Consider the following 43,091-nt stretch of genomic DNA (forward strand, 5'->3'; position numbering starts at 1 on the left):
GCTCAAGCACATGGCCCACAACCTCATCCGAATGACCCCCGGAAAGGACTCGCTGCGCCTCAGACGAAAAGTCGCCGCTTGGGACGACGATTTCCTTGCAAGCATCATCGCCAGATGATTGCTTCACCCGATTCCCCTGGGTACACACGGCCACCTGTGATGCCGCGCCCTGCAGATAACGCGCCACGCTGATAACTTCAAATATTCACAACGATCGATGAATGGCGGTTTGTTTTATCCTTTACCGCCGCGTCAGCACCACGGCATAAAATCCGTCAAGGCCGGCAAGCCGTGGATCCTCATGGCCGAGCATGGCCGGATGGGTCCGGATTTCCCCGGCGGGTGTGATCGCGGCTTCAAGTCCGGGCCAGCGCGACGGATCGGCGGGCTTGATTTTCCAGTCGGCGTGATCGGCAAGAAACCCTGCGACCATCTCCTCACCTTCTTCGGGGTCAAGCGAGCAATTGGAAAACACCAGTTCGCCATCTGAACGCACCAGACTTGCCGCATGATCGAGCAGATCGCGTTGCACCTGCGCCAACCGTGTGATGTCTTGAGGCGTTTTGGTGCTGGGAATGTCAGGATGACGTCGCACCGTACCCGTCGATGAGCAGGGAGCATCAAGCAGAACGCCGTCAAAGCCGCCCGGCGCAACCAGGTCCTGGGCTCTGGTCAACCGGGTTGCGGCCTCGAGCCCGAGCCTCTCGAGATTTCCGCGCAAGCGTTCGAGCCGGTTGGCCGACTGGTCGCAAGCCGTCACCCGCGCGCCGGCGAGCACCAGTTGCGCGGTCTTGCCTCCCGGCGCCGCACAAAGATCAACAATCTCGAGGCCATCCAGTTTCGAGAACAATTGAGCCGGAAGGCTGGCGGCCGCATCCTGGACCCACCATGCGCCGTCCTGATAGCCCTCAAGTCCCGACACAGGACCTTCCGGGCGTCCGATACGCACCGATCCCGTCGGCAGCACCATGCCGCCCAGCCGCTCGGCCCAGCCCTGTGCATCCGCCTTGACTGTCAGATCGATTGCCGGCGGTTCGGACAGGATCTTCACGATGGCAGCGGATTGGGCCGGATAGACAGCCATGAGCCGGCTTTCAAACCAGTCGGGGAAGTTCGGAGTCACCGCGGCAAGTTCCGGCAGAAGCTGGTCTTTTTCCCGCGCCATGCGCCGCAACAGAGCATTGACCAGCCCTGCGAAACGCCGGTTTCTCGGATCCCCGTCAGCTTGGCTCACCGCCAGATCCACCGCGGCCCTGTCGGGCACATCGAGATAAAGGATCTGGGCAGCGCCAACCCGCAGCACCTGCCGCAGCGCCCGCGCGCCATCCGGCAGCGCATTGTCAACCAGCCGGTCGATAAAGGCATCGATCACCCTGAGATGCCGGAGCGCCGACAGCAGTATCGCCCGCACCAGCAACCGGTCCTGGTCGCCAAGACCGGTAAAGGCCGGATTCCCGCCAGCCGGATCGAGAAGCCCGTCAAGCGAGGCCCGGCTTTCGGTCACCGCCGACAGCAGTCGGGCAGCCGCCTGCCGCGCTGCGAGACCGGGTTTCATATCATCTGATCGCGCACGCGACCGGGCATTGCCCGAGCCCGGACGCGATCCGGCAGACCGGACACCGCTCAAGACCACGGTCCTTTTTGCGTTGAACCGGCGCGGCCCCAGGGTCCGGGCGAAGCCGGGGCCGGGGCCGGGGAAGGCGCCGCCGGCGCAAATTCTGCAGCCATGGCTTCAAGCGCCGCGATGCGGTTCTCCGTGGCCGGATGGGTGGAAAACAGGCTGTCCATGCGCTGGCCATTCAGGGGATTGATAATGAACATGTGCGCGGTCGACGGATTGCGTTCCGCATCTTCGTTGACGACACGGCGGGCGCCACCGGCAATCTTTTTCAGCGCCGAAGCCAACCATAACGGATTGCCGCAAATTTCCGCGCCGCGCCGGTCGGCGGCATATTCGCGCGTGCGGCTGATGGTCATCTGCACGATCATGGCGGCAAACGGTGCTACCAGCATCGCCACAAGCACACCGATGAAACCCAGTGGATTGTTGTTGCGGTTTCCTCCGAAGAAGAAAGCGAAATTGCCCAGCATGGAAATCGCGCCGGCAAGCGTAGCGGTGATTGTCATGGTCAGGGTGTCGCGGTGCTGAACATGCGCCAGTTCATGCGCCATAACCGCGGCAACTTCTTCGTCGCTGAGAGCTTCGAGAAGTCCGGTGGAGGCCGCCACCGCGGCATTCTGCGGATTGCGACCGGTGGCAAATGCGTTGGGTTGCGCATTTCGAATGACGTAAACCCTAGGCATCGGCAAACCGGCGTTGTGCGCCAGATCGGCGACGATCTGATAGAACTCCGGCGCGGTGCGCGCGTCCACTTCGACCGCATGGTGCATGCGCAGCACCATCTTGTCCGAGTTCCAGTAGGAAAACAGGTTCATTCCCGCGGCAATAATGAATGCAATCATCATCCCACCGGCGCCGCCAATCAGATAACCGACGCCCATGAACAGGGCGGTCATCAACGCAATCAACATAGCAGTGCGAACAAGGTTCATGCCCGTCATCCTTTCCAGCGACCGAGTACCCCGTATGGGATTTGGTCCGGGGATTTGTTTTTTCCGCTTGTGGCGTTAAACATGGGGTGTTTCAAGCTAATCTTCAATGTGAACGCAATCTGGCGGATCATCCCATGACCATGGAACCAAAACCCGACACCATTGCCGGCAATGCGCCTGAACCGGCGGCCGGCGGCGGATCCGAAACCGCGGCGAAAAGTGACACCGGTCCGACAGCCGAGCGTACGCTCAGCCCTGCGGCCCGGCGCGCATTGGCTGAGGCCGAGGCCAGGCGAAAGGTACAGCGGGACCAGCTGCTGTCCCGCGAGAAGGAAGTCGGCGGGCGCGGTGGCGCCGACCCGGCCCGGTTTGGCGACTGGGAGATCAATGGCCGCGCCATCGACTTCTGACCATTGGCGCTGTTGATCTGGAGATGATAAAGGAATATATTCCTTTATCATGCGAATCATCTCCTACTTGTTGCCCGGTGTCATCCTTGCCCATGGTTTGGCAATCGCTGCGCTTGATGGTGCAATGGCCGCTGATGGCCAGTGGCGCAGCATAGCCGTCCCGGTGTCAGCCAGCATTGTCCGGATCATTGACGGTGACACACTTGTGGTCGATGCCCATCCCTGGCCGGGTCACGCAGTTCGCGTTTCAGTCCGGTTGCGCGGCATAGACACGCCGGAGCGCCGTTCGCGGTGTTTGGACGAGCGACAGGCTGCAGACCAGGCACGCAGCGAACTCGAGCGGCTGCTGGCGGGATTTTCAACCGTTGAACTGATCAATGTATCTGGCGGAAAATATTATGGGCGGGTTCTTGCGGACCTCAAGGCCGGCACACAGGACGTTGCCGCCGCCATGCTGGAAAGCGGACTGGCGAGGCCCTACCGGGGCGGCAAGCGTTTGAAAGCAGTTTGCGGCTAATTCAGAACCATGACCGGCGGGCTTTGTGCCGGCGCACGAAGCAGGCTTTGAAAGCTTGGAATCCGCATGAGCTTCATCGCCAATTGAAACCGGTTTGAGAACAAGAAATTCCCATCACTCAAAAGGCCACCCTTTCGGGGTGGCCTTTGACGCGGTTATTCCTTGACTGGAACCGTATAGTTGAGCGGCATCCGGCCACCGTCGACGTAAATCGTCTGCCCGGTGACATAGCTTGCATCGACAGAAAGCAGGAACGCCGTCACCGATGCGACCTCGGATGGATCGCCGATGCGGCCCAGCGGCGTGCGCGACAGGACCCTGGTCCTGACATCCGGATTATCGGCCACCGAGGCCAGCATGTCGGTCATGATCGAGCCGGGGCCGACGGCATTGACCCGGATTCCGTGCGGCGCGAGTGACAGCGCCATCACCTTGGTTAACTGGCTGACGCCGCCCTTGGAGACCGAATAGGGAACCTGATTGGCGATCGCCAGTGTGTCATTGATCGACGACATGTTGACGATCGAGCCGGGTTCCTCGCCCTTGCCGATCTGCTCCACCATGTGGCGCGCCACCGCCTGCCCGCACAAGAATGCGCTCTTGAGATTGACGCTAAGAACCCGGTCGAAATCAGCCTCTTCCAGATCGAGAAAATCAGCGGCGTGGACAATACCGGCATTGTTGACAAGCGCATTGATCGATCCGAAGGCATCAATCGTCTTGGCCACCAGATTGTGGACATCAAGCCGCTCTGACACATCGGCCGCGGTAAACAGGACTTCACCGTCGCTTGAGCCTGCTTCCACCGCCGCGGCGCCTGCCGCTTCATCAATATCCGCGATCATCACCCGCGCGCCCTCTGCGGCCAAACGGCGTACAATCGCCAGCCCGATACCCTTGGCGCCACCGGTCACGATGGCAGTTCGTCCATCCAGTCTCATGCTTGATCCCTTTCACACAGCGCCGCACACCGCCAGAGCGGCGCAAAATCGCGCCAAATCACTGATGCTTTGCGCAAAGCCATCCTCAAGCGAAAGCTATTTTCGGTCCGGCGGCGATGCGTCCGCGCGGACAGTGGCCCGGCTGATGATCAAGGTCAATCGCTCTTCCTGGCAATCCCGTGCTTTGACATGACTTCGGCAATTTCATCGAGAATGCCCGGATCATCGATGGTTGCAGGCATCTTCCAGGCTTCGCCGTCAGCAATCTTTTGCATGGTTGCGCGCAGAATCTTGCCCGACCTGGTCTTGGGAAGACGTTTGACGACCATGACCATCTTGAACGCCGCCACAGGACCGATCTGATCGCGAACCAGCTTCACGATTTCCTTTTCGATCTCCTCGTCGGACCGGGTGACGTCGGAATTGATCACGACAAAGCCCGCCGGGATCTGTCCCTTCATGCTGTCGGCGATACCGATGACAGCGCATTCGGCGACATCGGGATGGCCGGATACGGCTTCTTCCATACCGCCGGTCGACAACCGGTGGCCTGCAACATTGATGATGTCGTCTGTGCGCGCCATGATGAACAGATAGCCGTCATCATCGACGAAACCCGCATCCGCGGTTTTGTAATAACCGGGAAATTCGGCCAGGTAGGAATCGAAAAACCTGCTTTCCGCGTGCCACAGTGTCGGCAGGCAGCCAGGCGGCAGCGGAAGTTTGATCACAACATTGCCAAGCGTTCCGGCAGGCACCGGATGACCGGCATCATCAATGACCTGCACATCGTAACCGGGCATCGGAACCGCCGGTGAACCGTATTTGACCGGCAACAGACCAAGGCCCATCGGGTTGCCGGCGATTGTCCATCCGGTTTCGGTTTGCCACCAGTGATCGATGACAGGAACGTTCAGCACCCGTTCCGCCCATTGGATTGTATCCGGGTCAGCCCTTTCGCCGGCCAGAAACAGTGCGCGAAAGCCTGAAAGATCATAATTGCCGATCAGGCTGCCTTGCGGGTCTTCCTTGCGAATCGCGCGGAACGCCGTCGGAGCGGTAAACAGCACAGCAACATCGTGTTCGGCAATCACCCGCCAGAATGTCCCGGCATCGGGAGTTCCAACCGGCTTGCCTTCGAACAGGATGGTGGTGTTGCCATGCAGCAGCGGCGCGTAAACGATATAGGAATGGCCCACCACCCAGCCGATATCGGACGCGGCCCAGAACACCTCGCCAGGCTTGAGCCCATAGACCGCATGCATGGACCACTCAAGCGCGGCCATGTGACCACCATTGTCGCGCACAACGCCCTTGGGTTGGCCGGTGGTGCCGGATGTATAGAGAACATAGAGCGGATCGGTGGCAGTGACCGGCGTGCAGGCGGTCTTGCGCCCGGCATTGGCCTTGATCAGATCGTCATAATCAAAGTCACGGCCTTCAATCAGGTCACAGCAATGCTGCTCGCGCTGCAGCACGATTGTCGCTTCGGGCTTGTGGTGTGAATGCTCGATGGCTGCGTCAAGCAGCGGCTTGTAGGCTACGATCCGTCCCGGCTCGATGCCGCAGGATGCGGTTACAACCAGTTTCGCCTGGCAGTCCTCGATACGGGTTGCCAGTTCCGAGGCGGCAAAGCCGCCAAACACCACCGAATGAATGGCGCCAAGCCGCGCGCACGCCAGCATGGCGACAATGGCTTCGGGCACCATCGGCATATAGATGACAATCCGGTCGCCCTTGACGATCCCCTTGTCGGCCAGTGCTCCGGCGAAGGCCTCAACTTCGGCCAGCAAGGCTGAATAACTGATGCTGCGCTTGGCGCCGGTGATCGGGCTGTCATAGATGATCGCCGCCTGCTCGCCGCGGCCCGACGCCACATGCCGGTCAAGACAGTTGTGGCAGGTGTTTGTCACTCCATCCGGAAACCAGCTGCCATAGGCGCCCTGCTCCGGATCAAAGGCGGTTTTTGGTTTCTCAAACCAGTCAATCGCTGCCGCCTGATCCATCCAGAACCCTTCCGGATCATTCTGCCAACTGCTGTAGACCTCGGCATAGCTGCTCGACATGATCGTCTCCTCCAGTAAATCCCTGTCACTGCTGCGCGGCTGACGGCCTGCGCAGGTTTCGGTTTCCCGAATTCGCGGCACACTAAGCGCCTGATTGCGCCCGCGAAACTAGACCTTGGACTAGTTAATCCGTTCAAATCGATTAGCGTGCGCCAAAAATTGCCGAGCCGACCCGAACCTCGGTCGCGCCGAAGCAAATCGCGGTCTCGAAGTCATCGGACATGCCCATCGACAGGGTCTCGATGCCATTGTCCCTGGCAATCCTGGCGAGCAAGGCAAAATGTGGTCCCGGATTTTCATCCACCGGCGGGATGCACATCAGCCCGGTGATCGTCAGCCCCAGATCGGAGCGGCAAAGCGTCAGGAATGCATCGGCCTGATCCGGCTCGATTCCCGCCTTCTGCGGTTCTGATCCGGAGTTGACCTGTACATACAGGCCGGGGGATTTGCCCTGCTTGTCGATTTCCCGCGCGATTTCCCGGGCAATCTTTTCCCGGTCGACGGTTTGGATCACATCAAACAGCGCCACGGCGTCCGCGGTCTTGTTGGATTGCAGCGGTCCAATGAGGTGAAGTTCGATACCGGACGTTTCAGCCTTCAATCCGGGCCATTTCGACTGGGCTTCCTGAACCCGGTTTTCGCCGAATACCCTTTGCCCCGCTTCGATCACCGGCCTGATCTGATCAACCGGCTTTGTCTTGGAGACCGCAACCAGCCGAACCGAATCCGGCTTTCTATCGGCACTCAATGCGGCTGCGGCGATCGTCGCCCGTACTTTTTCAAGGTTTTCCCGCACGTCCAAGCCTTGCTTCCTTCCAATACTTTTAGAATTGTCACCCGGTGTTAACGCAGCCCGGACAACTTGCCAATCCGTCAACCGCTGACAGCTTTGTCGCATCTCGCGCAACTCAAGCCGGCCCGGAGGGCGGAACTTCGGTTCCAATGCCGCTCAATGGTTGACGCTTGACGGGTTTCATGGTGAAGGTCGCGGCAAAAACAGACAGGTTTTCTGGTGATCCTTCATGGCAATTGAACGTTACAATCCCAAACAGGCGGAAATCCGCTGGCAGCGCATCTGGGAAGAGGCGCGTATTTACGAGACGGACAATGACAGTCCGGAGCCGAAATACTACGTGCTGGAGATGTTTCCCTATCCGTCGGGGCGGATTCACATGGGCCATGTCCGCAACTACGCCATGGGCGATGTGGTGGCGCGCTACAAGCGGGCCCGGGGTTTCAACGTGCTGCACCCGATGGGCTGGGACGCCTTCGGCATGCCGGCTGAAAACGCCGCGATCCAGAACAAGGTCCATCCGCGCGACTGGACCTACGCCAATATCGACGCCATGCGCAAACAGCTCAAATCCATGGGCCTGTCGCTCGACTGGAGCCGGGAATTCGCAACCTGCGACGTTGACTACTACAAGCAGCAGCAAGCCCTGTTTCTCGACTTTCTGGCCGCGGGCCTGATCTACCGCCGCAACTCCAAGGTCAACTGGGATCCGGTCGACATGACCGTGCTCGCCAATGAACAGGTCATCGACGGACGTGGGTGGCGCTCGGGCGCACTTGTCGAACAGCGCGACTTGACCCAGTGGTTCTTCCGTATTTCGGACTTTGCCGAGGAGCTTGATGACGCACTCGACAGCCTTGACGGCTGGCCCGAAAAAGTTCGGACAATGCAGCGCAACTGGATCGGCAAATCTCGCGGTATCGAAATACCTTTTCCCCTTGTCGCCCCGCTGGGCGAAATTGATACGGTCACCTGCTTTTCCACCCGGCCGGACACCATGCACGGTGCAAGTTTTCTGGCGATCTCGCCTGACCACCCGCTGTCACTTGCACTCGAGGCAGGCAATGCGGACCTTGCCGCTTTCAACGCCGAGTGCCGCCGCATCGGTACCTCCGAGGAAGCCATGGAGAAGGCGGAAAAACGTGGTTTTGACACCAAACTCAAGGTACGGCATCCGACCGAAGACCGGGAACTGCCGGTCTGGGTGGGGAATTTCGTGCTGATGGGGTACGGAACCGGAGCAGTGTTCGGATGTCCCGCACATGATCAGCGGGACCTCGACTTTGCCCGGAAATACGGCCTGCCGGTTCGCAGTGCATTCTTTATGGTCGGGGATGATACCCCTATACTGGCAGAAGCGCTGGTTCCGGCAAAATCAGAAAAAGTGGTCTATGTCGACCATTTCGCGGGCCTTACCGAGGTGACTGGCCAACAAGCCATCGATCAGACCATCAACTGGTTTGAAGACAACAATCTGGGCAAGGCAATTACCCGGTTCCGCCTGCGCGACTGGGGACTTTCGCGCCAGCGCTACTGGGGCGCGCCGATTCCGGTGATCCATTGTGACGACTGCGGTGTGGTGCCGGTGCCGGTGACAGACCTGCCGGTTCGTCTTCCCGACGACGTCACGCTGGACAAGCCGGGAAATCCGCTCGACCACCACCCGACCTGGCAGCACGTCGCCTGCCCCGGTTGCGGCAAGGATGCACGGCGCGAAACCGACACCATGGACACTTTCGTGGATTCGTCATGGTATTTCGCCCGTTTCACGGCGCCACGGCACGACACACCGACCGATCCCGCGGTTGCCAGTGCATGGCTGCCCGTAGATCAGTATATCGGCGGCATCGAGCATGCGATCCTGCACCTTCTCTATTCACGCTTCTTCACCCGCGCCATGCGTCAGACCGGGCATGTCGATCTCAAGGAGCCTTTCCGCGGACTGTTCACGCAAGGTATGGTGGTTCACGAGACCTATCGTGCCGACAATGGCGGCAAGGGAGAATGGGTCGCCCCGGCCGATGTGGTGATCGAGGAGATCGATGGCGAGCGCAAGGCCCGTCATGCCACGACAGGCGAGGCTCTCGCCATCGGTTCGATCGAAAAGATGTCGAAGTCGAAGAAGAATGTTGTTGATCCCGACGACATTATCGACAGCTATGGCGCTGACACGGCCCGCTTCTTCATGCTCTCGGATTCGCCCCCTGAGCGTGACGTGATCTGGACCGAAGCCGGGGTAGAAGGCGCGCACCGGTTTGTCCAGCGGATCTGGCGCCTGCTCGGCGAAGCAGCCGGCAACCTGAACGGCGCCCAGGCAAAAACCGGAACCGGTGACCGCGCCCTGACCGTGTCACGCAGCGCGCACAAGACAGTCAAGGCTGTTGGCGAAGACATTGAAAAGCTTGCCTTCAACAAGGCTGTCGCAAGACTTTACGAACTCGTCAACACGCTTGCCGCCCCGCTTTCCGATGTCGCCGCCGGAAAGGCGGACACCGACCTCGTTTCCGCCTGCAAGCAGGCAGCGGACATGGTGCTGTTGATGATTGCGCCAATGATGCCGCATTTGGCAGAAGAATGCTGGAAAATGCTCGGCAATGACGGCATGGTGGCGACGACGCCCTGGCCGGATTATGATCCCAGCCTGGTCACCGATGAACAGATCATTTTGCCGGTTCAGGTCAATGGCAAGAAGCGCGGTGATTTGACAATTGACCGCAATGCCGATCAAGCTGCCATTGAGGCGGCGGTTCTGGCTCTCGATTTCGTCCGTACCGCGACCGGAGGCAATCCGCCGCGAAAACTCATTATCGTACCCCAGAGGATCGTCAATGTTGTCATCTGAAGTTGCCGCAGCGGGATGGAAATCAAGATGTCTCGCGGTTGGTCTGGGACTGGTGCTGCTGGCAGGCTGCCAGGCCCGGCCACTTTATGGTTCAGTCGATGGCGAGAAACAGTCCGTCTCCGTCTCGCAAGCCGGATCACGCGTCGCGCAGTCCGTGCGCAATGAACTCGTTCTCGGTTTTGGTGGCGAGCAGACTGAGGCCGCCTACCAGCTCAATCTATCGGCAACCTCCACCACCTCCGGCATCCTCCCTGGCGGCACCGACAACGAGTTTTCCGCGGCCCGCGTCTCAGTGACAGCAACCTATGTGCTCAAATCCGCGGCGACCGGCGAAACCGTAAAGACCGGTTCCCGCTTTGCGGACGCACAGCTTGACCTTCCCTCACAGCAATTTGCCCAGGTACGGGCCAAGATCGAGGCGGAAGACCGGGCTGCGCGGGAAGTGGCTGCTCTCGTGCGGGCCGATGTTGTGGCAGCCATCGCCCGCTAACGCGCATCACCTGTTCGTTTCTGCATGTCGTTATCGCAATACAGATGTAAAATTTCACGACATGCATCGGGACCTGGACCAGATCGGCGAACCTCGTGGCACAGATAAAATCCCATGAATTCTCCGCGTTCATTCGCCGTGAAGGCACCCCATACCGGATCGTCCTGGTTTACGGTCCTGATCGGGGTCTCGTTTCCGAACGCGCCGCTCAGGTCGCGGTCAAGACCGGTGTGGATCTCAAGGATGATTTTGCAGTTCTCCGCCTGGAAACTTCCGATCTTTCCTCCGATCCGGGACGTCTGGCCGATGAGTTCGGCGCCATCAGCCTGTTTGGCGGAGACAGGCTGGTCTGGCTTCGCAATGCCGGCAATGAACGCGGCCTCATCATGGCTCTGACAGCCATTGTGGACAGCGACACCGGGTCGTCTCATCTGCTGATTGAGGCCGGAGACCTCAAAAAGGGCAGCGGGCTTCGCAAGATCATAGAGAACAGCCGCGCCAGCCTGGCCATTCCCTGTTATTCCGACGATGCACGCGGGGTTCAGGCGCTGATTGACGAAGAACTGGGCAATGCCGGCCTTGCCGTCCAGAATGATGCGCGCCAGCGCCTGTCGCAACTTCTCGGTGGCGACCGTCTGGCCAGCCGTAATGAACTGAGAAAGCTCGCACTCTATTGTCACGGTACCGGAACCGTTACCGACGATGATGTGGTGGAGGCAATGGGCGATGTCGCCGCCCTGTCGGTCGACGACGCGGTGGATGCGGTTTTTTCAGGCAACGCTGCAGGCCTCGAAGCCGCGCTTGAACGGATACTTGCCTCCAAGACCTCGGTTTTTCTGGTTTTGCGCGGCTGCATCGTCGTGTTCGAGCAACTCGACGCCATGCGTTCACTGGTTGAAAACCATAAACGGCAACCCGCCCAGGCACTGGCCGAAAAAGGCCGCGGCATTCATTTCAAACGCAAGCCCATCATCGAGCGTGCGCTGCGGCACTGGCGACTGGAAGCCATAAATGGTGAAATGCGCCGGCTTAATGAAGCTGTGTTGGAAACCCGCCGGCGGCCACACCTGGAGGCGGCGATTGCACGCCAGGCTCTGCTACGCACCTGTCTGCTCAGCCGCTAACGCGCGTCGCGTTCAAACGGATTCAGGTGACGCACGTCAGCTTTTTGTTTTTGCATGTCGTTGCCGCAAAACCGCTGCACACTTCTGCGCGACATGCATTGGCAACTTATCTTATTGAGAAACCTAATTTTTTTCGCCCAATAGCCGGCAAAGCTCGTCCAGTTGTTCAAGTGATTTGTATTCGATTCGCATCTGTCCGCCCTGACCCTTGTGAGCAAGTTGCACCTTGAGACCCAGGAAGTCCGTAAGGCTTTTCTCCAAAGCCACGGTATCGGCGTCCTTTGTCTCGGTGCTCCCGGCGGACTTGGTTTCGAGATCCCGGGAACTATTGGCCTTTTCAGCGTCCTTTTGAGCCAGCCTTTCCGCATCACGTACCGACAAACCGTCCCGGACGATCAGCTTGGCCAGCGCCACCGGATCGGACGTCGACACGATGGCCCGTGCATGGCCGGCCGACAACGCGCCTTCCGCAAGCATGGCGCGGACCTCTTCAGGCAGTTTGAGCAAGCGAAGCGAGTTGGCGACATGGCTGCGGCTCTTGCCGATGACTTCGCCGAGATCGTTTTGCGTGTAATCATACTGGGCGATCAGTTGCTCATAGCCCTGCGCTTCTTCGAGCGCATTGAGGTCGGAGCGCTGGACATTTTCGACAATGGCAATTTCCAGCGCCGTCTTGTCATCCACGTCCCGGACAATGACCGGGATCTCGACCAGACCGGCCATCTGCGCGGCGCGCCATCGGCGTTCGCCGGCAATGATTTCGAAACGGTCCGCTCCGGCACCGCGAACCATGATCGGCTGAACGATACCGTGCTGGCGAATCGAGCGGGAAAGATCTTCAAGATCCGCTGTGTCGAACGAGCGGCGCGGATTGCGCGGATTGCGGCTGACATGTTCGATCGGCACAAGCCGGTCAGCCGAAACGGACGGCTTCGCCTGTGCCGCAGACGGCTGATCAATTTCTCCGATCAGTGCCGCCAAACCTCGTCCGAGGCGCTTTTTCGAAACATCTTCTGACATCGTTACATCCACTTTCGCCGCAGCCCTTTCCGGGTCAGGCAGCCTTTCGGTTACGTTCGCGCTGTATTACTTCAGACGCCAATTGCAGGTAGGCTTGGCTTCCGGCACACTTCAAATCATAAAGAATAGCGGGTTTGCCATAGGACGGCGCCTCTGAAACCCGGACATTGCGCGGAATCAGGGTCCGGTAGACCTTGTCACCCAAATGCGACCGCACATCGTCAACAACCTGCAGCGCAAGATTGTTGCGCGGGTCATACATCGTCATCACGATACCCTGTATATCGAGCGTCGGGTTGAGCGCGTCGCGGACCTGTCCAACTGTTTCCAGAAGCTGGCTCAGGCCTTCGAGTGCAAAAAATTCGCACTGCAATGGCACCAGAATCGAATGCGCAGCGGCCATCGCGTTCATGGTCAAGAGATTGAGCGAGGGCGGGCAATCGATCAGCACATAGCTGTAACGTTGTGCGTCCGGAGCCTGCAACGCCTTGCGCAAGCGGAACACCCTGTCAGGCGCCCCCGCAATTTCCATTTCAACGCCGAGCAGATCCATGGTCGACGGAATGATGCTCAGGTGAGGCACGGCGGTCTGGGTCACCGTTTCACTCACGGTAGCATTCTGCGTCAGCAAGTCATAGGCCGAGACACCTCGATCCTTGCGGTCAATGCCAAGACCTGTGCTGGCATTGCCTTGCGGATCGATATCGACGATCAACACCTCCTCGCCGATCGCCGCCAGGGCGGTGGCGAGATTGATGGCGGTGGTCGTCTTGCCAACACCGCCTTTTTGATTGGCAATGGTGATGATCCGGTTCTTCGAAAGTTGCATCGAGAGGGTCCGCGGCCTAGTTGCGCTTGGAAAGATTGCTGATCTGCAGGATCGCCGATCCATCCCGCGCCAGACTTTGATGTTCTATCAGATCGAAGCCCCATAGGTCACGCGCTGATCGCACTTCTCCCGGATAATCCAACCCTTTGTGAAACCACAATTCAAGCGCGGCGTTCTCACGCGCGAAGGGCGCCGCATAATCCAGCAACTCGGACAGCGAAGCGAGCGCCCGGGCCGATATGGCGTCGACGCCGGAGAGCGTAGCGTTCATGGTCTCCATACGCATCGGATGAACACTGGCGCGCGCACCCGTCTTCGAAATAACCTGACGCAGAAACGCAGCCTTTTTGTTGTTGCTCTCGACCAGATGAACCCAGCCTGCGTCTCGTTCCGTCAGACAAATCGCTGTCACCAGTCCGGGAAACCCGGCGCCGCTGCCCATGTCGATCCAGGTCAGGGGTTCAGGTCGGAGTCGAAACAATTGCACACTGTCAAGAACATGCCTCTCCCATAATTCAGGCAGTGTCTTGGGAGATATAAGATTGATGCTGGGCTGCCATTTGCGGACAAGGTCTGCATAAAGCCGTAACCTGTCCCATGTTTCACGTGAAACAAACCCTGAATCCGGGAAAAACCCTTCTGCACGATTATGGGAGCCCATGGTCAACCCACCGACCTTTCAGCAGCCCCATTGCCCGGCTTTCGCAAATAAGCCAGGAGCAATGCAATTGCCGCGGGAGTCATTCCTTCAATACGCTCTGCGTGTCCGATCGACGGTGGACGGATCTTGTCGAGCTTCTGTTTCAGTTCTTGGGAAAGGCCCGGCAGGTCTGCATAGCGGAAATGTTCCGGGATCAATCGATTTTCTTCCCTGCGTCGCTGCGCGATGTCCTGCATTTGCCGTTCCATATAGACAGCATAGATTGCATCTATTGCGGCGGCATCCAAAGCCCTGTCACCATGCAGGGCAAGCTCCGGCCAGATCGACACCAGCGTTTCCTTTGTTACATCCGGATAGGATAACAACTGAAATGCCGATCTGCGAATACCGTCCTTGTTCAGCGACAACCCGTGTTTCATCGCTTCAGACGGCGACAGGTTGCGACCCTTGAGATCATTCAAACATTTCGTAAGCGAATCGAGATGGGAGACAAACCTGGATTTACGATCTTCGGGAATACAGCCCAACTCGATCGCCTTGGGTGTCAGGCGCAATTCTGCATTGTCTGCCCGAAGCGACAGGCGGTACTCTGCTCTTGACGTAAACATCCGGTAAGGTTCGCTCACACCCTTGCTGGTCAGATCATCGATCATCACACCGACATAGGAATCCGTGCGGCTGAACATGAAAACCGGCCGGTTCTGTATTTTCAGGGCAGCATTCAAACCGGCAACCAGTCCCTGTGCGGCCGCTTCTTCATATCCGGTCGTGCCGTTAATCTGTCCGGCCAAAAACAGGCCTTTGATCCGGCGGGCCTCCAGCGTTTGCCGCAGTTCGCGCGGATCGACATGATCGTACTCGATGGCGTAGCCCGGTTGAACGATCCTGACATTCTCCAGTCCGGGGATTGTTCGTAGAAATGCTTCCTGCACATCCTCCGGCAAAGACGTGGATATTCCATTTGGATAGATGGTTGAATCATCCAGACCCTCAGGTTCCAGAAAGATCTGATGCCCATCCCGCTCTCCAAAGCGGACAATCTTGTCCTCTATCGAAGGGCAATACCGGGGGCCAACACCTTCGATCTGACCCGAATACATGGCCGAACGATGAACGTTATCCTGGATGATCCTGTGGGTCTCCGGCGTTGTCCTGGTGATTCCACAGCGGATCTGCGGAACGGTGATCTTCTCGGTCATGAAGGAAAACGGGACGGGATCCACATCTGCGTCCTGCCATTCTACATGGTCCCAATCAATCGTGGAACCATCAAGCCGTGCTGGAGTACCGGTCTTCAATCTGCCAAGGACAAACCCCGCACGCTCCAATGTTCCAGAGAGCCCCAGCGAAGGGTCTTCATTCATGCGACCAGCCGGGATCTTGCGATCTCCAATATGGATCAGTCCGCGCAGGAAGGTTCCGGTTGTCAGGACAACGGATGAGCAATGAACCGTCCGGCCATCTTTCAGCACAACCCCGGTAACCTCGCCATCTTCCGAAACAATGTCATCGGCCTCGGCCTCGATGAAATCGAGATTCGGCTGCGTCCGGAGCAGTGACTGAATTGCCAGACGATAGAGTTTGCGGTCGGCCTGTGTCCGCGGGCCCCAGACCGCAGGCCCTTTGCGACGATTGAGTATACGAAACTGAATGCCGGACTGGTCGGCGGCCACTGCCATCAACCCACCCATAGCATCGATCTCACGCACAAGGTGTCCTTTGCCCAGCCCGCCGATCGCGGGATTGCAGGACATTGTTCCGATACTGTCGAATTTGTGTGTAACCAAGGCGGTCCGGGCACCCATTCGCGCTGACGCGGCGGCAGCCTCGGTACCGGCATGTCCGCCGCCGATTACAACAACATCATAGTGCATGTCTTGTCTCCAATGACTTTCGGTCGGGCTTCAAACCTCCGAGAGTCAAGCTTTATGTTTCACGTGAAACAGTTATCCCGCACAACTTGCTTATCGTTAAACGCCATGGTGATGTTTCACGTGAATCACCCACATCCATCTTATATGACTTTGTCTCACGTGAATCATTTCCCGACACAGAATTCAGAGAATATCACACCCAGCAACTGTTCGACATCGACGGAACCGGTAATTTCACCGAGTGAGATGGCGGCGTTTCGTAAATGCTCCGACCGAATTTCAATAGGGTCATCGCATTGATCGACTGCGATTTGCAGTTCCCTGATGCTGTCACTTAAAAGAAGGCTGTGTCGCTCTCGCGTGGGAAGAGCATCACTCTCACCGATATCGAGATTGGACAGACGATTGGAGATGCAACCAATCAACATCTCGACACCTCTCCCAGTCTTGCTGGACACCGCGATATCCCCATCCGGCAAATTTGAGACATCGCTATCGACCAAATCCGATTTGGTCCACACCACCAATCTGTCAGCGGGTAACGCTGAATCATCCATCGGATGTTCGGTGGGATGATACAGGTTTCGTAACTCGAGCACCAGATCCGCGGTATCTGCGGCCATCAGGCTTCGTCTTACACCCTCAAGTTCAATCTGATCTTCCGATTCCCTGATACCAGCGGTATCCATCACAACGACAAGGTGTCCACCGATGTCGAGGCGAACCTCAATGATGTCCCTGGTCGTGCCCGGAACATCCGACACGATTGCAACATCCCGTTGCGCAAGACAATTCAACAATGATGATTTGCCGACATTCGGGGGACCAACCAGAGCAATTCTGAACCCGCTCCTTACGATTTCACCATTACGCGCTCTGGCCAGGTGATCAGTGATTTCACCGATCAGGTGCTTAACTTCCGGCCAGATCTGATCGGCGACTGATCCCGGAATATCGTCTTCATCGGAAAAATCGATGTCAGCCTCGATCATTGCCCGGGCATAGGTAAGCCGCGTGGCCCAACCTTCATAAAGCTCCCTGAGACCGCCATTGGCCTGGCCAAGCGCTTGCTTGCGCTGCGATTCGGTCTCCGCGCGTATCAGATCAGACAGGCCCTCGACAGCTGTCAGATCAATCCGCCCTGCTTCAAATGCGCGTCGGGTAAATTCACCGGCTTCGGCCGGGCGAAATCCGGGAAGGCCGGACAGTGCGCCAAGCACCGCTGATATCGAAGCTCGGCTGCCGTGGATCTGCAGCTCCGCGACATCTTCGCCTGTAAAGGAATGTGGGCCTGGGAAGAAAACCACAAGGCCTTGATCAAGCAGACATCCGGAAGCGTCCCGGATGTCTGTCAGTTTCACCCTGCGTGGTTCAGGGATCGGACCCGATACCGTTTCGAGTCCGAATCGAACACCGGGGCCAGAGATCCGTATGATCGCAACCCCGGCCGGCGGATGGCCTGACGATAGTGCGTAGATCGTATCCCGCATAAATGTACCGGTATCGAATCGAGTCGGTGATTCTGGCGATTCGTCAGGTATTCATCGAATCGAAGAAGTCGCTGTTGGTCTTGGTCTGCTTCAGTTTGTCGATCAGGAACTCGATCGCATCGGTCGTTCCCATGGGAGCGAGAATACGGCGCAGAACGAAGATCTTCTGCAGGTCCTGCTTCGGCACCAGTAGATCCTCTTTCCGAGTACCGGATTTGAGAATATCCATCGACGGGAAGATCCGCTTGTCCGCAACCTTGCGGTCCAGCACGATTTCCGAATTGCCGGTTCCCTTGAATTCTTCGAAGATCACTTCGTCCATACGCGAACCCGTGTCGATCAGTGCTGTCGCGATGATTGTCAGCGAGCCGCCTTCCTCGATATTGCGGGCGGCGCCGAAGAACCGCTTCGGCCGCTGAAGCGCATTGGCGTCCACACCCCCGGTCAAAACCTTGCCTGATGACGGCACCACAGTGTTGTAGGCGCGGCCCAGGCGGGTGATCGAATCAAGCAGGATGATCACGTCACGGCCATGTTCAACCAAACGCTTGGCCTTCTCGATCACCATCTCGGCGACCTGGACATGGCGAACGGCCGGTTCGTCGAAGGTCGAGGCAACAACTTCGCCCTTAACCGAGCGCTGCATGTCGGTGACTTCTTCCGGGCGTTCGTCAATCAGCAACACGATCAGATAGCAGTCGGGATGATTGGCTGTGATCGAGTGCGCGATATTCTGCAGCAGCACCGTTTTACCAGTGCGTGGCGGCGCCACGATCAGTCCGCGCTGACCCTTGCCCAAGGGTGCGACAAGATCAATGACACGCGCTGAAATGTCTTTGGTCGTCGGATTGTCGATTTCCATCTTGAACCGCTCATCGGGATAGAGCGGTGTCAGGTTGTCGAAATGCACCTTGTGGCGGATCTTTTCCGGATCCTCGAAATTGATCGTATTGACCTTCAGCAGCGCAAAATAGCGCTCACCTTCCTTCGGGCCCCGAATCGGGCCTTCCACGGTATCCCCGGTCTTCAGCGAGAACCGGCGGATCTGCGAGGGCGAAATATAGATATCATCCGGGCCGGGAAGATAATTCGCATTGGCCGAGCGCATGAAGCCGAAACCATCCTGCAGCACTTCGACAACACCTTCGCCGATGATCTCGACTTCCTGTGCAGCCAGTTGCTTGAGGATCGCAAACATCAGTTCCTGCTTGCGCATCACACCGGCGTTTTCCACCTCGACTGATTCGGCAAAAGCCAGAAGGTCGGTAGGAGTTTTGTTCTTGAGCTCTTGAAGCTTCATTTCCTGCATGGAAAATCCAAAATCTGATTATATCGACGTGGGGAAAGGCGGGCATTTCGATGCAGCTGGGGAAAGCCGACCAGAGAGACTGGCGCCCGCCATAAGGACGTAACGGGATAGATAGCGATTCACGTGAAACGCTGCAAGCCCCGTCATGCGCCAATTTTCAGCTTGCTAGACGCTATCTCGCCGCTTCGAGGCGATCAGGCGAAGGGTTTGATGATCACCATGATCACCACGATGATCATCAGCACCGTTGGAATCTCGTTGGCCATCCGCCATTGCCGCGAGGTCATCGTGTTTTCTCCGGCAGCAAATCGTCGCGCCGCCCGGCTGAGAAAGACGTGAAAAACTGTCAGTCCGACCACCGCGGCAATCTTGACCCACAACCACAGCCCCGAAAATCCGAACCCGCTCCAGGCCAGCCACAGTCCGACCGCCCATGACACCATCATGGCCGGTGTCATGATCACCTTGACCAGCCGCTGCTCCATGATCACGAAGGTTGCGGCAGGCTCGCCTCCGGTTTCGGCATCGGCGTGATAGACGAACAAGCGCGGCAGATAGAACAATCCGACCATCCAGGAAATCACCGCCACCACGTGCAAGACCTTGAGCCACCCGTAAAGCCAGGACGGGTCAAACCACCAGGCCAAGACCGCGAGCAGGATCACCACACCGATGGACACAGAGGCCTTGACGCGGGCCTTGCGGCCCTCGCTGAGACTGGTCGCGGTATCAGACGTCACGGCTGTGCAGCGGCCCTGATCCGCTCCATCAGCCTTGTGACATTTTCAGGATCGGCCTGTGGCGTGATGCCGTGACCGAGGTTGAAAATCAGCGGACCGTCGCCGTAGGTCTCAAGCACCTCATCAACACCCTCATCAAGCGCCCTGCCACCGGCAATCATGCGCAATGGATCGAGATTGCCCTGTACAGCGCCTCCGGCCTGTATCTGCCGGCCCAGCTTTGCCGGAACGGTCCAGTCCAGCCCGACACAATCAATCCCGGTTGCGGCCCGGTAGCCCTCAAGCTGCGCTCCGGCCCCCTTGGCAAACCCGATGACGGGAACTCCGGGCCTTTCCGCCCGAATCCGGTCAACCATGCGTTTGACAGGTCCGATGGAAAACCGCGCGAAATCCCGTTCGCTCAAAACACCCGCCCAGGAATCGAAGATCTGCACCGCATCAGCCCCTGCATCGATCTGGGCAATCAGATAATCCGCAGACATCTCGGCAAGCAGGCCAAGCAGTGTCTCGAATGCAGCCGGGTGCTGCATCGCGAACAACCGGGCCGGAGCCTGATCCGGCGTTCCGTGGCCGGCGATCATGTAGGTGGCAACAGTCCAGGGCGCACCGCAAAAACCCAACAGCGTGGTTTCAGCGGGCAGTTCCGCCCGAAGCCGGCGGACCGTCTCGTAGACAGGCGCCAGATGTGCATGCATTCCCGAACCATCAAGCGTGGCAATTCCATCGGGTGTTATCGGGTCCATCAAGGGTCCCTTGCCCTCGACAAACCGCACGTTCCGATCAAGTGCATCGGGGATTACCAGAATATCGGAGAACAGGATTGCCGCATCAAAACCGAACCTGAGGATAGGCTGCAATGTGACCTCGACCGCAAGGTCCGGAGTGTAGCACAGATCGAGAAAGCCTTTGGCCGTGGCGCGTGTCGCCCGGTACTCGGGCAAATAGCGGCCAGCCTGCCGCATCAGCCAGACAGGTGGCGGGAACACGGTCTCCCCTGCCAGCACCTTCATCACCTTGCGTTCAACAGCCTTGGTCATCACCACTTCCTTAAAACAAATCCTTATTGATTTAGGATTCTTATTCTTAGATTCTGTGTTTAATGGGGATTGCGAATGATCCACAGCCTGTCCACAGCTTGTTCATATAAACTGTGTCCAGGACGAAGGACAATGCGATTTGGAAACCTGATCATCCGCTCTCCAAAAACCTATGGGATTCAGGTAATTCCGCCCGAATGGAATTTCGCCTGATCGACTGATCACCATGTTTTCAACAATTCTCGCGTCAATCCTCGCAAAACCATTCACTTGATGGCAATTGTGGAGAACCTGCCGGGTTATCCCTTGCATTCGGACCGGGGGCTCTCTTAGCTCCAGTCTGTCCCGGTTTATCAACATCCCACGGAGAATCATGTGGAGCAGACAAAAAACTATTTCCACCTGCATCTGATCTCCGATTCGACAGGTGAGACCCTGATGGCTGCCGGCCGTGCCGCCGCCGCTCAGTTTCAGGCCGCACAAGCGCTTGAGCATGTCTATCCGTTGATTCGCACGCGCAAACAGCTGTTCGCGGTTCTTGACGCAATCGATGGCGCACCGGGGATTGTGCTTTATACCATCGTCGACGCTGAGCTGGCCTCGATCATCGAACTGAAATGCCGGGACATGGGACTGCCCAGCGTCTCGGTGCTGGAACCGGTGATCAACGTGTTCCAATCCTATCTCGGTGCTCCCTCCCGGCGCCGGGTTGGCGCGCAGCACGCGATGGGTGAAGAATATTTCAAGCGTATCGACGCGTTGAATTTTACTCTCGACCATGATGATGGCCAGTTGCCGTCAGATTTTGATGAGGCAGATCTGGTGATTCTCGGGATCAGCCGAACCTCGAAAACACCGACGAGCATCTATCTTGCCAATCGCGGCATCAAGACCGCCAATATCCCGATCGTGTATGATGTCCCGCTTCCAGACGCCTTGATCACAGCCAAAAAACCGCTCGTGGTCGGTCTCGTCGCCTCGGTCGAGCGAATCTCCCAGGTCAGGCAAAACCGGGTTCTGGGCACAACGGCCGGCTATCAGGGAGATCACTACACTGATCGCGCCCTGATCAGCGAAGAACTCAAATATGCCAGATCGCTTTGCGAGCGAAACAATTGGCCGGTCATCGACGTCACTCGCCGCTCGATCGAAGAGACCGCCGCCGCAATCCTTGCCTTGCGTCCCAAGTGGCGCTAACCCCGTCCTATCCGGCAGGACATGTTCAGGAGACAGCTATGGCGCCGCGCCTCGTGCTCGCATCGGCGAGCCCCTATAGAAAAGCGTTGCTCGAAAATGCCGGGCTGAGTTTCGATGTCGAACCGGCTCAGGTGGATGAGCGCGCCATTGAACTGACGCTGGAAGGGATGGACGCCGAAGATATCGCGCTGATTCTGGCCGAAGCGAAGGCTCAGGATGTTTCAAGCCGCAATCCCGGCGCAATCGTCATCGGCTCGGATCAGACCTTGTCGCTTGAAGGTGAGGTCTTCCACAAGCCCGGCGACATGGAGCAAGCGCGACGACGCTTGCTCAAGCTATCCGGTCGCACCCATGAACTCAACAGCGGCGTGGTTCTGGCGCGGGACGGCAATACCGTCTGGCGGCATATGTCGATCGCACGCATGACGATGCGGCCGCTCGATCCTGGTTTTATTGGCCGTCATTTGTCGGCTGTCGGAAACCGCGCTCTTTCCTCGGTCGGCGCTTACCAGCTTGAAGGCGAAGGCATTCAGCTCTTCGAGCGCTTCGAGGGCGACTATTTTACCATCATCGGGCTGCCGTTGCTGCCTTTGCTGGCGCAACTGCGTCAGCTTGGAGCAATCGATGGATAAGAGAGATAAAAACCAGCGACGCGCCTTCGTCATCGGCGATCCGATCAGCCATTCACGATCGCCGCTGATCCATCGTTATTGGCTCGAAGCCGCCTGTCTGGATGGCAGTTACGATCCGGTCGCGGTCACAGCGTCGGACTTGCCCGCTTTTGTATCCGCGCTGAAGGATGGATCATCCGGCTTTTGCGGCGGCAACGTGACGCTCCCGCACAAGGAAGCCATTCTGGAGTTTGCCGACGAGGCAGACGTCACGGCACGGGAAATCGGCGCCGCCAATACGGTGTGGCTCGAAAATGGCCGGTTGATGGCCACAAATACCGATTCCCATGGTTTCAGCGCCAACCTGGATGAAACCGCTCCGGGCTGGGACAAGGGAAAATCGGCTATTGTCCTGGGTGCGGGTGGTGCTTGCAGGGCCATCGTCCATGCACTTCTCGCGCGCGGCTTTTCCTCGGTGGCTATTGCCAATCGTACCGAGGCCCGGGCCCGGGTGCTTGCCGACCGGTTTGGTCCGCGGGTGAGCCCACACGGCATCGAAAGCCTGCAGGAGCTGGTCAGCGGAGCTGATCTCTTCGTCAACACCACCTCGCTCGGAATGGGCGGAACAGAGGCTCCACTTCTCGACTTTACTGTCATGGCGGAGGGTGCCCTGGTGACCGATATTGTCTATGTCCCGCTCGAGACGCCATTGCTCGCGATGGCGAAACGGCAGGGAGTGGCGACCGCCGACGGCCTCGGAATGCTTTTGCATCAGGCGGTGCCCGGTTTTGAAAAATGGTTTGGCCTCAGGCCTCAGGTCACCCCTGAACTCCGCCAGTTGCTGATTGCCGATATGGAGACGCACACATGATCATCATCGGCCTCACCGGTTCAATAGGCATGGGGAAATCGACCACATCGGCCATGTTCGAAGCAATGGATATCCCGGTCAACAGCGCCGACGATGTTGTTCATCAACTTTATAGCGGCGAAGCGGCACCGCTCATCGAACAGGCATTTCCCGGAACTGCGCCGGATGGTGTCGTTGATCGCAGGCTTCTCTCGGAGCAGTTGATGGAAAGGCCGGAGGGCTTTGGCCTGCTTGAGGCCATTATTCATCCGCTGGTGCGGGCCCGCGAGCAGGAATTCATCGACCGGGCGCGGTCTGGTAACACTCCGATGGTTGTTCTCGATATTCCGCTGTTGTTCGAAACCGGGGCTGCCGACCGGGTTGATGTCGTCATTGTCGTAAGTTGCGCACCGGAGATCCAGCGTGAAAGGGTCCTGGCCCGTCCAGGAATGACGGCGGAAAAATTCGAAGCTATCCTGGCAAGACAAACCCCTGATTCCGAAAAACGCGCCCGCGCAGACTATGTTGTCGACACCGGCGCAGGTCTGGATGCCGCCAGACAACAGGTCGCCGATATCGTGACTGAACTGGCAAACCGGGAAAAGCGGAGCTGAGACGATGCGCGAGATAGTTTTCGACACCGAAACCACAGGGCTTGATAATCAGGCCGACCGGATCATCGAAATTGGCTGCATCGAGCTCGATAACCAGTTTCCAACCGGGAGATCGCTGCATCTGTTCATCAATCCGGATGGCCGCAAGGTACATCCCGACGCCTTGGCGGTGCACGGCATAACCGATGCGTTTTTATCCGACAAACCGGTATTTGCCGATGTTGTCGACGAGATAGCGGATTTTTTCGAGGGTGCGCATTACGTCGCTCACAACGCGACATTCGATATGGGGTTTCTCAATACCGAATACAAACGCGTTGGCCGGTCGCCGGTGGCGCCGGACCTGGTAATTGATACCCTGTCGCTCGCCCGCCGCCGTCATCCGATGGGTCCCAACAGCCTGGATGCGTTGTGCCGGCGTTATGGGATCGACAATTCCCACCGCACCAAGCACGGCGCGCTTCTTGATGCCGAACTGTTGACGGATGTCTATATCGAAATGCTTGGCGGCCGCCAGGCAGCGCTCGGCCTGTCTGCAAGCGATACGGAGGACGTCAAACGCAGTTCGGATGATGTTATCGTCGAAATCGGCGAGCGCCCGAGACCCCTGCCGCAAAGACTGAGTGATGCTGACAGACGATCTCACGCAGCCCTGGTCGAGCGCATCGGAGCTTCTGCCTTGTGGCGAAAGCCCAACTGACGAATGCTGGATAACGGGCGCCTGACGCCGGTTGGAGCGCAGCTCTCTCCGTACCTTGAGTATGGAACTGAGATTTCTCATTGCACCGAAGACCAAGCCTGGCGATGCGGGAAGCCCTGCAGCACTGTAACCCCAAACGAAAAACGCCGCCCTGCGGGAGTTCCCGGGCGGCGTTCGTCACTCACAGAGCACTGCAGCATTCGAAGTCATGCAAATTCGTTATCGTTCAAAGCAATCCAATTGAACGCGACATGCATCAGTTGACCTGATTGGTTACCTGCGACTTTGTCTTTTCCTCGGCCATGCGCTGCTGGAACATCTGACCGAAATCGATCGGATCGATCAGCAGTGGCGGGAAGCCGCCGTTGCGTGTCGCATCAGCGATGATCTGGCGGGCAAACGGGAACAGGATGCGCGGGCATTCGATGAACAGCAGCGGCAACATGTGCTCCTGCGGGAAATTGGCGACACGGAAGACACCGCCATAAACCAGCTCGACATTGAAAACGACCGTATCGCCGGACTTTGCTTCGGCGTTCATTGTCAAATGAACGTCGAATTCCGTTTCACTGATCGGATTGGCGTTAACATTGACGTTGATGTTGATGTTTGGCGCTTTTTCACGTGGGCCCAGAGACTTTGGCGCACCAGGATTTTCAAAGGACAAATCCTTGATATACTGCGCCAGAACATTCAGCGTTGACGCTTCGCCATTGCCCTTTGGATCAGCGGCAGCAGCAGCATCCTTGTCGGTCTTAGTCTTTGCCATGTGGCTCTTCCCTGTGTTTCATCCGCCAATGCGGTCGTCCGGAAAATAGTTCGGGCATGGGCTAGCATTTCGTCGCCCGGCTTACAACCCGTTTGCGCCGCCTCAATCGGCCCTGCCGGGTCCATTGTCGGGTTTGTTCAGGCTGCCGCGCTCGTCCGACCACGGTGAGGACGGATCGGTATGACGTTTGAATTCGTCCTCATCGAGATCCACAACGCCGTCGGGCCTTGCATTCCCGCCTGCATCAGGCCGGCGGGTTTGGAAGCCGGCCGACATGGTCTGCACCACAATCCGATCCTTGAGCAGACGCCAGACCAGATCCCTGACCGCGGGCACGAACAGCAGGAACCCGAGAGAATCAGTGACAAATCCGGGGGTCAGCAGCAAAATGCCCGCAACCAGTATCATAACGCCATGAACGAGGTCTCGGCCCGGAATCCGGTTGGAGCGCATTTCCGCATTGATCCGGTTGAAAAGCCCGATGCCCTGCCACCTGAGCAGAAAGCTCCCGATGATGGCGGTGAGAAAGACCATGCCCAGTGTTGCCCACACGCCAATCTGACCGCCTATCACCACAAAAGCGGCGATTTCAGCCAATGGAATGGCGAGCAGCAAAAACGGGATAATGGAAAAACGCATGATGTCATGTCCGCAATCGGGCTGCCCGTCTATACAAGCAGTTTGAAATAGAATGGTGTGACCATTTGAATGATCAGCCTTTGGGGATTATATGCATCCCTAGCAATGATGTAACCGAAAGAAGGCGGGAATGGGTTCCTTTGATTTTGTGACGTTCTTCTTTTTTGTGGCTGCGGTGATCATATTCATCCAGCTCCGCTCGGTGCTCGGCAAGAGAACCGGGAACGAACGCCCGCCGCACGACCAGTCGGTTCGCCGTGAGCAGTCTCCGGCAGCGGAGGGAATGGATGACCCTAAGGTCGTCACGTTGCCACGCCGTGGCCGCGAAACTCCGGGCCCCGACGAGTTTGCGGCCGTAGATGCCTATGCCGAACCAGGCAGTGAGCTCAACAAGGGACTTCGCGACGTGGTCACCGCAGATCCGAGCTTTGAACCCAAGGAGTTTGTCGGCGGAGCCACCACCGCTTACGAGATGATCGTGTCGGCCTTCGCCGAAGGCGACCGCAAGACCCTGAAAGGTCTGCTGTCGCGCGAAGTGTTCGAAGGGTTCGTTGCCGCCATTGACGAGCGCGAGAAACGCGGCGAAACCGTCCGCTCCAATTTTGTCGGCATTGAAAAATCCAACATCATCCAGGCGGAGATGAAAGGCGCGGAAGCCAACATCACCCTGCGGATCGTCAGTCAGTTGATCTCGGCAACCCTGGACAAGGACGGCGAGGTGATCGAGGGCGACCTGGTTGAAGTCACCGATGTCAATGACGTCTGGACCTTTGCCCGCGACACCCGCTCGCGTGATCCAAACTGGCGCCTGATCGCGACGGAAGCCGATCAGTAATGGAATGGTCGCTCCGCCGGGAAGATTTTTCCACGCTTCCCGGCTGGGCGGACGACACACCGGCGCAGGCTTTTGCGGCTTTTCGCCGCTCGGCCGAACAGGCCATGCACCACCAGCCATACCGCACCGGAACGCTCGGGATTGATCACGCCGAACTCGAGCCCGCCTATGCCGCGGCTCTTTCCGAATCCGGCTACCTATCACAATCCCGGGCCCGGACGTTTTTCGAAGCCCTGTTCCGGCCGGTGGAGCTGTGCGCTGATGGCGGGCAAGGATTGGTAACCGGCTATTATGAACCCGATGTCGATGTCAGCGACCAGTTTGAATCCGGCTATCGGTTTCCGTTTCTGCGGAAGCCGGACACTCTTGTAAAAGTTCCTGACCCGGACAATCCGCCCGTCACCATCCCGGCCGGCTACGCCTTCATGCTCGATCAGGCCGGCACTTTGACGACGTGCCCCGACCGGGAGGCCATTGAAACCGGCGCCCTGGATGGCCGGGGCCTTGAAATTGCCTGGGCGGCTTCCCGCGCCGACGTGTTTTTTGCCCATGTGCAAGGCTGTGCCCGGCTGCGGTTTGCAGGAGGCGGGGTCAAGCGGATCACCTACGCAGCCAAAAGCGGACACCCGTTCACAGGTATTGGCCGGCTGCTGGTCGAGCGCGGCGAGATCAGCGCCGAAAAAGTATCCATGGCAGCCATCCGGGAGTGGCTCGCTGTTGATCCGGAGCGGGCTGATCGCCTGATGCGGGAAAACCGGTCCTATATCTTTTTTCGCCAAGCTGATGTCGAGGATGAGCGTCTGGGTCCTGTGGCTGCTGCCAAGGTCGCGCTGGAGCCCGGGCGCTCTCTGGCGGTGGATCGCCGCATTCACAGTTTCGGCACTCCGATATTCGTGTCAGCACCCGAGCTTGCGGATTTTGACACTCCGCGCTCGTTTGCGCGGTTGATGATTGCCCAGGATACGGGAACCGCGATCACCGGACCGGTGCGCGGTGACTTGTTTACCGGGTCGGGACCCGCGGCAGGCGCCATTGCCGGGTCGATCAAGGCCGCCGCCCGGTTTGTGGTTTTTGCTCCGGCCGGATCCAGGATTGCACAGCAGGCCGGTCATGAGCAGTGACAAGTTCAAACTCAGCCATGAAGACCGGATTATCTGGGCGCAAGTCGCCCGCACGGTAGAGGCTTACCCGGGCAAGCAGGTCGAAGCCGATGACTGGTTTGCCGTGGAGGCGTCTGTGCCGCCGCAGCCGCTTCCTCCGGAAACGCCGAGCAGGCGCACGCACCCGGTTCCGGGCCTGAAACAGCCCCCCAAGCCCAGGCCTCATCCGATCGAAAAGCCGGTCATTCGCAAGCTTGCCCGCGGCAGGTTACCGATTGACGGCCGTATCGATCTTCATGGCCTTACCCAGAGCGAAGCCCACAATCTGCTGTTCGGCTTCCTTGCCCGCGCCCATGAGCGGGGCCTCCGGCATGTCCTCGTCATTACCGGCAAGGGTGCTTCGAGAGGCAGTGACGGGGTGCTAAAACGGCTCGTGCCGGAATGGCTGGGCAAGCCGGAATTCCGCTTTCTGATTTCGGGATATGAGGATGCCGCGCGCAGCCATGGCGGAGATGGAGCGCTTTACATCCGCCTGCGCAGGGAAAGAGGGAACCCGAAATGACACCGTTCGGCCAGGCTGTTCGCCGGTTGCGCGCCGAGCGGGGCGTCACCCAGCGCCAGATGGCAAAGGCGCTCGGCGTGTCACCGGCCTATTTGTCCGCGCTCGAGCACGGCAACCGCTCCGAGCCAAGCTGGGAGTTCATTCAGCGCGTCATCGGCTACTTCAACATCATTTGGGACGAAGCCGAGGAATTGCAGATGCTTGGCGGCCTGTCTCGGCCGAAGGTGACGATAGACACATCCGGACTGATGCCAAAGGCGACGGAAGTGGCCAACAAACTGGCTTCAGCCATTGGCCGGCTGGACATCGCCGCGCTGGAGGAAATCGACAGGTTGATTGACGCCTCGGCTGCCCGGCCTGAAGCCGGCATCAACGACGACCCGCCCCGGCGCCGCAATCAAAAGCTGTCCTGGTAAGTACTGTGTCAGACCACGCAAACGTGGCACCGGTCATTTCTCGATGATTGCGCGCAACTCGTCTTCATGCTCATTGACCAGCCAGCCATAATAGTTCTCGCTGGGCAGCGTCGGCTTCAATCCACGCTTCTTGCGTTTGCTGTTTTCACTGGCCAGGGCTTCGGCGCGTTGGGCCGAATTGCCGACATTGTACAGGGTCGCGGTCAGACCGGGGTTTTTGGAAATGTCAAAACCCGCAATCTCGCGGTAATTGTCGATCGAATCGGCAATCGAGGCAGCCATGTAGGCAAGTGTCGAATCCGGCTCCATGATGGCTTTGTAGACTTCCGATGCATTGCCCGCGCTGAGTTTTCTCAGCCTTGAAACCTTGTTGACCCGATCGGTGTGGGTGAGGGCCGTCAACGGGTTGAGCTGGCCCAGTCCGAATGTCTGGCCGGCGTAAAACGGCTGAAAAAACACCGCTCCGAAGCGGTCATCCGGATAAGACTTGCCTGAAACCTTCTTGCCGCGAAATGTCTTTTCCCAGACCTCCTCGCGACAGGTCCAGAGCTTCGCCGACCCGGAATCCTCATCACAGTCATCAAATTCCGGGCGTTTGACGAAATCGACAACGGTTTCGCCACCATGTTCGAAACGGAACCGTTCGCCGGCATAGGATATTGCCTTGACATAATAGGTCTGCAGCCGGTCGTAGGCATCGACATTATAGGTGTGTTCGCCGACAAGCGCCCCGACAATATGGATCGGGTCGATCTTGTAGCTTCTCGACACATTGACAATTTTGCGTCGAAGCCTTGTATCTTCGGCGATCAGATCGCGTATTTTTTCATATTTCGCGTCGAAGGTTGATTTTGTCGCCTGGGTGCGGCGTTTGGATGCGCCGGGGATATCGGGCTGCCGGACATTGCGATTTCCCTGTGGCACCAGATCGGCGGAAAAGCTTTGCGGCACCTGCGCCAAGCCCAGGGTGAACGCGATCAGCATCGCGACCATGGCTTTGGACTTGCAGCTGGGCACCATCATGATCTTCTCCAAAGGCATCAACATAACCCGGTTATATCACGGGTCAGCCTGGCGTCTCACCTGCCTCGTTCACGTTGCAATCGCGGATTACAGGATGAAACGCGAAAGGTCGGTATTCCGCGCAAGATCACCAACGTGCTCCCGGACATAGTCTGAATCAATCGTGATTGTCGAGCCCGGCTGGTCCGGAGCGTTGAAAGAAATTTCGTCAAGAACGCGTTCCATCACCGTTTGCAAGCGCCGGGCGCCGATATTCTCGATGCTCGAATTGAGATGTACGGCGACTTCGGCAAGTGCGTCGATTGCGTCCTCGGTAAAGACCAGTGTCAGGTCCTCGGTCGCCATCAAGGCCACATATTGCTTGATCAGGCTGGCTTCCGTTTCCGTCAGAATGCGGCGGAAATCATCCTTGCCCAGCGCCCTGAGTTCAACCCGGATAGGCAGCCGGCCCTGCAGTTCGGGCAGCAAATCCGATGGCTTGGAAACATGAAACGCGCCGGAGGCGATAAACAAAATGTGATCGGTTTTCACCGGGCCGTATTTGGTGGCGACCGTCGTGCCTTCGACCAGCGGCAGCAAATCCCGTTGCACGCCTTCGCGGGAGACGCCTGCACCCATGCCGCCTTCCCGGGACGCGATCTTGTCGATCTCGTCAATAAACACAATGCCGTCGTCTTCCGCCGACTTGAGCGCTTCCTGATGGACCTGTTCCATATCCAGAAGCTTGTCGGATTCGTCGTTGATCAGGGAATCGTGGGATTCGCGGACAGTCGTCTTGATCTTCCGGGTGCGTCCGCCCATCGCCTTGCCGAACAATTCGCCAATGTTGAGAACGCCGACATTGGCGCCCGGCATGCCCGGCAATTCAAATTGCGGCATGCCCGAGGAATTGTCGGCGACCTCGATTTCGATTTCCTTGTCATCGAGTTGTCCGTCACGCAGCTTCTTGCGGAAGGATTCCCGCGTCCCGGGAGATGAGGTGTTACCTACCAGCGCATCGAGCACACGTTCTTCGGCGTTGAGCCGCGCCTTGGCTTCGACTTCGCCGCGCTTGCGTTCCCGCACCAGCGTGATGCCGACTTCAACCAGATCCCGGATGATCTGTTCGACATCGCGGCCGACATAACCGACCTCGGTGAACTTGGTCGCCTCGACCTTGACAAACGGTGCACCGGCCAGCCTTGCCAGACGGCGCGAGATTTCGGTCTTGCCGACACCGGTCGGTCCGATCATCAGAATATTCTTCGGCATCACCTCTTCGCGCAACAGGCCGTCAAGCTGCTGCCGCCGCCAGCGGTTCCTGAGTGCAATTGCAACAGCGCGCTTGGCGTCGTTCTGGCCAATAATGAACCGGTCAAGTTCGCTTACGGTTTCGCGGGGGGAAAAATTGCTCATGTCGGGATCATGCCTTTATCGGGGGAAGCCTGTTAAGCAGCGATGTGGGAAGAAGCGGGCGGATAATCAAGCGCCTGATACGTTGCCAGCCTGCACCGAACAGGATCACCACAGCGCCGACTGCGATCAGAATCAACGCAAATGGCGGAATTCCGGTAGTGTTCGCCGCACCGTTGACGAGGTAGTAGATCCCCACCGAGCCAAAATAGGCAAGTGTAGGCGCCAGCAGCGACCGCCGGTCGATGGCCAGCGCCACCAGCACGAACATCACCATCATCAGGCCAAGCAGCACGCCAGCGGCCATCCCCGGTTCGATCTGGCCCGACAGTACCTCCTGGCCGGTGGCCAGAATAAACAGCGGGTGAACCAGAAGCGGCGCCGAGACCACATGCAGCCAGAAGGCGCAGTCAGACCATACTGTCTGTCGCTCGCGGTCGCGCAGATCGAAAAAAACCGCCACGGCGAAGATGATCACGCCGCAAACCAGTGGCACCGCCAGGGCATTGGAAAGAACCTCCGCCAGTTGATCCGTCGCCGGCGCCGCAATCGCGCCACTGACCATCTGGTCATGGTAGATCAGGATGGCGCCCAGGAATGCCAGGCCGGTCGCAGCCAGTGCTATGACTGCGGCGAGCACCGGCACTTTGAACCGGAAAAAGTACACCGCCGCCGCGGCAATCAAGCCGCCGCCCAGTATCAGTCCCATCGGCCAGGCGTCGGCCCGCAAGGCGAGCAGCGAAAACGCGTTAACTGTGGTGGGCAGATCGAACCGCGCCACAATGAATTCGACCAGCATGGACAGAATCGCGGCGCTGAAAACCAGCGCCAGCAATGTGCTCGACAACCGCATCCGCTTCTGACGTGTGACGATTTCCGCCACGATCCAGCTTGCCAGCGCCAGCAGCGGCGCGATGGTCAGGCTGTCATGGGGAAAGATCGCGCGCAACGCGAATAACGCACCGGAAAACAACAGGACGATGCCGACGGTGACAAAAATATCATTGCCGCCGCCGACCAGCCGCATTTGATCATCAACTGAAAGCGATGCTGAGGTCTCACCGCTCAGGTGTCCGGAATCAGTGGCACTGCCGGCAAGAGCCAGCAAGGCGTCGCGTTGCCCAGGCTGAAGAATGCCCTGGTTTACCGCTCGGTCGAGTGTTGCTTCATCAATCATGCGGTGATCTCGCCCGTGGTTGGGTGTTGCCGGATTTCAATCTCATGATCACAACAGCCATGTCTTCGTCTTCCGACGATTCACGTGAAACAACGGAAGATCTGAACCCGATGCGCGCCGGGCGTCAATCAAGCTCAAGGGTTTCAATCACGATATTGGAGTTGGTGTAGACACAAATGTCGCTGGCAATTTCCATGGCCCGGCGCGCGATTTGCTCGGCGGTCTTGTCGGTATCCATCAGTGCGCGCGCGGCAGCGTAGGCATAATTGCCGCCGGAACCGATGGCCATGGTGCCATGCTCGGGCTCAAGCACGTCGCCGTTGCCGGTGATCGCCAGGGTTACGGTCTTGTCCGCAACCAGCATCATCGCCTCAAGCCGTCTGAGATACCGGTCGGTCCGCCAGTCCTTGGCAAGTTCGACGGCGGCGCGGGTGAGTTGATCCGGATATTGCTCGAGCTTGGCTTCCAGCCGCTCCAGAAGCGTGAACGCGTCGGCGGTGGCGCCGGCAAACCCGGCAATCACGGAGTTGTCCTTGCCGATCCGGCGGACCTTGCGCGCATTGCCTTTCATGACCGTCTGGCCAAGGCTGACCTGACCATCTCCGGCCATGACCACCTGCGAACCCTTGCGCACGGTGATGATCGTGGTTGCGTGCATATCGCCGAAGGGGTTGTGCTCGCCCATGGGGCATCCTTTCCTGCAAGCGGCCTGACCAGCCGCGAAATGATGAGGTCAGCCTTATGTAAGTGTCTCGGGAGCGAATGCAAATCTGTCTTGAGCCCCGGACCCTCGGCTTTCCGGCAACCCCATCGACCAAAGCCGTTCTGGATATTTGGATTGCGGACTGATAATGAGCGCAGCAATGCACCGTTCGGAGACGACTGATGGCCACCACCGAGACAGCACGCAGCGCTGCCGTTGCCCGCAAGACCAACGAAACCGATATTTCCGTATCCCTGTCTGTTGATGGCACCGGAGCCGGATCGATCTCGACCGGGGTTGGTTTTTTCGATCACATGCTGGAGCAGCTCTCGCGCCATTCGCTCATCGACATGGAGATCAAGGCCAAGGGCGATCTGCACATTGATGATCACCACACCGTCGAAGACACCGGCATCGCCATCGGCCAGGCGTTGGCCAAGGCTCTGGGAGATCGCAAGGGCATCAATCGCTATGCCTCGCTGGATCTGGCCATGGACGAGACCCTGACGCGTGCCGCGATCGACATTTCAGGCCGGCCGTTTCTGGTCTGGGATGTTACTTTCACGTCGCCCAAGATCGGAACTTTTGACACCGAACTTGTCCGCGAGTTTTTCCAGGCTCTGGCCCAGCACGGTGGAATAACGCTGCACGTGACCAACCTGTATGGCGCCAACAGCCACCATATCGCCGAGACCTGCTTCAAGGCCGTGGCGCGGGTATTGCGCACGGCCTGCGAAGTTGATCCACGGCAAAAGGACAGGATCCCCTCAACCAAGGGATCGCTGGCCTGAGCCTGTCGGAAATTCCGGCCGAACGGAGATATTTGCCATGACCGCCTATCTTGTATTGGCCAGACCGGGCGCGCCGACGCCGGATGAACGTTGCGTGGTGATCGCCGACCGTTTCGCGGTACTGGCCTTTATTGCACCGGTGATCTGGCTGCTGTTCAACCGGCTTTGGCTGGAGGCTTTCGCCGCGGCCCTGGTGACTGTTGCGGCAAGCATGCTGGCGAGCGTCCCAGGTCAGATGGTTCCCGCACTTGCCATTGGCCTCGCCTTGCAACTGATCACCGCGCTGGAAGGCCGCAACTGGCGCGCCTCAGCCTTGCAGCGCCGCGGATGGCGGCTGGTCGATGTGGTGGAAACGGAAGATGCCGACACAGCTTTTGAAATCCATTCAAGCCATGCCATAAAACCTCAGACATTATCCATGCCCGCGAATGGCCGGCCCAACCGGTCGCCATTGATGCCCGGTCGTCAGGGCGGCGGTGAAACAGGCTCCATCGGCTTGGTGCCGGTCAAAAGGAATTGAGCCCGATGCAGGTTGTCATTGTTGATTACGGGTCGGGCAATCTTCGCTCCGCGCTCAAGGCGTTCGAGCGCGCCGCACGGGAATCCGGCGTCTCCGCCAACATCGTCCTGAGCGCCGATGCCGATCATGTGGCGGCCGCCGACCGTGTCGTGTTGCCCGGCGTTGGAGCCTATGCCGATTGTCGCGCCGGACTTGACGCCATCGACGGCATGACCGCGGCATTGCGCCATGCGGTCGAGGACAAGGCGCGACCGTTCCTTGGCATCTGCGTCGGCATGCAGCTGATGTCGAGCCGTGGACTGGAAAAAACCGTGACAAGTGGGTTTGGCTGGATCCCGGGCGATGTAGTCGAGATCAAGCCTTCGAATCCGGCTTTGAAAATCCCCCAGATCGGCTGGAACACGCTTGATCTGAAAACCGCGCATCCGTTGTTTGACGGCATTCCGACCGGGCCTGACGGGTTGCACGCCTATTTCGTACATTCCTATCATTTGGCGGCAAACAATCCCGCTGATGTGCTCGCAACCACCGATTATGGTGGGATGGTGACCGCAGCGGTTGCGCATGAAAACAAGGCCGGGACCCAGTTTCACCCGGAAAAGAGCCAGACGCTGGGTCTGGCCCTGATCGCAAATTTCCTCAAATGGAAGCCCTGACATGATCCTGTTTCCCGCCATCGATCTCAAAGACGGCCAGTGTGTGCGGCTCAAGCTGGGCGAAATGGATTCGGCCACGGTCTACAACGAGGACCCCGCGGCCCAGGCCCGCGCTTTCGAAGATCAAGGCTTTGAATGGCTGCATGTAGTCGATCTCAATGGGGCGTTCGAGGGCCAGTCGGTCAACGGTGCTGCAGTGGAAGCGATTCTCAAGGCGACAAAAAATCCGGTGCAGCTTGGCGGCGGCATTCGCACACTGGCGCATATCGAAGCCTGGCTCGAAAAGGGCCTCGCCCGCGTCATTCTCGGCACCATTGCGGTGCGCGATCCGGATCTGGTGCGCCAAGCCTGCAGATTGTTCCCGGGCCGCGTTGCCGTCGGCATCGATGCCAAGGGCGGCAAGGTGGCGGTCGAGGGGTGGGCCGAGGCGTCCGAACTCGGCGTCATCGAACTGGCCCGACGGTTCGAGGGCGCAGGCGTCGCCGCCATCATCTACACTGACATCGACCGCGACGGCGTTCTGACCGGCATCAACTGGGAGTCCACCATCGAGCTGGCCGACGCCGTCTCGATCCCGGTCATTGCTTCAGGCGGCCTGGCTTCGATCGCCGACATCGTCCGGATGAAGATGCCCGACGCTGCCCGTCTCGAAGGCGCAATCTCCGGCCGGGCGCTCTATGATGGCCGTATCGATCCGGCGGAAGCGCTGGGGATTCTCAACGGCACGCTCGAGGTCGAGGCGGCGAAGTTTGAGGAAAGTGACCGCTCATGACCCTGAAATCCCGCGTTATTCCATGCCTGGACGTCAAGGACGGTCGCGTCGTCAAGGGCGTCAATTTTGTCGACCTGATCGATGCCGGCGATCCGGTCGAGGCCGCCAAGGCCTATGATGCGGCGGGAGCGGACGAACTCTGCTTTCTCGACATCACCGCCTCCTCCGACAACCGCGAGACCATCTTCGATGTGGTGGCGCAAACGGCGGAACATTGCTTCATGCCGCTGACTGTCGGTGGCGGGGTTCGCACTGTCGCCGATATCCGCAAATTGCTGCTGTCGGGCGCAGACAAGGTGTCGATCAATTCGGCGGCAGTCAAAAACCCGGATTTCGTTGCCCAGGCCGCCGACAAGTTCGGCAACCAGTGCATCGTGGTGTCCATCGATTCCAAAAAGGTGTCTGGCCCGGGCGAGGCCGATCGCTGGGAGATCTTCACCCATGGTGGCCGCGAACCGACCAGAATTGATGCGGTGGAGTTTGCCGTGCAGATGGTCGAGCGCGGCGCCGGCGAGCTGTTGCTCACATCGATGGACCGCGACGGCACCAAAGCCGGCTATGACATTGCGCTCACGCGCGCCATTGCCGATGCGGTGCGGGTACCGGTCATAGCTTCGGGTGGGGTCGGCAATCTCGACGATCTGGTCGAGGGGATTCGCGACGGTCACGCCACCGCGGTGCTGGCAGCCTCGATTTTCCACTTCGGAACCTATACGATCAGTCAAGCCAAGCAGTACATGGCGGATGCCGGTCTCGACATGCGTCTGAATTGACCGGGTGAAACCATGCCCCAGGAGTTCAATCTGCCATGACCAGCTTCACCCTTGCCGATCTTGAACGGATAGTCTCCGAGCGGGCGTCTGCCGATCCGGCCCAGTCCTGGACGGCAAAGCTTGTGAGCGCCGGCATGCCCAAGGCTGCCAAGAAGCTCGGCGAGGAAGCAGTCGAAACCGTGATCGCCGCAACTTCGCAGACCCGCGGCGAACTGGTCAGCGAAACCGCGGATCTTCTGTATCACCTCATGGTCGTGCTAAGAATTGCTGATGTGCCTCTTGGTGAGGTGATGGCGGAGTTGGAAGGCCGGACCGTACAATCGGGCCTCACCGAAAAGGCGAGCCGCACGGCGGAGTAAGTATGGACCAGACCAATATCCAGCCCCCTGCACTTGATCATTTCAAGGGCGACGATTTTTCACCCTACCGTTTTTTCACGGCGGACAAATGGGCTGAATTTCGCGCCGATACGCCACTGACCCTGACCGAAGACGAGGTGCGCCGGCTTCGCTCTCTCAACGATCCGGTCAACCTCGACGAAGTCCGGCGGATCTATCTGTCGCTGTCGCGGCTCTTGTCGGCGCATGTGGAATCCTCGCAATTGCTGTTTGAGCAGCGCAAGCGGTTTCTCAATCTATCAAACGTGGCCAAAACGCCGTTCATCATCGGCATTGCCGGCTCGGTGGCGGTGGGCAAATCCACCACCGCCCGCGTTCTGGCAGAACTTCTCAAGCGCTGGCCCTCGAGCCCGAAGGTGGATCTGGTGACCACCGACGGTTTCCTCTATCCCAATGAGGTGCTGCGGCGCGAAAACCTGATGGACCGGAAGGGATTTCCGGAAAGCTATGATGTCAGCGCGGTGCTGCGCTTTCTCTCCGAAATCAAGGCCGGCCAGCACAAGGTCCGCGCGCCGCGCTACTCTCACCTGACCTATGATGTTCTGCCGGGCGAATACACCACCATCGACCGGCCCGATATCCTGATCTTCGAAGGCATCAATGTCCTGCAGGTGCGTGATCTGCCTGCCGATGGCAAGATCGTTCCCTTCGTTTCCGATTTCTTCGATTTTTCGATCTATATCGATGCTGTGGAGACCGACATTCACAAATGGTATGTTGATCGGTTCATGAACCTGAGACAAACCGCTTTCCGCGATCCTGAATCGTTCTTTCACCGCTATGCCGCGATCAACGAGGACGCTGCTCGCGCCATTGCCGAAAGCCTGTGGGAAAACATCAACCTCAAGAACCTCAAGCAGAATATCCTGCCGACCCGGCCGCGCGCCGACCTGATCCTGCGCAAGGCACCAAATCATCTCATCGAGCAGGTGGCGCTGCGAAAGTTGTAAGAGATCCCTGCTTGAGATCCGGCGAAATCAGGTGTTGACCCGACGCAAGGTCAGGTTGATGCGGCCGCCATCCTTGAGAAGGGTCGATGTTGTCGGGTAGATCCGGTCGACTCCATGGAAGGCCAGCCGGCTTTCTCCTCCAAGAAGGACAATATCGCCGCTTTCCAGGCGGAAGGACCGGGTCGGCGAGCCGCGCTCGACGCCACCGATGCGGAACAGACAGGCATCGCCAAGCGAAATTGAAAGCACCGGCGCCGAAAAATCGCTCTCGTCCTTGTCCTGGTGCAGCCCCATGCGGGCCTTCGCATCATAGAAATTGACCAGACAGGCCTGAGGCGGTCTGGTGTCTCCGCTCAAATCCGTCCAGATTGTCATCAGCCTGTCGGGAATTGGCGGCCAGGGCGTTCCGGTGACCGGGTGGCGATCCTGATATCGGTAGCCCGCCTTGTCGGCGACCCATCCGAGTTCACCGCAATTGGTCATCCTGACGCTCAGCGGCTTGCCGGTTCGCGGCATTTCCGGGCGATAGAGTGGCGCTTGGCCAACCACCGCCCGGAGATCTTGCACCAGCAACTCTTGCTCGCCCCGGTCAAGATGACCGGGGATGTGGCGTACCCCTTTGGGCAGGACGAGCATTGGCAGCTTTCCTGAACCGGCAGCCGTTCAGGCGGTTTCGATATCGGGAATGCGCAGCACCTGACCCGGATAGATCTTGTCGGGATCTGACAGCATCGGCTTGTTGGCTTCGAAAATCACTGTGTATTTCGACCCCTTGCCCTTGCCATAGGCGGCTTCGGCAACTTTCCAGAGGTTGTCGCCCTTCTTGACGGTGTGAAATTTCGGATCTTTTGCGGGGGTGGAGGCCTTGACCAGTTCAGTCATGTCGGCGCTACCGAGTGACAGACCGGACTCAGGAATCACCACCTTGAGCTCGGATGCCTCGACCTTGGATATGCCGAGCGTATTGCCGACCGCGACAATGGCCTTCTCGAAAATCGACTGGTCTTCGACAACGCCGGACAACACGATCTTGTCGCCATCGACTTTCACGTCGACCTTGTCGGTTCCCAAACCGTGCGAATCGAGTTCTTTCTTGACTGCTTCGGCTTCCGGCGCGTCATCATCGCCGCCAATGCCGAGCTTCTTGCCAGCTGATTTGATGAAATCGAAAATGCCCATTTGTGATCGTCTCCCTCAATGGTTCAACTCTCACATAAGCATGGCCGGCCCGGACTGCCAATCAAAAAGCTGGCGCCAATCTACTCGTCCTGCACCTTGCCGCGGGCTTTCTTGATTGTAGACCTGCCCGATTTGGCCGCAAGCCGGCGCTCCACCGATCCCCTTGTAGGCTTCGTCTTGCGTCTGGGCGGCGGCGGCGGTTCCGAAGCCTGATCGATCAGTTCGACCAGCCTTTCGCGCGCATCCGCGCGGTTGCGTTCCTGGGTCCTGAACCGGTTTGCCTCGATGATGATGACGCCGTCCTTGGACACACGGCTGCCACCGAGCCTGAGGGCGTTTGTCTTGACCCGTTCGGGCAGCGAAGGCGAGTTGCGGATATCAAACCTCAACTGCACCGCGGTGGCGACCTTGTTGACGTTCTGGCCGCCCGGACCGGAGGCGCGGATGAAACTCTCGCTGAGTTCCCATGCGGCAATCACAATGCCCCGCGCAGCATGCAGAGGCATGGCGCTCATGGTGCTGTTTTCCAGAACAGGATATCACCCTCCTGCTTGCGGCTGATCGCCGGAACCCGCGCTGCTTCCGCCGGATGTCCCGCAACAAGCAGCACCAGCGGCTTTTCGTTGTCGGGCCTGCCGCAGATCTGGTTGAGGAAACCCATCGGCGACGGTGTATGGGTCAGCGTCGCAAGTCCGGCTGAATGCAGGCTGGCGATCAGCAGGCCGATCGCGATGGAAACCGATTCGGGAACATAATAATGCTTGACCTTGCGGCCCTGTGCATCGATGCCCCAACGTTGGGCGAAGATGGCGATCAGCCAGGGCGCGGTCTCCAGGAACGGTTTGTCCCAGTCGGTGCCCAGATGCGCCAATGCGCCAAGCCACTCTTCGCCGGCCTTGCCGCTGTAAAACGCGCGTTCTTCTTCTTCGGCGGCGATCCTGATGGCGCGTTTCGTTGCCGGATCGCCGATGGCGACAAAGCTCCAGGGTTGCTGGTTTGCTCCCGACGGTGCGGTCGCGGCCGTGCGGATCGCCAGCCGGATGACCTCCGGATCGACAGGATCCGCAGAAAAATCCCGCACCGTGCGGCGGGCGTGCATCAGTTCGAAAAAGGCTTTCGCTTCGCGGAGCATGTCCGCATCCGTCTTGCGGGACAAAGCAAGTTCCATTGTCTCGACTGTTTTGGTCACGGTACGGATCTCCTGCGGCAATAGGGCTGTCAGAAAATGCGCGACCGTCCCCGTTGGGTCAACGGGGACGGTCGAAGATCCGGAGTGGCAAATTCGCCTTCTTATTCCGCCGCAGCCTTGAACCCGGGGGCTGCGTCCAGCACCGACCCGTCTACATGCGATTCGAATTTGGCGAAATTGTCGATGAACATGCTGACCAGGCGACTGGCGGACGCATCGTAAGCGGGCTTGTCGGCCCAGGTTGAGCGAGGATCGAGAATGGTTCCATCGACGCCCTCGACCGCCACCGGCACTGCGAAACCGAAATTCGCGTCAGTGCGGAAATCCGCAGTCTCCAGTGACCCGTCCAGAGCTGATGACAGCAGTGCCCGGGTCGCCTTGATCGGCATGCGCTGGCCCTGGCCATAGGCGCCGCCGGTCCAGCCGGTGTTGACCAGCCAGCAATTGACATTGTGGTCGCTGATCAGGCGGCGCAACAGGTTGCCATACTCCGACGGGTGGCGCGGCATGAATGGTGCGCCAAAGCAGGTCGAGAAGGTAGCTTCGGGTTCGGTGACGCCCTTCTCCGTGCCGGCGACCTTTGCGGTGTAGCCGGACAGGAAATGATACATTGCCTGTTCCGGCCTCAGCCGGGCGATCGGAGGCATGACGCCAAAGGCATCGGCGGTCAGCATGATGATGTTCTTCGGATGACCCGAAATGCCGGTATCGCTGGCGTTCGGGATATAATGCAGCGGATAGGCACAACGGGTATTTTCAGTCAGCGAACCGTCATGGAAATCGGGAACCCGGTGCTCATTGAGCACGACGTTTTCGAGAACCGTGCCGAAACGTTCGGTGGTGCCGAAGATTTCGGGCTCGGCTTCGCGCGACAGACGGATGGTCTTGGCATAACAGCCGCCTTCGAAGTTGAACACGCCATGCTCGCCCCAGCCATGTTCGTCGTCGCCAATCAGGGTGCGCCTGGGATCAGCCGAGAGCGTGGTCTTGCCGGTGCCGGACAGGCCGAAAAATACCGCGGTGTCGCCATCGGGACCGACATTGGCCGAACAGTGCATCGGCATCACACCCCTGGCGGGCAGCAGGTAGTTGAGTGCTGTGAACACCGATTTCTTCATTTCGCCGGCATAGGAGGTGCCCCCGATCAGCACCAGACCCTGTTCCAGATTGACCGCGATCACGGTCTCGCTGCGGCAGCCATGCCGGGCCGGATCAGCGCGGAACGAGGGCAGGTTGATGATTGTCAGTTGCGGCACGAAATCCGCCAGCATCGAGCGGTCGGGCCGGATCAGCAGGTTGCGGATGAAAAGGGCGTGCCAGGCATATTCCGTGATGATCCGGGACTTGAGTGCGTAGTCCCGGTCGGCACCACCGATCAGATCCTGAACGAACAGATCCTGATCCTTTGCATGCGCCACCATGTCGGCGTGCAACACGTCAAAGGCCTCCGGCGACATTGGTTTGTTGTTGTCCCACCAGATCTGGCTGTCGGTCGATGCATCGCGGACAATATACTTGTCCTTGGCGGACCTGCCGGTGTGCAGGCCGGTCAGCGCCCTGAGTGCGCCATGCGCCGTCAGAGTGGCCTCGCCCCGCGCCACGGCGAGTTCGACCAGTTCGGCTTCACCGGTATTGTATCGCACCTGGCCAGTGGTATCGAGGCCAACAAGACCTATTTCAGCCGAGGGATTACGCACTCCCAAATCCTCACTCATTTCGGATTCCTTTTTGCTCAGGCGCATGACAGGTTCAAATTTGGCCGGAACATAGGGTCGGGAAATTTAAAAAACAACAAGCAATTCGTTGAATACTTAATGAAATCAAAGTATTAATCGATTTAAAAAATCGAGTATCCTTTTTAATCGGTTCAATTGACATTTGCAGCCGGGCCAGCCGGACTTTGATCCGGCAATGAGAGAATGACACCGCCGCGGATCTGTGCCACATTTTGTTCTCACTTTATCCTCATGGACGTGGCGGCGGGACCCGGCGAGGACGCGATAACGCGGCTGACCCGGGATAGCGGGGGCACTTCCCTGAAGGGTGCTTGATCATGATGGAGACGACAGACATGCAGACAATCGCGCTCGTCGACGACGACCGCAATATCCTTACCTCGGTTTCGATTGCACTCGAAGCTGAAGGGTATCGTGTTGAAACTTACACCGATGGCGCCTCCGCACTGGATGGACTGCTGGCGCGTCCTCCGCAACTGGCCATTTTCGATATCAAGATGCCGCGCATGGACGGCATGGAGTTGCTGCGCCGCATGCGCCAGAAATCGGACATTCCGGTGATCTTCCTGACATCGAAGGACGAAGAGATCGACGAATTGTTCGGTCTCAAGATGGGTGCGGATGATTTTATCACCAAACCGTTTTCCCAGCGGCTTCTGGTCGAACGGGTCAAGGCTGTGCTGCGCCGCGCCGCCAACCGGGAAGTGACGGCCACGCCTGGCCGCGCCGCCACCGCGCCGACAAAATCGCTCGAGCGCGGCAATCTGGTCATGGACCAGGAACGCCATACCTGTACCTGGAAGAACGAGCCGGTGACGCTGACGGTCACCGAATTCCTGATCC

The 43,091-nt window shown here is 58.6% G+C and carries 46 protein-coding genes; 22 read left to right on the top strand and 24 right to left on the bottom strand.

Annotated features, from left to right (window positions below; translation table 11 throughout):
• Positions 1-241 precede the first annotated feature (241 nt).
• The gene (locus ABJN75_RS12355; RefSeq protein WP_348439894.1) at positions 242-1,555 is read right to left on the bottom strand and encodes an RsmB/NOP family class I SAM-dependent RNA methyltransferase; all 1,314 of its coding nucleotides are present in this window, start codon (positions 1,553-1,555) and stop codon (positions 242-244) included.
• A 68-nt stretch (positions 1,556-1,623) separates the two neighbouring features.
• The gene (gene htpX / locus ABJN75_RS12360; protein ID WP_348439895.1) at positions 1,624-2,553 is read right to left on the bottom strand and encodes a zinc metalloprotease HtpX; all 930 of its coding nucleotides are present in this window, start codon (positions 2,551-2,553) and stop codon (positions 1,624-1,626) included.
• A 134-nt stretch (positions 2,554-2,687) separates the two neighbouring features.
• On the opposite strand from htpX, the gene ABJN75_RS12365 reads away from it, so the two are divergent.
• Together ABJN75_RS12365 and ABJN75_RS12370 are read left to right on the top strand one after the other, a co-directional pair.
• Positions 2,688-2,963, top strand: a complete 276-nt coding sequence (locus tag ABJN75_RS12365) for a DUF1674 domain-containing protein (RefSeq protein ID WP_348439896.1) — start codon at positions 2,688-2,690, stop codon at positions 2,961-2,963.
• A 49-nt stretch (positions 2,964-3,012) separates the two neighbouring features.
• Entirely contained in the window at positions 3,013-3,480 is a 468-nt protein-coding gene (locus ABJN75_RS12370; protein ID WP_348439898.1) for a thermonuclease family protein, read from the top strand.
• A gap of 155 nt (positions 3,481-3,635) precedes the next feature.
• Here the strand turns inward: ABJN75_RS12370 and ABJN75_RS12375 are convergent, their stop codons facing one another.
• The 3 genes from ABJN75_RS12375 to ABJN75_RS12385 form a co-directional block, all read right to left on the bottom strand.
• On the bottom strand, positions 3,636-4,421 hold the full coding sequence (locus ABJN75_RS12375; RefSeq protein ID WP_348439899.1) for an SDR family oxidoreductase: 786 nt from the start codon (positions 4,419-4,421) through the stop codon (positions 3,636-3,638).
• A 155-nt stretch (positions 4,422-4,576) separates the two neighbouring features.
• A complete protein-coding gene (locus ABJN75_RS12380) occupies positions 4,577-6,487 on the bottom strand; it encodes a propionyl-CoA synthetase (RefSeq protein WP_348439900.1) in 1,911 nt (636 codons plus the stop codon).
• Between the two features lie 142 nt (positions 6,488-6,629).
• Positions 6,630-7,289 (bottom strand): YggS family pyridoxal phosphate-dependent enzyme, encoded by a 660-nt coding sequence (locus ABJN75_RS12385; protein WP_348439901.1) that lies wholly within the window; start codon positions 7,287-7,289, stop codon positions 6,630-6,632.
• Between the two features lie 220 nt (positions 7,290-7,509).
• On the opposite strand from ABJN75_RS12385, the gene leuS reads away from it, so the two are divergent.
• The 3 genes from leuS to holA all read left to right on the top strand — a co-directional run bounded on the left by leuS (position 7,510) and on the right by holA (position 11,736).
• A complete protein-coding gene (gene leuS, locus ABJN75_RS12390) occupies positions 7,510-10,122 on the top strand; it encodes a leucine--tRNA ligase (protein ID WP_348439902.1) in 2,613 nt (870 codons plus the stop codon).
• Positions 10,109-10,612, top strand: coding sequence for a hypothetical protein (locus ABJN75_RS12395; RefSeq protein ID WP_348439903.1), 504 nt, complete (start codon positions 10,109-10,111; stop codon positions 10,610-10,612). The genes leuS and ABJN75_RS12395 overlap by 14 nt, the downstream gene beginning before the upstream one ends.
• Before the next feature lie 95 nt (positions 10,613-10,707).
• On the top strand, positions 10,708-11,736 hold the full coding sequence (holA, locus tag ABJN75_RS12400) for a DNA polymerase III subunit delta (RefSeq protein ID WP_348439904.1): 1,029 nt from the start codon (positions 10,708-10,710) through the stop codon (positions 11,734-11,736).
• 123 nt (positions 11,737-11,859) lie between these two features.
• Here holA and ABJN75_RS12405 read toward each other — a convergent pair whose 3' ends face one another.
• The 8 genes from ABJN75_RS12405 to hemE form a co-directional block, all read right to left on the bottom strand.
• The gene (locus tag ABJN75_RS12405) at positions 11,860-12,756 is read right to left on the bottom strand and encodes a ParB/RepB/Spo0J family partition protein (RefSeq protein ID WP_348439905.1); all 897 of its coding nucleotides are present in this window, start codon (positions 12,754-12,756) and stop codon (positions 11,860-11,862) included.
• 34 nt (positions 12,757-12,790) lie between these two features.
• Positions 12,791-13,585, bottom strand: a complete 795-nt coding sequence (locus ABJN75_RS12410) for a ParA family protein (RefSeq protein ID WP_348439906.1) — start codon at positions 13,583-13,585, stop codon at positions 12,791-12,793.
• 16 nt (positions 13,586-13,601) lie between these two features.
• Entirely contained in the window at positions 13,602-14,246 is a 645-nt protein-coding gene (gene rsmG / locus ABJN75_RS12415; protein WP_348439907.1) for a 16S rRNA (guanine(527)-N(7))-methyltransferase RsmG, read from the bottom strand.
• 2 nt (positions 14,247-14,248) lie between these two features.
• Entirely contained in the window at positions 14,249-16,120 is a 1,872-nt protein-coding gene (gene mnmG / locus ABJN75_RS12420; protein ID WP_348439908.1) for a tRNA uridine-5-carboxymethylaminomethyl(34) synthesis enzyme MnmG, read from the bottom strand.
• Between the two features lie 164 nt (positions 16,121-16,284).
• Complete coding sequence (gene mnmE / locus ABJN75_RS12425) at positions 16,285-17,610, bottom strand: tRNA uridine-5-carboxymethylaminomethyl(34) synthesis GTPase MnmE (protein ID WP_348439909.1); 1,326 nt, start codon at positions 17,608-17,610, stop codon at positions 16,285-16,287.
• 43 nt (positions 17,611-17,653) lie between these two features.
• A complete protein-coding gene (gene rho, locus ABJN75_RS12430) occupies positions 17,654-18,919 on the bottom strand; it encodes a transcription termination factor Rho (protein WP_152011047.1) in 1,266 nt (421 codons plus the stop codon).
• A 194-nt stretch (positions 18,920-19,113) separates the two neighbouring features.
• The gene (hemJ, locus tag ABJN75_RS12435) at positions 19,114-19,659 is read right to left on the bottom strand and encodes a protoporphyrinogen oxidase HemJ (RefSeq protein ID WP_348439910.1); all 546 of its coding nucleotides are present in this window, start codon (positions 19,657-19,659) and stop codon (positions 19,114-19,116) included.
• Positions 19,656-20,696 carry a uroporphyrinogen decarboxylase gene (gene hemE / locus ABJN75_RS12440; RefSeq protein WP_348439911.1) on the bottom strand — a complete coding sequence of 347 codons (1,041 nt, stop codon included), beginning with the start codon at positions 20,694-20,696 and terminating at the stop codon, positions 19,656-19,658. The genes hemJ and hemE overlap by 4 nt, the downstream gene beginning before the upstream one ends.
• Positions 20,697-21,071: 375 nt before the next feature.
• Between hemE and ABJN75_RS12445 the strand changes: the two genes are divergently transcribed.
• From ABJN75_RS12445 to dnaQ, 5 genes are read left to right on the top strand one after another with little or no spacing between them, the layout of a single operon-like run.
• The gene (locus tag ABJN75_RS12445) at positions 21,072-21,893 is read left to right on the top strand and encodes a pyruvate, water dikinase regulatory protein (protein WP_348439912.1); all 822 of its coding nucleotides are present in this window, start codon (positions 21,072-21,074) and stop codon (positions 21,891-21,893) included.
• A 38-nt stretch (positions 21,894-21,931) separates the two neighbouring features.
• Positions 21,932-22,525, top strand: a complete 594-nt coding sequence (locus ABJN75_RS12450) for a Maf-like protein (RefSeq protein ID WP_348439913.1) — start codon at positions 21,932-21,934, stop codon at positions 22,523-22,525.
• A complete protein-coding gene (locus ABJN75_RS12455; protein ID WP_348439914.1) occupies positions 22,518-23,375 on the top strand; it encodes a shikimate dehydrogenase in 858 nt (285 codons plus the stop codon). Before ABJN75_RS12450 ends, ABJN75_RS12455 begins: the two co-directional genes overlap by 8 nt.
• A complete protein-coding gene (gene coaE / locus ABJN75_RS12460) occupies positions 23,372-23,968 on the top strand; it encodes a dephospho-CoA kinase (RefSeq protein WP_348439915.1) in 597 nt (198 codons plus the stop codon). Before ABJN75_RS12455 ends, coaE begins: the two co-directional genes overlap by 4 nt.
• A 4-nt stretch (positions 23,969-23,972) precedes the next feature.
• Positions 23,973-24,668 (top strand): DNA polymerase III subunit epsilon, encoded by a 696-nt coding sequence (gene dnaQ / locus ABJN75_RS12465; RefSeq protein ID WP_348439916.1) that lies wholly within the window; start codon positions 23,973-23,975, stop codon positions 24,666-24,668.
• Between the two features lie 256 nt (positions 24,669-24,924).
• Here the strand turns inward: dnaQ and secB are convergent, their stop codons facing one another.
• Positions 24,925-25,437 carry a protein-export chaperone SecB gene (secB, locus tag ABJN75_RS12470; RefSeq protein WP_348439917.1) on the bottom strand — a complete coding sequence of 171 codons (513 nt, stop codon included), beginning with the start codon at positions 25,435-25,437 and terminating at the stop codon, positions 24,925-24,927.
• 102 nt (positions 25,438-25,539) lie between these two features.
• On the bottom strand, positions 25,540-26,076 hold the full coding sequence (locus ABJN75_RS12475) for an FxsA family protein (RefSeq protein ID WP_348439918.1): 537 nt from the start codon (positions 26,074-26,076) through the stop codon (positions 25,540-25,542).
• A 130-nt stretch (positions 26,077-26,206) separates the two neighbouring features.
• Here ABJN75_RS12475 and ABJN75_RS12480 point away from each other — a divergent pair, with 130 nt between their 5' ends.
• The 4 genes from ABJN75_RS12480 to ABJN75_RS12495 are packed head-to-tail and all read left to right on the top strand — an operon-like array spanning position 26,207 to position 28,989.
• Positions 26,207-26,911 (top strand): Tim44/TimA family putative adaptor protein, encoded by a 705-nt coding sequence (locus tag ABJN75_RS12480; protein ID WP_348439919.1) that lies wholly within the window; start codon positions 26,207-26,209, stop codon positions 26,909-26,911.
• Positions 26,911-28,032: an MltA domain-containing protein gene (locus tag ABJN75_RS12485; RefSeq protein WP_348439920.1), complete on the top strand. Its 1,122-nt coding sequence runs from the start codon at positions 26,911-26,913 to the stop codon at positions 28,030-28,032. Before ABJN75_RS12480 ends, ABJN75_RS12485 begins: the two co-directional genes overlap by 1 nt.
• Positions 28,022-28,573: a Smr/MutS family protein gene (locus tag ABJN75_RS12490; protein WP_348439921.1), complete on the top strand. Its 552-nt coding sequence runs from the start codon at positions 28,022-28,024 to the stop codon at positions 28,571-28,573. Before ABJN75_RS12485 ends, ABJN75_RS12490 begins: the two co-directional genes overlap by 11 nt.
• Positions 28,570-28,989: a helix-turn-helix transcriptional regulator gene (locus ABJN75_RS12495; RefSeq protein ID WP_348439922.1), complete on the top strand. Its 420-nt coding sequence runs from the start codon at positions 28,570-28,572 to the stop codon at positions 28,987-28,989. Before ABJN75_RS12490 ends, ABJN75_RS12495 begins: the two co-directional genes overlap by 4 nt.
• Positions 28,990-29,022: 33 nt before the next feature.
• Here the strand turns inward: ABJN75_RS12495 and ABJN75_RS12500 are convergent, their stop codons facing one another.
• The 4 genes from ABJN75_RS12500 to hslV all read right to left on the bottom strand — a co-directional run bounded on the left by ABJN75_RS12500 (position 29,023) and on the right by hslV (position 33,266).
• Positions 29,023-29,982 (bottom strand): DUF1402 family protein, encoded by a 960-nt coding sequence (locus tag ABJN75_RS12500; RefSeq protein ID WP_348439938.1) that lies wholly within the window; start codon positions 29,980-29,982, stop codon positions 29,023-29,025.
• Positions 29,983-30,099: 117 nt separating this feature from the next.
• Positions 30,100-31,407 carry an ATP-dependent protease ATPase subunit HslU gene (hslU, locus tag ABJN75_RS12505; protein WP_348439923.1) on the bottom strand — a complete coding sequence of 436 codons (1,308 nt, stop codon included), beginning with the start codon at positions 31,405-31,407 and terminating at the stop codon, positions 30,100-30,102.
• A gap of 7 nt (positions 31,408-31,414) precedes the next feature.
• Positions 31,415-32,581, bottom strand: coding sequence for a hypothetical protein (locus ABJN75_RS12510; RefSeq protein WP_348439924.1), 1,167 nt, complete (start codon positions 32,579-32,581; stop codon positions 31,415-31,417).
• 124 nt (positions 32,582-32,705) lie between these two features.
• On the bottom strand, positions 32,706-33,266 hold the full coding sequence (gene hslV / locus ABJN75_RS12515) for an ATP-dependent protease subunit HslV (RefSeq protein WP_348439925.1): 561 nt from the start codon (positions 33,264-33,266) through the stop codon (positions 32,706-32,708).
• Positions 33,267-33,466: 200 nt separating this feature from the next.
• On the opposite strand from hslV, the gene hisB reads away from it, so the two are divergent.
• Genes hisB through coaA form a run of 7 tightly spaced genes read left to right on the top strand, consistent with a single transcriptional unit; the run spans position 33,467 to position 38,144 of the window.
• Entirely contained in the window at positions 33,467-34,075 is a 609-nt protein-coding gene (gene hisB / locus ABJN75_RS12520) for an imidazoleglycerol-phosphate dehydratase HisB (RefSeq protein WP_348439926.1), read from the top strand.
• Between the two features lie 37 nt (positions 34,076-34,112).
• Positions 34,113-34,595: a DUF2628 domain-containing protein gene (locus ABJN75_RS12525; RefSeq protein WP_348439927.1), complete on the top strand. Its 483-nt coding sequence runs from the start codon at positions 34,113-34,115 to the stop codon at positions 34,593-34,595.
• Between the two features lie 5 nt (positions 34,596-34,600).
• Positions 34,601-35,251 carry an imidazole glycerol phosphate synthase subunit HisH gene (hisH, locus tag ABJN75_RS12530; protein WP_348439928.1) on the top strand — a complete coding sequence of 217 codons (651 nt, stop codon included), beginning with the start codon at positions 34,601-34,603 and terminating at the stop codon, positions 35,249-35,251.
• 1 nt (position 35,252) lies between these two features.
• Entirely contained in the window at positions 35,253-36,023 is a 771-nt protein-coding gene (gene hisA / locus ABJN75_RS12535) for a 1-(5-phosphoribosyl)-5-[(5-phosphoribosylamino)methylideneamino]imidazole-4-carboxamide isomerase (RefSeq protein ID WP_348439929.1), read from the top strand.
• Complete coding sequence (gene hisF / locus ABJN75_RS12540) at positions 36,020-36,796, top strand: imidazole glycerol phosphate synthase subunit HisF (protein WP_348439930.1); 777 nt, start codon at positions 36,020-36,022, stop codon at positions 36,794-36,796. The genes hisA and hisF overlap by 4 nt, the downstream gene beginning before the upstream one ends.
• Positions 36,797-36,831: 35 nt before the next feature.
• A complete protein-coding gene (locus ABJN75_RS12545) occupies positions 36,832-37,155 on the top strand; it encodes a phosphoribosyl-ATP diphosphatase (protein ID WP_348439931.1) in 324 nt (107 codons plus the stop codon).
• Positions 37,156-37,157: 2 nt separating this feature from the next.
• Complete coding sequence (gene coaA / locus ABJN75_RS12550) at positions 37,158-38,144, top strand: type I pantothenate kinase (protein WP_348439932.1); 987 nt, start codon at positions 37,158-37,160, stop codon at positions 38,142-38,144.
• Positions 38,145-38,171: 27 nt separating this feature from the next.
• On the opposite strand, the gene ABJN75_RS12555 is transcribed toward coaA, so the two are convergent.
• From ABJN75_RS12555 to ABJN75_RS12575, 5 genes are all read right to left on the bottom strand, one after another.
• Positions 38,172-38,780, bottom strand: coding sequence for an alpha-ketoglutarate-dependent dioxygenase AlkB (locus ABJN75_RS12555; RefSeq protein WP_348439933.1), 609 nt, complete (start codon positions 38,778-38,780; stop codon positions 38,172-38,174).
• A gap of 27 nt (positions 38,781-38,807) precedes the next feature.
• Positions 38,808-39,323, bottom strand: a complete 516-nt coding sequence (gene lysM / locus ABJN75_RS12560) for a peptidoglycan-binding protein LysM (protein ID WP_348439934.1) — start codon at positions 39,321-39,323, stop codon at positions 38,808-38,810.
• Positions 39,324-39,403: 80 nt separating this feature from the next.
• A complete protein-coding gene (gene arfB, locus ABJN75_RS12565; RefSeq protein WP_348439935.1) occupies positions 39,404-39,838 on the bottom strand; it encodes an alternative ribosome rescue aminoacyl-tRNA hydrolase ArfB in 435 nt (144 codons plus the stop codon).
• On the bottom strand, positions 39,835-40,512 hold the full coding sequence (locus tag ABJN75_RS12570; protein WP_348439936.1) for a nitroreductase family protein: 678 nt from the start codon (positions 40,510-40,512) through the stop codon (positions 39,835-39,837). Before ABJN75_RS12570 ends, arfB begins: the two co-directional genes overlap by 4 nt.
• 101 nt (positions 40,513-40,613) lie before the next feature.
• Positions 40,614-42,227, bottom strand: coding sequence for a phosphoenolpyruvate carboxykinase (locus ABJN75_RS12575; protein ID WP_348439937.1), 1,614 nt, complete (start codon positions 42,225-42,227; stop codon positions 40,614-40,616).
• Between the two features lie 356 nt (positions 42,228-42,583).
• On the opposite strand from ABJN75_RS12575, the gene ABJN75_RS12580 reads away from it, so the two are divergent.
• The coding region (locus ABJN75_RS12580; protein WP_348439939.1) for a response regulator at positions 42,584-43,091 on the top strand (508 nt) is incomplete at its 3' end.

It is taken from the genome of Hoeflea sp., from assembly GCF_039975035.1.
Taxonomy (GTDB): domain Bacteria; phylum Pseudomonadota; class Alphaproteobacteria; order Rhizobiales; family Rhizobiaceae; genus Hoeflea.

What these genes read in the sequence shown, in the direction of transcription:
- ABJN75_RS12355 (WP_348439894.1), bottom strand. Translation starts at nt 1,555, where the DNA reads ATGAAACCCGGTCTCGCAGCGCGGCAGGCGGCTGCCCGACTGCTGTCG.
- htpX (WP_348439895.1), bottom strand. Translation starts at nt 2,553, where the DNA reads ATGAACCTTGTTCGCACTGCTATGTTGATTGCGTTGATGACCGCCCTG.
- ABJN75_RS12365 (WP_348439896.1), top strand. Translation starts at nt 2,688, where the DNA reads ATGACCATGGAACCAAAACCCGACACCATTGCCGGCAATGCGCCTGAA.
- ABJN75_RS12370 (WP_348439898.1), top strand. Translation starts at nt 3,013, where the DNA reads ATGCGAATCATCTCCTACTTGTTGCCCGGTGTCATCCTTGCCCATGGT.
- ABJN75_RS12375 (WP_348439899.1), bottom strand. Translation starts at nt 4,421, where the DNA reads ATGAGACTGGATGGACGAACTGCCATCGTGACCGGTGGCGCCAAGGGT.
- ABJN75_RS12380 (WP_348439900.1), bottom strand. Translation starts at nt 6,487, where the DNA reads ATGTCGAGCAGCTATGCCGAGGTCTACAGCAGTTGGCAGAATGATCCG.
- leuS (WP_348439902.1), top strand. Translation starts at nt 7,510, where the DNA reads ATGGCAATTGAACGTTACAATCCCAAACAGGCGGAAATCCGCTGGCAG.
- ABJN75_RS12395 (WP_348439903.1), top strand. Translation starts at nt 10,109, where the DNA reads ATGTTGTCATCTGAAGTTGCCGCAGCGGGATGGAAATCAAGATGTCTC.
- ABJN75_RS12405 (WP_348439905.1), bottom strand. Translation starts at nt 12,756, where the DNA reads ATGTCAGAAGATGTTTCGAAAAAGCGCCTCGGACGAGGTTTGGCGGCA.
- ABJN75_RS12410 (WP_348439906.1), bottom strand. Translation starts at nt 13,585, where the DNA reads ATGCAACTTTCGAAGAACCGGATCATCACCATTGCCAATCAAAAAGGC.
- rsmG (WP_348439907.1), bottom strand. Translation starts at nt 14,246, where the DNA reads ATGGGCTCCCATAATCGTGCAGAAGGGTTTTTCCCGGATTCAGGGTTT.
- mnmG (WP_348439908.1), bottom strand. Translation starts at nt 16,120, where the DNA reads ATGCACTATGATGTTGTTGTAATCGGCGGCGGACATGCCGGTACCGAG.
- mnmE (WP_348439909.1), bottom strand. Translation starts at nt 17,610, where the DNA reads ATGCGGGATACGATCTACGCACTATCGTCAGGCCATCCGCCGGCCGGG.
- rho (WP_152011047.1), bottom strand. Translation starts at nt 18,919, where the DNA reads ATGCAGGAAATGAAGCTTCAAGAGCTCAAGAACAAAACTCCTACCGAC.
- hemE (WP_348439911.1), bottom strand. Translation starts at nt 20,696, where the DNA reads ATGACCAAGGCTGTTGAACGCAAGGTGATGAAGGTGCTGGCAGGGGAG.
- ABJN75_RS12450 (WP_348439913.1), top strand. Translation starts at nt 21,932, where the DNA reads ATGGCGCCGCGCCTCGTGCTCGCATCGGCGAGCCCCTATAGAAAAGCG.
- ABJN75_RS12455 (WP_348439914.1), top strand. Translation starts at nt 22,518, where the DNA reads ATGGATAAGAGAGATAAAAACCAGCGACGCGCCTTCGTCATCGGCGAT.
- coaE (WP_348439915.1), top strand. Translation starts at nt 23,372, where the DNA reads ATGATCATCATCGGCCTCACCGGTTCAATAGGCATGGGGAAATCGACC.
- dnaQ (WP_348439916.1), top strand. Translation starts at nt 23,973, where the DNA reads ATGCGCGAGATAGTTTTCGACACCGAAACCACAGGGCTTGATAATCAG.
- secB (WP_348439917.1), bottom strand. Translation starts at nt 25,437, where the DNA reads ATGGCAAAGACTAAGACCGACAAGGATGCTGCTGCTGCCGCTGATCCA.
- ABJN75_RS12475 (WP_348439918.1), bottom strand. Translation starts at nt 26,076, where the DNA reads ATGCGTTTTTCCATTATCCCGTTTTTGCTGCTCGCCATTCCATTGGCT.
- ABJN75_RS12480 (WP_348439919.1), top strand. Translation starts at nt 26,207, where the DNA reads ATGGGTTCCTTTGATTTTGTGACGTTCTTCTTTTTTGTGGCTGCGGTG.
- ABJN75_RS12485 (WP_348439920.1), top strand. Translation starts at nt 26,911, where the DNA reads ATGGAATGGTCGCTCCGCCGGGAAGATTTTTCCACGCTTCCCGGCTGG.
- ABJN75_RS12490 (WP_348439921.1), top strand. Translation starts at nt 28,022, where the DNA reads ATGAGCAGTGACAAGTTCAAACTCAGCCATGAAGACCGGATTATCTGG.
- ABJN75_RS12495 (WP_348439922.1), top strand. Translation starts at nt 28,570, where the DNA reads ATGACACCGTTCGGCCAGGCTGTTCGCCGGTTGCGCGCCGAGCGGGGC.
- ABJN75_RS12500 (WP_348439938.1), bottom strand. Translation starts at nt 29,982, where the DNA reads ATGGTCGCGATGCTGATCGCGTTCACCCTGGGCTTGGCGCAGGTGCCG.
- hslU (WP_348439923.1), bottom strand. Translation starts at nt 31,407, where the DNA reads ATGAGCAATTTTTCCCCCCGCGAAACCGTAAGCGAACTTGACCGGTTC.
- ABJN75_RS12510 (WP_348439924.1), bottom strand. Translation starts at nt 32,581, where the DNA reads ATGATTGATGAAGCAACACTCGACCGAGCGGTAAACCAGGGCATTCTT.
- hslV (WP_348439925.1), bottom strand. Translation starts at nt 33,266, where the DNA reads ATGGGCGAGCACAACCCCTTCGGCGATATGCACGCAACCACGATCATC.
- hisB (WP_348439926.1), top strand. Translation starts at nt 33,467, where the DNA reads ATGGCCACCACCGAGACAGCACGCAGCGCTGCCGTTGCCCGCAAGACC.
- ABJN75_RS12525 (WP_348439927.1), top strand. Translation starts at nt 34,113, where the DNA reads ATGACCGCCTATCTTGTATTGGCCAGACCGGGCGCGCCGACGCCGGAT.
- hisH (WP_348439928.1), top strand. Translation starts at nt 34,601, where the DNA reads ATGCAGGTTGTCATTGTTGATTACGGGTCGGGCAATCTTCGCTCCGCG.
- hisA (WP_348439929.1), top strand. Translation starts at nt 35,253, where the DNA reads ATGATCCTGTTTCCCGCCATCGATCTCAAAGACGGCCAGTGTGTGCGG.
- hisF (WP_348439930.1), top strand. Translation starts at nt 36,020, where the DNA reads ATGACCCTGAAATCCCGCGTTATTCCATGCCTGGACGTCAAGGACGGT.
- ABJN75_RS12545 (WP_348439931.1), top strand. Translation starts at nt 36,832, where the DNA reads ATGACCAGCTTCACCCTTGCCGATCTTGAACGGATAGTCTCCGAGCGG.
- coaA (WP_348439932.1), top strand. Translation starts at nt 37,158, where the DNA reads ATGGACCAGACCAATATCCAGCCCCCTGCACTTGATCATTTCAAGGGC.
- ABJN75_RS12555 (WP_348439933.1), bottom strand. Translation starts at nt 38,780, where the DNA reads ATGCTCGTCCTGCCCAAAGGGGTACGCCACATCCCCGGTCATCTTGAC.
- lysM (WP_348439934.1), bottom strand. Translation starts at nt 39,323, where the DNA reads ATGGGCATTTTCGATTTCATCAAATCAGCTGGCAAGAAGCTCGGCATT.
- arfB (WP_348439935.1), bottom strand. Translation starts at nt 39,838, where the DNA reads ATGAGCGCCATGCCTCTGCATGCTGCGCGGGGCATTGTGATTGCCGCA.
- ABJN75_RS12575 (WP_348439937.1), bottom strand. Translation starts at nt 42,227, where the DNA reads ATGAGTGAGGATTTGGGAGTGCGTAATCCCTCGGCTGAAATAGGTCTT.